Below are 57,671 nucleotides of genomic sequence, written 5' to 3'. Positions count from 1 at the left end.
ATCGTAGGATCGTTCAGAAGCAGGTATTTTTCGTATAAAATACCAAAGCTGAAACGGTCCATCTCAAGTGATTCTTCAGCGAGTTTTAGCGCTGCCTCTTTTTTATTGAGTTTCCGGAGTAAGGCGATCTTTAGGTGGCGGGCTTTTTGATTTAGCCAGTTTCTCCAAAGTGAGCGGTCGCATAGTTCCAGCGCCTTCTCATAATCTCCGCGTACTGCATCGATTTGAGCTGCCTGGAAGAAGCCGCTGTCCTGCCAGGCGCCATTCCATGTGGCTTTGAAAAATGCATCGTAGGCTTCATCTAGTTTACCTTGCATCCGCAGACAAACTCCCAGGTTGTATAAGGGCTCTCCGTCGTAAGGATTCGGATTGCGCTCGGTCAGGGTCTCAACGGCTTGGCGGAAATAGGGTTCAGCCTGGGCAAATTGTCCCCGGCGCAGGAGCCACAAGCCCATGGCATTGTTGTTTCGGACATTACCTGGTTCTCTTTTCAGTGCTTCCAGGTAATAATCTGTTGGGCAATAGGTGGCATGACGGTACTGCTCTAGATGCAAGCCACGAAGGTAAAGTTGTTCAATCGAATGAATGTCTTCCGGATCTTTGGCTGCCTGGGCCGGATCCGGAACTGGTTTTAATTCTTCTTTTTCGGTTTTCCAATCAACCAAAATGGCCCCCTTGGAATCGGTTACCGAAAGGTAAGCATCTTCAGGACAAATGGTAGCCTCAATGCTTGTGTCGAAACTGGTTTCTGGTGAAAGGTCAACAGTTTGTTCGAAAATCAGCTTGCCCGAACTTTTAAGGCAGATTTTCGCTCCCGGATAGTTGGCGGTTGCGTAAACCCGGATGCGGGTTGTTCCGTTTTCCGACTCCAGGTTGAGCATGGCCTCTTTGGTGGCATTTTTAACCATCCCCAAGTCGCGATAGGGCATAAAGTATTGCTTGAAACTTTTCTCCTCATAAGGTTGCAGCCAGGAAAAATCAGGTTGGTTGTCGGTATAAACCCCGCACATCAACTCAATGTAAGGGCCGTCCTCGTCGGTGAGGTTACGATCCCAAGCTTGACCGAAATCTCCGTTGCCCCAGGTCCATTGCTTTTTTCCGGGCGATTGATGGTGATCGGCCACATGAAGCAGGCCTCCTTTGCTGTCGTTTTCGTAACCTCCCACGAAGTTGTATTTCGAGGTGATGGCCATGTAGCTGGTCGGCACCGGAATATTTTTGTAACGCGAAATATCCACTCCGGCAGAGTAGTCAACTTTGTAGTAAGTGCCGGTCGCAATCGGGAAGCTGGAAACATCACGCTTACCATGGTCAAACACGGCATTCACATCCGGCGGGAAGACGGATTGATAGTCGTCATTCACTTTTACGGCCGGATTGGCCCACCACAAGAAGGTCTGTGGGTGAGGAGTGGGGTTGGAAAGCTTCACCTTGATTTCAAGGTAAGCTTTGTCCGGGTAAAGCGTGAATCCGGCCATCCCTTTTGTGCGAAACATACGTTCCAGCTCATGACACCAAACGGTAACACTTCCATCCTCATTCTCTTCGATGCAGGAATCTGTGGGATCGTAGGTGGTTGGGCGATGGTGCTGGGGCCAGTTAAACTCAATCCCGCCGGAAATCCACGGGCCGGTTAAACCAACCAAAGCAGGTTTAATCACTTGATTGTAATAAACAAAGTGACGTTGTTTGGTCTTGTCGTAAGCCATCTGGATGCGACCTCCCAGTTCGGGGAGAATCATGATTTTGATGTATTGGTTTTCCAAATAAATGGCATTCCATACTTTATCCTCTTTTTCATCCAGTATTTTTTCAATGACAGGATAGGGATAGACAACGCCGCTACTTCCCTGGTAAACTCTTTTTTCCAGGAACATCGGATTTTTCTCCGGCTTCCCAATTCCGTAGGTTGGGATGATCACCTGTTCGCGCCAGGCTTTTGCTGTATTGTTCATGTTTTTCATTGTTTTAAAGGTTGCCAATAGGACATACCTCGTCCTGTATCGTGTTAAGATTGAGGCGGATCTAGCCCGTTGGTTCCCAAAGAACCAATTGCGAAATTATACCAGGGCTGTCCGCCGCTACTTTTACAAAAAGCGACTCGTTGTTTGTATTTTGTGTTTACTTATTGTTTATCGTAATGCTTGTTTGTGTCGAAGTGGGCTCAATGCGATAAAGATTCTCAGCTAGTTGAGTCACGCTTGCGTTATCAGCAATTAACTTCCCTTTTTCGTGCCAAATAAGAAATGGAGCACTCTCTTTTAGTTTGACGGTAATTTTTTTGGCTGAGCGCTTTACAATCTCACAACTGGCAGGCGACAAATATTTGTCAGGACGACCAATGATGGCCCATCCGTCCTGAACCGGAATCAAGTGGATGATTTTAGTTTTCCACATGGGTAATTTGGTGGAGAACGTTTCTGTCATTTTCCAGGCTTTCCCTTCGTGGTAGTCAAAAGCAACAAGTCCTTCCTTGGGGGATTCCCATAATCCTTTGTAGGGTTGGATCATGGTTCCTCCGTATCGGTATTCTTCCGGAGATAGTTTGATTTCCAAGTCTTGTTCATTGTGAAAATTGGCCAGCCAGAATGTAGCAACCTGACCTTCTAAGGGGGCAACTACACGAAGTCCGGTTTCTGTTGGATCGTTAAAAAATCCTTCGGGAGTTAGTGTTCCGGGAGCCAGTGGTCGAATCAACTCTCCATCGCTCCAAGTGGCAGGTTTGATGCTCTCAAAGTTCACTTTGTCCATGTCTTCCGATACGTAAATAGGACTGCCACATACGGCACGTAGCTCGGCGCCTGACTGGCCGGTATGGTAGGAACTTATAAAGGCGTCGTGATCCAACCAGTGAGTCATGCCCAGGTAAATTGAATTCCGTAGGTTCTGAACGGCAATGTAACGGTTGTTTTCATCATCCCGGTGGTAGTCAATTCCTGACCGGATCGTCGCACTCTTTTCGTGTTTAAATACGTGGAGATGATGTTGGGCAATGCAGTTGAGCAGTCCGTCAAAATGCCCTTGCCACGCTTTCTCCAATGCACGATGATTGTAGCTTGCCGCTTGAACCGGATTGGGTTGCGATTGGTATTCTTTTAATAAATCGGTTTGAAAATCCACTTTTATGAAATCGATTTCGGCCTCTTCCATTTCTTTCGCTCTGGTCTCGTAGAAGATATCAGCACTTTTTTGATTGGTTTTGGGTACCATGAAACCGTCGTGTAACTCAAACAAGTGGTTGTTTAACTCGGTGATTTGATGGTTGGGTGAAATCCCTTTAAAGTAACCAGCCATGTGCCACCATTGTCCAATCCATCGAACGCCATCTTCACTTTTCAAATCCTTTAGTGATTGAAAACCATCTGAAAATTTGGTTTTGTCGGGTTGAAAGCTCAGTAGGTGGTTGTTTTCATGATCTTCGTATCCATCGTCAATCAACATCCATCGTATCGGAACTTCGGCTGTTTCCATGTCCTTGATCATCCCCGATAGAATTTCAGTGTTCATGTTACGGCGGATGTGCTCCCACGTGCAGTAGCCGGTATACTTGAACGGCTCAGGAAATTCCTTGTGTTGACGCAAGGCTGTTTTGGATTTTAAGGAGCGGGATTGCAGCGCTTTTTCCCAAACATTCAGGCTGGCCTCATGCGGCGTTTCCCCAAAAGCATAGGCAATTTTAGGAAGTATTCCTGAGAAGCTGGCCGTACCAAACGTTCCGGCATCAACCCACATTCCATCTTCACGAATGGTGAATGTGGAAAAGGCACTTTCGCCTGCCATGGCCAAGATCGATAGGTAGCGGTTATCATTTAGCTGTAAGCAAATAAATGATCCCATATCGATGCCTTCAAATGGTTGGTTGGCTTTTAGTTTGATACGTTGTGACCTTAAATGGTCTAAGTTTTCAAAGTCAATGCCAAGTACACGGTTGCCAATGGCATGTTTATCGACATGTGGGCAATAATAAACGCCCCGTTGAAAATCGGGCAGGATAAGTAAATCCGATTCAATGATTCCTTGCTGATCAGGCTTTACATTCGTAAGCTTTTTTTCAATGATCCCTGCTTTTTCTGCTTTTGACAAGTCGATGCTTTGTGCGTGCAAGGTATAGCTTGATAAGCAGACCAGTAGAGTGAGTGCAAGGTATTTAATCTTAATATTTAATGAATTCAATTTTCTCATTTTATTGATTCAATTTTTTCGATATCAGCATTGAGCTTTATTCTGCGATTAATCCAATTTCGCTGATCATCAGGTTTCCACCTTTTTGAACTTTGGTTTTGAGCACGACTTCTCCGTCATTGGTATCTTCGCGCATGACAAATAATTTTACCCATTTGCCATCCTGCCCAATGTTGTCGATCATCATTTCGCGCCCTTCAATCCAGATTGTTCCGGCCCGGTTTTGCTTGTTCGGATCGGTAAAACGAACAAACAAGTTGCCAATAATGCCGTTTGGAGTTTTTAGTTTGACAGTCATTTCCCGACCAGTCCAGGCAGATTCCTTTCCATCGTTCCAGGTGTCATGCGCTGCAACATCATAATCGCAGCCTGCTTTTTGAACCAGGATTTTATCGAAGCTTTTTTTCCATTCTTTTGATCCGGTCGCTGTCCGGTTAGCGCCACTCTTTACATACAAAATGGCGTCTTCAAATCCTTCTGGTGCTTGCGATACGGCTGGTTGTACAAAATAGAAGAGCTTTTCGATTTCATCCTCGCTTAGTTGATACGATGGATTGAAATTACTTTGATTCATGTAGCTCAGCAGACTGTGCTTTAGCTGACGGGCAACGGGCTTGCTGTCATCCGAGATATCATAGCCACACACCATCAGCTTACCCGTTCCAACTTGGCATTCGAAGATGGATCCCAACTTGTCATTGATATGGAAATCGCTTATCGGTTGTGCTACCGGAAGCAGGTTCGGGTGATCATTCAGCACGAAGGACCGGCCTTTGCTGATGGTTTGCCATTGGTAATGACTGAAATTATCAGTCGGGAATCTGGCAAGTGCCGGATGCGCTTGGTTGACATACAAGCCCAAGGTTGAGTTTGCCTGTCCCGGGAAAAATACGCTTGACCAGAAAAGAGGCGTGAAATAAATTGGGCGCGATGTTGTGCTGGTGCCCAGTTCGCTGGCATACAAGAGTACTTTGCCGCCATTTTTCAAGAATTCTAGTACCTCAGGCGTAATTTTGTCAACAGTCAATACTTCTTTCTGTTCGGGAGTTACCGGAGGGTAAACCCACAGATCCCAGCTATTGAAAAACTCGGTGCCGTTTAAGGTGATGCTGAAGGTATATTTCCCGGCTTGCTGAATCTGATCAAAGGAGAATGTTGCTTCTCCAATGGTTTTCAGCACACCACGCTTAACGGTAAAATCATCTATTGTTCCTTGCTGAATTAATTGGCCCAAAGCAGATGTTAGTTGCCAGGTGGCCGTTGTTTGAAGTGGGGTAGGGCCATAGTTGGCTACTTGTAGTTTAGCCGAAAAGTTTTCCTGATTCTCCCAAACAAATTTCTCGAACCGGGCCAAAGGAACAACCGTGTTGGAATAGCGTCGGAAGCTCTCGGGAGTAGTATTGCCTTTGGCGTCCCAAAAACAATCGAGCCAGCCAACTAGCGCTTCACCTTGCCCTTGATAATCTTGCATGCTTAAAAGTTGAAAGCCGGCGCAGGACTCGGAGCGAAACAGGTTCTCAACATGCGCTTTGTAAAGCAGGTCCTGGATGGCTCCACTGGCCTCATGAAACTGCCGGTTCATGACCAACAGGTGATTTTTTTTGGCCGACTCACGACACTCTTCGAGGTTACGGGCTTTTAAAACGCCGGTGTATTTGTCGATCTCGCTCCAAAGCGGGTAAACCGGAAACTGGCCAACTTCGTGTGCAATAATCGGGATATTGGCTTGCGCGTAATGCTTCTCCAAATCGAAGTCGGTGGTATAGCCGCTCACGCCATAGGTGCGTCCTACTCCTGGAATGTTGTGCGTAGCCATGTATTGGTCAACTGGCATAATTTTTCGGGCCGTTGAAACAGAATACAGGCGGCGGTTATCTTCATTTTTGGCCTTTTCAACCCATTGTTGCATGGTGTTGAAATCGGAGTTCCCCAACTCGTTGCCAATGCAGAACATGGTAAAGGAAGGGTGGTTTCCATAAGCGTCAAGCATGCGTTGCATTTCGGCCTGTACGTAAGCATCAGCCGATGGATTTTTGCCCAAACCTTCAGGTAATCCTTTGGTGTACATATCGGGTCGCTCTTCACGTGGAGTTGTCATCCACCAGTCAATCCACAGGATTTCTGCTTGCAGGTATAATCCTAGTTTGTCGGCCGCAATAAAAGCAGCTTCGGGAGGACACCAGGAGTGAAAGCGGACATGATTGAGTCCGTAAGACTTATAAATTTTGAAAATACGTTCCCATTCTGCAGGATCACAAGAAGGGTAACCCGTTAGCGGGAAATGCACACAATCCAGGTTTCCGCGCATGAAAACCGGCTGGTCGTTGATCAGAACTTTCGATTTTGAATGGCCCACTTTTCGGAAACCAAAACGCGTTTGCTGTGTTTCGCGAGCCTTCCCGGCGGCTACAGTAACTGAAAGTTCATACAGGTTAGGCGTAAATTCATCCCATTTCTTAACCGGTTGATCAATTTTAAAATTGAAGGAAGCGTCACTGTTACCGCTGGAAGCTGTGGCTTTTTCTTTGGTGTCAAGCACCACTTCTCCCGAGCTTAAATCAGTTAGTTGGAAATGATAGTTTACCTTCGTTTCTTTTCCTTCATTTTCTGTGTCGAAAGTAATGGTCAGTTCGTTCTTATCGACATCGGGCCATGTTTTTAGCCGGTCGATATGGATAGTCTCTGCTGCGCGAAGTTCAATTTTACCAACAATGCCATTCCAGATCGACTGGGTATATTCGCTGTAGGTATGCCCTTTGTCGCCAATGTTGTGAATCATGTCGTTATTGACACGTACGGTAAGCGTGTGTTTTCCGGGGCTAAGTTTTCCCAGTTGGTGGCGATGAGGAACTCCGAGGCCATCCTGAGTGTCGCACAGTTTGCCGTCAATCCACACTTTGGATTCCCAGAGCACGCGCTCCAAAAACAGTTCGATGTTTTTATTGCGCAGGTTTTTCGGGATGACAATTTCCCGTTGATACCAGGCTGGTCCAATGTATTTGTATGCCCGGGTTAAAATGCCATAGTCGGAACCTGAAGTTTTCTCTCCGAGTTGGGCTTCGTCCGTTGTGCCCGGAAGTTGAATGGTGCCATTGAATGAGCTTTCGGCCCATTTTTCTTGCTCGCCCAAGTTATCCGGATCCAGTTTGATCGACCACGTTCCGGCAAGGGAACGTGGATTCTCCTGAGCTTGAGTTAATGGCCCAAGGAAGAGGGTAGTAAGTAGTATGAGTAGTAGTTTGTAGTTCATATCCAATTGATTTAGCGTAGTAGGTTCTTGAGCTGTTTAATGCTGCTGCTTTGCTTGGGGTTGAATTGTTCGCTTAGCATGTACTGCTCCAGGCTTGTCCGAAGCTGTTGGGCTGCAGGACGTTCGTGTAGGTCGGTGGTTAGGTCAGCACTGCTAACCAGAAGCTTGCCGTTTCCAACGGTGACTTCAAACAATAGAGCCAGTGGGCGATTCGTCACCCAATCATCAATGATTCGAACAATTGGCTCAATATCCGCATTCAGTTGGCTGATGTTGATGGCATCGGCATGCGAAACGGCATCCCACCATTGCCAGTTGCTGTGATATTCCGTTGGAAATTGGCTTAATGCCGGATGGCTTGGGTTGCATAAAATACCCAAGGTATGCGGTTTTTGCCCTACGGTCCATGCGGTGTTCCAAAAGATGGATGAAAAGCCAAGTCCAACTTCGCCTCCATAACCTTCCTTTACGGTTCCTTTACCCAAGTTGAGTAAAACTTTTCCGCCATTGTTAAGTTGTTCAATAGCTTGACGGTTGAGTTGACGGGTAACCAGAATTTCAGATGGAGTAGGCGTTTTTTTAGCGGGATACACCCAAAGATCCCAGTGATTGATGGCATTTTCAATGCTAACTTCCAGACGGAGTTGTTTGGGCGAATCACTTGTTTTAAAAACGTAGTTCAGCTGTCCCAGGTTAAAGCAATTGCCAATAGGGATATCTTGTTGTTTGAAAATTCCTTGGGCAACGGTGGTACCATCGGTTGTTTTTAAGGTCCAGCCTGATTTGGCTTGGTTCAGAGCCTCTGAACTGAAATTGGCAACTTCAACAGAAGCTTGCAAGGTATCGCCAACCGTGAAAACATGTTTTTTCAAGCGGGCCAAGGGAACAATGGAGTTGCAGAACTGGCTGTATTCTTCTGGAGTGATATAGCCTTTTTCATCCCAAAAGGCATCTAAAACTCCAACCAGGGCTGTTCCTTGTCCCGGAAAGTCGTGCAGGTCAAGTAATTGGAATCCGGCAAATCCAGGGGTTCTCAGTGCTGCCTCAATGTCGGCCTTGTAGCACAGTGCTTGCAGTTTTCCTGAAGCCAGCAAAAATCTATCGGCCAAATGAATCATGCCTTGTTCTTCCAGCTTTTCCTGGAAAATCTCAAAGTTTTTGGCTTTCAGTACGCCATCATATTTTTCAATTTCTTTGAAATTGGGGTAGGCACACCATTGTCCAATCTCATGGCTGACAACCGGCTTGCCGTCAGTAGTCAGGTCATCGCGCCAGTCGTAGTCGCTGCGAGGTGGCTGACTGTTGATAATACTCTGCAGCCCTTCACCCCAACCCTGAATCCGAGGAGCGGGGATATTGTGGTAGTTGTTGGCCTCGATAACGGGCCAGGCAGCTGCTCCGGTATAAAGACGGCGGGAATCTTTTTCAGTCCAATAGTTGACAAAATCGGATAAAAACTCGCGTTGATTTTTCCCGGCGGGTTCGTTTCCGTAGGCCATCAGGCAAAACGAAGGGTGGTTCCCATAGGCTTCAACCATTCGCTTGCTTTCATCCCACAGGTAGGCATCAATAGGTTTTCCGTCGCCGATGGTCGTCGTGGTATTAGCCCATGAAGAGCATTCTACCTGAAGGTAAACACCTAGTTCATCGGCTGCAGTGAAAGCAGCTTTGGGTGGGCACCAGGAATGAAATCGAATGTGGTTTAATCCGTGAGCTTTTACGATGCGCATAATCCGTTTCCATTCAGTGGTATCGCACGGCGGATAGCCTGTTTTTGGGAAAATGGCACATTCTAAAGTTCCTCGTAAAAAGGTCGGACGCCCGTTAATGGCAAATCGGCTTCCTTCAACCTTGAATTCGCGAAGACCGGTGATTATGCTTTTGCCGGACTGAGTGCCTTCTGTTTGTAACTGAAGGTCTAGTTCGTACAGGTTTGGATTGAATTCGTCCCACAAGGCAGCTGATTCTCCCAATTGGCAAGAAAGCTCAACCTGATTTTCACCGGGCAATAGTTCCAATTCCTGGGTTACCGTTGCAATGTCTTCGTTCGATTTGAAGTTATGAGGCTGTACATTCAAGCTAAAATTTCCTTTTTGCGTAACTGATCCCGTGTTGACCACTGTGGCTTTGACGGTGAATGATTTTGTGTCAAGGTCTGGAAATGCTTGCAGGCTGTTGATATGGATTGGCGCTTCAGCTTTTAGTAATAAGTCGCCAATCATGCCATTCCAGTTGGATTGGGTATGATCTGAAATAGAGTGAGAGTTCAATCCGGGATCAACCGCTTTTGTCCGGTTGTCAATGCAAACGGTCAGGCGGTGTTTGCCGGGAGTTAGCATGCTGGTTAAATCGTATTGATGAGCAGTTCCAAGCGAGTTTTGCATGCCTGCTTCTTGCCCGTCAACCCAAACCCGGCTTTCCCAATGGCAACGTTCCAGGTATAGTTCGATGGCTTGACCTTTCCAGCTTTCCGGAATGCTGACTTCTTTCTGGTACCAGGCAGCTCCCTTGTAGTATTTTATGGGCTGAAGCCAGCAAGGTACTTTGATGTTACCCGGTTCGCGATATTTTGCATACTCCGGGCTTTTGAAATAGGAACTGTCCACAATCAGTCCGGTCCATGGGGTATTGACCGATATGTCATCGCCTATGTTGTTGGTGGTTAATGAGCCGGGTAAAGTCAGGCTACCTTCAAAATTGCGGTTGTACCATTCCTCTTGAATTCCTTTATCATCAGGATCCAGTTCATATTGCCAGCTTCCAGCCAAATTAATCTGATTTTGACCTGCGTGAGGTTGGCAGGCTGTAGCAAAAATGATCAGTAAAAAGATTATAAAGTTCGTGTATTTCATCTGTTTTGTATAATAGTAAGTTTAACTTTCAGTCTCTAATTTTTCAATTTCTTCCAAACTTTTTCCTTTGGTTTCAGGCAGTTTCTTCAGAATAAACAGGAACCCTGCGATGCAGATAAAGGCATAAAGCCAGAATGTGCCACTGGCATTTAGCCATTTATTCAGTATTGGGAAGGTATAGGTGAGCACAAAGCTGGCAATCCAAAGCGACATGGTGGCGATAGCCATTGCAGCTCCCCGAATGCTGTTTGGGAAGATCTCGGAAAGAACCACCCAGGTAACCGGTGCAAGGGTCATGGCATAAGTGGCAATCGCCAACAATACAAGGCTTAAAATAGCCAGGCCTTTCAATTCAAGAAAGAAACAAATGCCCATGGTCAGGTAGATGACGGCTAATCCCAAAGATCCGGTCAATAGTAGTTTTCGGCGTCCCCAGCTGTCAACAACCCGCATGGCAAGCAGGGTGAAAAGCAGGTTAACTGTTCCGGTAACAACAATATTGAACAGCATGTCATTCAACGAGTAGCCGGCGGAGGTAAACACCTCTTCAGCATAGTTGAAAATGACATTGATTCCGCACCATTGCTGGAATGCCGCCAGAACAATGCCAATGACAAGTATTGGGCGTATTTTTTTTGAACGGAGTTTGCTCCAGTTGATTCGGGAGGAGTGCTCGGTAAAGGATTCGTTGATGCTAGCTTCTTCCTGCCGGGCATAATCAGCGCCTCCAATGCGTGATAGAATTTTTCGAGCTTCGGCATTATCTCCTTTCTTAAGAAGGAAGCGCGGACTTTCCGGAATGAAGAATGCCAAAATGAAAAACAGTAAAGCCGGAGCCAGTTCAGCCCAAAACATCCAGCGCCATCCCCATTGCCCATTCCAGGAATTCAGGATTGCCTGATCAGAAGCTCCCGGATCAACTTTGTCAGCAATAAGCAAATTGATTATTTGCGCTAGCAAAATTCCAATGACGATGGTAAGTTGGTTGACTGAAACCAGGCGCCCTCGCGTTGCTGCCGGAGCAATTTCTGCAATGTAAACAGGCGAAATAGCAGACGCTAATCCAATGCCAAGTCCACCTACCAGCCGGAAGATGATAAATGGGGTAAATTGAGAAACATAGCCCGTTCCCAAAGCAGAAATGGTAAACAGAGCAGCAGCGCAAATCAGCGATGGTTTCCGTCCGAAGCGATCGGAAATGAATCCGGAGGACAGCGCTCCAAATAAGCAGCCGATTAGGGCGCTGCTCATGGCCCATCCCTGAAGGGTTGGTGAGTTGATAATGTCGAAAAAACGTTCGTAAAAAGGTTTGGCACCGCCAATGACTACCCAGTCGTACCCAAAGAGCAGGCCTCCGAGTGCAGAGATGAGTGTGATGCCGAAAATGAACCTTTTATTCATGTGTTTAGGTTTATGGGGTTATACTTGAAGGCAAATCTAGCACCAAATGAGCAAATGGCAAATGAATTATTTTGTGATTTTATGGATTATCTTGCTATTTGGTATATTTTATTGTTTTTGTTTTCTGTTTGCTTTTTAGGGTTTTATAAAGATTTGAACTTAGTGGTTATTGGTAATGTGTTGCTATTTTGATAGTTTTGTCCAGTCAAGAATTCGGATTCGTTATTTAGGCAGTATTCATTTAAGATTGACGGTCGGCATTAAGTCATTGGTGTGTGGTGGAGCTCAGGAATTCGAAAGCTTGAATCGTTATTGAATAAGTTAATTAAGTATGTGATCTTTATACCTAGCTGTTGCTCATGAAAAAAGAAGAGGGATTTCCGGGACAATTGAGTTTTGTTCTGCCCGAGAAGGTCGTTAATCTGATCAGGCAAAACCGGTTGATTAATGATTTGTATTTTACCGACATTGGTTATTACCCGCAAGCCAGGTATCACTTTAGATTTCGAGAGCGTGGAAGTGCTCAGTATATTTTGATTTATTGCCTGGATGGCGAAGGGGTGATTCACGTAAAGGAAACGGATTATCCGATTCATGCCGATCAATATTTTATTATCCCTGCTGGAGTTGGTCATGCTTATCATTCGTCTTCAAAGCAGCCATGGTCAATCTATTGGATTCACTTTACCGGAGAAAAAGCGATGCTTTATCATCGTTTGTCGGGGGCGTGTTTTGATATTAAGCGGGAGCGAAATTCACGAATACATGATCGCCTCAACCTGTTTGCTGAAATCTTTCGTAACCTGGAACGTGGTTATAGTCAGGAGACGCTGGAATATGTCAACCTTTGTTTGCGATACCTGTTGGCTTCTTTTTCACATGTGCAACAATTTCGCGAGGTCAAATTATCAGATGAAGATGATGTGGTTGCTCAAACCATTAATTACATGCTCGAAAATCTGGATCGAAAATTGAAGTTGGAGCAAATCGCTTCGGTTGTTGCCCTTTCTGCATCGCATTACTCGCGTACGTTCCAAAATAGAACGGGTTATTCTCCGATTGAATACTTTATACAATTAAAGATTCAGCGAGCCTGTCAGCTTTTGGATAAGCGATCGCTTAGTATTGCTGAAGTGGCTTATCAACTGGGTTACGATGACCAGTTCTATTTTTCAAGACAGTTCCGAAAAGTGATGAATGTGACTCCCCGGGCTTACCGTAAGCGTTGAGAGGGGGCAGAAGGGGAGTGAAGTCATTCCTAAGCCGGACGGGATCTTAGAAGCAGGAATCAAGGCATTAGAAGATGGATAATAGACTTTAGATGCCCGGATTCTCATAATCAAGACAATAGGCATTAGACAGGCACTCATAACCACCCAGTCACCAACCACTGATCACCATTCTCCGGGCACTCTTTTTCTCCAACTTTAGGCACTTCTTCACAAGTGCTCTATTCCCAGCCTCCTCCCAAGGCCTGGTACAAATTGATAAAGGCTTCGAGTAAATCCTGTTTGTTGCTGGTTAACGACATTTGAGCATCAAAGGCCTGGCGCTGGCTTTCAAGAAATTCGATGTAGCTGGCAATTCCTTTGTCATACCTTTCTTCAGAAAGTTTTGCAGCTTCAACCGCAGCATCAACATGTTCCTGAATCGCTTTTTCTTCCTGTTTCAGGGTTTGAATAGCTACCAGGGCATCTTCTACTTCTCGAAAAGCATGGAGAACGATGCCTTCATATTGGTGGATGGCCGCTTGGGTAAGCGCTTCTTCAGCCTTTACGCGGTTGGCATTTTTTTGCCAGTTGAAAAGCGGTCCCAAAAGGCTTCCATTGACATTCCAGGCCGGATCACCAGAAGTAAGCTCACTTAAATCGTTGCTGGCAACACCGAGTAAGCCCGTTAAACTAAATGATGGCAAACGCAATGCTTGCGCAACGCCAACCATTGCAGTTTGGGCAATTAATTCTTGTTCTGCCTGCATGATATCCGGTCGGCGGTCCAACAAACTTGAAGGAATGCCTGCTGGTATTTCCGGAACCTGCGCGTAAACATTGAGCTTATTGGCATAGTCTTGCTGACTGGGATACTCGCCAATCAGGAAAGCCAGGAAATTCTCCGATTGTGTTGCCAACCGCTTATAAAGAGGGATAGCTGCCTCGGCGATGGCTTTTTGAATTCGGGAATGGTTCAGGTCAATTGCCGGAATGATTCCTGCATCAAGGCGGTACTGCAAAATTTGGTAGGAGCTATCCCTAATCGCATAGGTCGATTCAGCAATTTGCAGTTTGGCGTTAAACTCCTGAACTTGAAAATAGGTCGTTGCCACGGTAGTGACAAGCGAAAGCCGTAAGGCATTTAACCCATGTTCGCTGGCCAGGTACTGGGCTTGAGCCGCTTCATTCATTCGTCTTATTTTTCCCCAGAAATCCAGTTCCCAACTGGCTTGTCCAATCAGGTTAAAGCTGTTGACCGGGTTGGGAAGTTTGCTTCCCGCATAATTGCCTCTTCCGGCTGTACCTGAATAAGAAAACTGCGGGTACAAATCAGCTTTTTGGATGGCCAACTGGTGGCGCACGGCTTCAACTCTTTGGGCAGTGGCCAACAGGTCTTTATTGTTGTGCAATGCTTTTTGAATCAGGGTATCCAATTCCGGATCATTAAACAGGTTCCACCATTTCAGCTTATCGTCAAAATTGGCTTTCTCTTCGTCAAAAAGGTAATGCTCCGGAAGTTGAACTTCGGGTCGGGTATAGTTTTTTCCGACTCTGCATCCTCCGAGAATTAGGATTCCCAGAAAAAGCAAAGCGATGGCTCGAATCATTTTCATAAGGCTACTCTTTTGGTTTTTGTTGATTGGCTAATGCTCTTTTTTCTTCGTATTTAGCCAGCTTTCCGATGAAAACAAATAACATCGGATACATGACGACTCCAAGTAAAGTGGCGATGGTCATTCCTCCGAATAAGGCCATGCCCATCACTTTGCGGGCTTCGGCTCCGGCTCCGGATGCTACAACAAGAGGTAATACGCCGAGGATGAATGAAAAGGCAGTCATCAAAATGGGACGAAAACGGAGCCGTGCCGATTCAATGGCTGCATCATATAAGCTCATGCCTTCATCAAATTTGATTTTAGCAAACTCAACAATCAGAATGGCATTTTTTGCGGCCATGGCAATGAGCATAACCAGCGAAATCTGCATAAATACATTGTTCTCGAAGCTGGGGCTTATAAAGCGTGCAAGTAAAACAAAAAGCATGGCTCCAAGAATGGCAAATGGCGTTCCGAGCAGAATGCTGAAAGGGAGCGACCAACTTTCGTATTGTGCAGCCAAAATCAGGAAGACAAAGATTAAAGCGAAGACAAAAACGATTGCTCCCGAGCCACTTGCTTTTTTCTCCTGGTACGACATGTTGGCCCACTCGTATCCCATGCCCGGAGGCAATACTTCCTGAGCGACTTCTTCCAAGGCTGTAAGGGCTTGCGCTGAACTGTATCCGGAAGCTGGCGAACCCGACAGTTCAACAGCCCGGTAAAGGTTGAAACGGTTGGTGTAGTCTGCTCCGGAGCTTTTTTCAACTGTGACCAGTGAAGAAAGTGGCAGGCTAACCCCATCGCTGTTTTTAATGAAATACATGTTGAGTTGATTGCCATCCTGACGATATTCAGGAGCCGCCTGTAAGTAGGCTTTGTATAGTCGTCCAAACCGGTTGAAGTCGTTAATGTAAGCACCTCCTAAAAAGGCACTGATGGTGGTGTAAAGGTCATTCAACTGGACACCGGCTTTCAGTGCTTTGTCCCGATTAATGTTTAGCCGTCGTTGGGGAACATTCGAACGGTAGGTGGTGAAAATATTGGCAATTTCGGGCCGCTGCATGGCTGCTCGTATAAACAGTTCGCTTTGTTCTGAAAGGAATTGAGGCGTGTGTCCCTGCTTGTCTTGCAACATGAGGGTAAAGCCTGAGCCGTTTCCAAGGCCAGGAATGGCAGGAGGACCGAAAGAGAGCACCTGGGCTGCTTTGATGTTTTGGTTGAAAAGCATGTTTAGCTTTTGAGCAACCTGGTTGGCTTTTAGCTTGCGTTCATCCCATCTCTTCAAGGTAATAAAACATATGGCTGAGTTGGTGGACATACTTCCTGAAAGCAGGTTAAAGCCTGCAACGGAAGCGACACTTTGAATCTCTTCGACATTTTCAAGGATCGCTTGTACGTCATCAACGACTTTAGTCGAGCGTTGCAGCGAGGCCGCATCAGGAAGCTGCATGTTTACAAACAGATAGCCTTGATCTTCTTCGGGGATGAATCCTTCGGGAACAAACAGGCTGACAACAACTGTTAAGACCACCGTCATGACCAGGAACAGGATACTTCGCGTGATCTTCCGGGCAACAATATGGGTTACTTTCATGTAGTTGACGGAGCCTCGGTCAAAAGCCTTGTTGAAGGTTTTGAAAAAGCGACCAAGCAAACCGCCGGGCAATGTTGGTTTTCGCAAGAGAATGGAGGCCAGGGCAGGGGACAGGGTCAAGGCATTGACCGATGAAAATACCACGGAAACAGCCACGGTAATGGCAAATTGCTGATACAGCCGACCGGTGATTCCGCCCATGGAGGCTACCGGAATAAATACGGCAACAAGCACCAGCGTGGTGGCTATAACCGGAGCCGTAACCTCTTTCATGGCAGCAATGGTGGCCGTTTTCCGATCCATGCCGTTTTCTATATTAACCTGCACGGCTTCGACAACCACAATGGCATCATCCACCACAATTCCGATGGCAAGAACAAGTCCCAGCAAGGAGAGGGTGTTGATGGTGAATCCCAACAATGGAAAAATGGCAAATGCTCCGATTAAAGAAACCGGGATGGCAATGGTTGGAATAAGGGTTGCCCGCCAATCCTGAATAAACAGGAATACGACAAGGATGACCAGAATTAAAGCAACAATGAGGGTGATGACTACTTCTTTAAGTCCTGCAGTAATAGGAGCTGTGGCATCCAATGCTGTTTCGTATTGTATTCCTTCAGGAAAGGAGGCTGCCAGCTCATCCATGGTTTTAATAATTTCTTCACCCATGGTAACCGCGTTGGTTCCTGGAGACTGATAAATGGAAATTAGAGCGCAGGGTTTTCCCTGGTAGTGGGCTTCGGTATTGTAGCTTTCCGATCCCAGCTCGATGGTGGCTACATCTTTTAGTTTGAGCTGACTACCGTCCTGGTTGGTGCGAATGGCAATCTCTCCAAACTCCTCAGCTGTAACCAGCCTGTCGGGTAAAGTAACGGTGTAGGTGTGTTCGGTGCCTGGAGGGGCCGGTTCGGCGCCAAACTTACCTCCGGGAACAATGGTGTTTTGCTGCCGGATGGCATTGGTAATTTCAGGTACGGTTAAGTTTAATTGCGACAGCCGGTCCGGCTTGATCCAAATACGCATGGAGTAGTTGCCGGCTCCCATGACGGTGACACGGCCTACTCCTCTAACCCGTGCCAGGACATCTTGAATGTTGATGATGGAATAGTTCCCCAAAAATTTCTGATCGTATCGTCCATCGCTATAAATGGCCAAAGCCATAACAATGCTACTCATGCTTTTTTTGGTGGTGACCCCCATTCGTTTAACCTCTTCCGGGAGTTTGGCCGTAGCGGCAGAGGCCCTGTTTTGGGCAAACACCGTATTCATGTCCGGATCAGTGCCTATTTCAAATGAAATACTAATGACCATACTGCCGTCGTTGGCGTTGGTCGATTTCATGTAAAGCATGTTTTCCACACCATTGATTTCCTGTTCCAAAGGCGTAGCAACTGATTGTTCTACATTGATGGCATTGGCTCCACTGTACTGAGCTCTTACCTGAACCATTGGTGGCGTAATGTCAGGGAACTGTTCCATGGGAAGTTGTATGGCCGAGATCCCTCCGACGATCAGAATAACGATCGCAATAACCATGGCCACGATGGGCCGTTTAACGAAAAAATTTCCCATAGCTTATTGTTCTTCGTTGCGTACACTAACAAACTCTTGTGGTTGAGGAGTTATTTGCATTCCTGTTCGAACCCGGTTGGTTCCTTCAAGAATGACCAAATCTCCCGGGCTGATTCCCTGGCGAATAATCACGATGTCCTGCAGGGTTTCACCAGCCTCAACAGATCTGAATTCTACTTCGTCCTTGTCGTTTACCACATAGACGTGGTATTGCCCCTGAACTTCCTGTAAGCACTTTAACGGAATGACTACTGCTTTGGCCCGTTCGGCAAAACCGATTCTTAAGCGGGCAAATTGTCCGGGGCGTATGGTTTCTTTGGGGTTGGGGAAAGAGGCTTGCACCAGAATTGTTCCGGTTGTTGGATTAATGTTCCGTCCAACAAAATCAACCCTTCCCAAGTGAGTATGTCGGCTACCGTTGGCAAAGAAAAGCTGAACCTCTGCTTCTTTTTCCTGTTTGTTTGGTTCCGCAATGGCTTGCTGGGCTTTTTCGAGTTGAGAAATGTTCAGGTATTGCAATTCGGTTAAGTAGAAGTGAACCAGGATGGTGTCTAGTTGAGATATTGTATTCAGCACAACCGGGTTGGGAGCAAGCCCGACATAATCTCCGGTCTTTGCTTCTGAAGCTCCGATAATGCCGCTGATTGGAGCGTATATTTTCGTGTAGCTTTGCTGAATTTTGGCATAGTCGAGTGAGGCCTGGGCTGCTTCCAGTGAGGCTTGGGCTGCCCCATAGCTGGCAACAACAGCGTCATAATCACTTTGACTGACGGCTTTATTAGCAACAAGTGGTTTGTAGCGGTTGTAGTCGCTTTCAGCTTTAATCAGGTTGGTTTTTGCCTGGGCCAAAAGGCTCATGGCTTCAGCTACTTTTGCATTTAAAGGAGCCGGATCGATGGAGTAGAGCAATTGCCCTTTTTTGACTTTTCCGCCTTCTTTAAAATGAATGCCTTCCAAATACCCATCAACGCGGGCTCGAACGGAAATATCATAAAGGCCATAGGTTTGACCGATAAAATCTTTGTAGACCTCTACCTCCTCCATTGAGGCTTTGTACACCGGAATTACAGGGGGCTCAAAGGTGGGTTTCTGGGGAGCACATCCTACCACAAAGGTAAGGATTAGTGCCAAGGCGAATGTTTTTGTCATAATTTGAGGAGATATTAAATTTCTAATTGTGAAATGGGTCAATATCTTGTAATGACTTGAATGGTCGCTGTTTCGAGATATAATTTAGGGAAATATCAGCTTAAAAGCAAGTTGTAAGTGGAGATAAGGAGAAATTCAGATTATTATATCCAGGAGGAAGGAGGAGAGGAGGAAGAAGTGAATAAAAGCGGCTTTTTGTGTGGAGTTTGTGATTTGAGCCTTGCCTTTTTTACTTTGAGAATATTAGTTAGAGGTAATTGCTTAAGCAGGAACAACGAAGTTTTTGGGAGCTTTCTGTACGCTCTGTTTTTTTTAATCGGTCAGAGTGGTATTTTTTATAGAGTTTGGGGACAAAATAATAGAAATTGAATAACAAGAATGATTCCGACCTAAGGGAAGTCGTTAATCATTCTTGTTATGAGCTAACTCATTACCCATTTTTTTCAAATGGCATGAGGCGAATGAAATGGCTAATACTCTTCTTCGTAATCAGGTGACTCAGGATCGATAATCTGTAAATTTACTTTATAAATTTCCATTTCACTCATAGTCCAGAATTTATGACCTTGATTTGTCTTATTTACAGCATATCTGAGATATCGAAATGGTTGACTGGATTTATATGTTGGAGATTGGAACCAGTCTGTTTGAGATGTTGGTAATCCGTCTTTTTCTTTGGTCAGATTAATAATCAAAAACCAGTCCTGACCATCAATACTCCCCATAAGGTCAACATCAATTGGTTTTCCTAAGGACTGATTTGTTCTTGGAAACCAGTTTATTTTAAAAGCTTTGACCTCTTCCTGAAGATCAAAATCCAACCATGCAATATCTGGGATATCTCCACTCCATCTAGCGTGATAAATTGTTCCATCATTGCCATCGAAAAGGTTTATGGGAGGATTTTTCCCTCCTTCCATAATTGAATTACCAGTTATTTGTGCTTCAGTAAAACTTAATTTCTCTTGAGATAGAAAAGTTTCCTGAATTGGGGCATGACCAGATATTCCAGTATATTCATGTGAATCTCCTGGTGTCCGGGTAATACTGTAGGGGGTTAGTCTAAATTGGTAATCACCATATTTATATCTTGTATCATCTATAAGTAGAGAGTCTCCACTTGAAAGGTTGATTACGTCTTTATTTTTACGGTGATCAAAATAGCTCACTTCTATATAGTGAATATTCTCGTGATCAGTTGGCATATCCCACCTTAAAACAATTTGTCCAGGCAAGGAATCTGAATGTACGTTACTTATATCGGGAGGAATAACATTTACAGTTTCATTTTCCTCACAGGCAATAAAGAAAAAAGGTACGATTAAAATATATAGTAATTTCTTCATCTGTTTTTCGTTTTAGTTTGTTAAATACAAGCGAAGCCTTAATATCCGGGGTTTTGAACCAGGTTTGTGTTTACATTAATATCTTTGATTGGTATAGGGAGCAAGTAATTTGCGGGCTTAAATACACGATTAAAAGGTATTTCTGTAACATTCACATAGTTCTCAACGTCTTCGGCCTCAGTATTAAATCCGTTATGTTTTTTATTGAAGGCTTCTTCGGCTAACATCCAGCGTCTCATATCCCAAAAGTTGTGGTTTTCAAGGTATAATTCAATTTGACGTTCCTGTCTTACAATCTCACGAAGTTTATCCTGACTTAGGTCTGCAACCGTGCTCCAGGCTTCTTCAACAGTTGGAATGCCTGCACGCACTCGAACCTTGTTTAGATATTTTTTGGCATTAGCTAAATCGTTTACTTCAACACATGCTTCGGCCATAGTAAGGTAAAGCTCAGCCAGCCTGATAACAGGCCAAGGATACTCAATAGGGCCTTCACTGCTTAGTTTTGTTCTGTGTGATGGATCACACCCTTTTTTGTTAAGAAAACCAGAGGGGTTGTAGTTATTTGTTCTGTTGCCTCTTCCACAATTTCCGTTTTTCAACATTGAAGTTACTAGCCGAGAGTAGTTTTCTCCTTCGATAATTGATTCCTGAAAGTCTGGATCATCTTTATAGGCACCATTGGATGTAGCAGACATTAATTCATAGTAACCCCCATGAAAAGATACCCAGGCATAAAATCGAGGTTCTCTGTTCAGATTGTAAACTGCCGTTTTCTTTCCTGGTTGAGCTACTTTTTCATCTTTTTGCTCCACTGTAATTACATTAAAACGATTGGCGTAGTTGTATGCTGGGTCTTCACTTATGGGTAACCCATTTTCGGTATAAAAACGATCTAACATGGCTAAAGTGGGACCTACTCCATTCCAGGAAGCCTTTGATACAAAGGGGCGAGACTTATTTTGTAAGCCATATGTACCTTCTTTACGAGTATCTGCCCAAAGAATCTCGGAATTAGCAGGTTCAATAATGTTGTACCTTAATGTACGTATTACCGGATCATCAGGATAACCGTTTTCACCATAACTGCTATTCGTATATAACGCATGATTCTCTGATTCAGCTGTCGTGATAGCATCCAGCGTTGCATCTTTTACTAACTGCCACTTTTGCAAATCAAAGCTTGTTGGGAAGAGTGGAGTACCATCATCATTCTTCAAGTCATCATACCTTGAGTTCCCGTTAAATAAGGGAGAGGCTGCATACAAAAGCATTCTTGTCTTAAGAGCCTTGGCTGCAACACTTGTAGCCAATCCATATTCTTCTCCAAATCTTTTTGCAGGTAAGTTGGTAGCAGCTTCATCAAATTTATCAACAACAAATTGTACGCATTCATCCAGACTGCTTCTTGTTGAAAAGTCTTCCGGAGGAGTATTGACATCAGGTTCTTCTTTTATCAAAATACTGGGGCCGTAGCACTTGATTAATAGAAAATGGTAATACGCAATCAAAAAGTCAGCCTGAGCTATATAGTCTTTGATTAGTTTTTCGGAAAGTCCTGGTACGTTCGCTACATTGTTTTTCATTATATAGCATTGCCTCAGGCCTCCAAATAAGGTGTTCCAGTATGAAATAACAGGTGTTGTAGCTGTGTAGTTCCCTTTGGGGAATTTAGCAAATGTTTCGTGTTCAAAGGCCGTAATTACTTCATCACCTGTCATCAAATCAAGGGATGCTGCGCCATCTCTGGGGTTTGGCAAGTAGGAGTAGCAGGAGTATAAAAACTTTTGTGCAGCTTTTTGATCCTTAAAGGCATCTTTCTCAGTGGGTCTTTCGTCAGGAACAATATCGAGATAGTTACAGGATGATATTCCTAATAAAATAAAAGCGAGTATTATTGAATATATTGATGTTTTCATCTGTTTTGTATTTAGTGTTTGTTATAAATTAATTTGCAGGCCAACATTTAAAGAACGCTGTGTTGGGTAGCGTAAACCAGAACCTCCACCTTGTTCCGGATCCCAGTGTTTAAATGAAGAAATTGTTAAAAGATTCATTCCGCTAACATAGAAACGTGCTCTTTTGTAGGTATAACCAATTTCTGCATTTTTTAACTTTAGAAATGAGGCATCACGTAGCCAAAAGTCAGATGCGGCAGAATTGTTGCCGTGTCCAATTTTTGTGAGTCGAGGATAAGCTGCATAAATATTTTGATTATCAGGACTCCAATGATCATCTGCGATAAACTGGAGCACATTATGACTATTTTGAGTTCCAAACGGATGAAACCCTGACATCATCAGCGAGGTATTTGCCACGCCTTGAAAAAAACAGGAAAGGTCGATGTTTTTATACCTTACTGAGGGACCGAAACCATAAACAATTTCAGGAACAGTAGGATGTCCCATGGTTACCTTATCATCGGAATTTATAATGCCGTCATATTCTCCTTCTGCATTGGGCTGGTCCAGGTATTTGATATCTCCGGGAGCAACATTCTCCGAAATCTGCTGGTCGGCACTATTGGCAATATGGTTCCAGTCAATGAAGAGATTATCCGAGACGTAGCCTTCTATTCGGTTTAAATAGCTTCCAACACGCCTCAAGTGAGGATATTCCATATATGCGGGTTCATCGTAAGCGGTAATTTTGTTACGAGCAAATGTGAATGTTCCCTTAAATTGGATAGTCCAGTCCTGGTCTAATATCTTCCCATAGTCTACAGCAAGATCAAATCCTTGATTTCGCACGGCTGCAAAGTTTCCGTACACTTTTGTGTCTGCTGTTCCGAGATAGTTCGGAATAGTTGCTTTTTGCTGAAAAATATTTTCTCGATTCTCCCTGAAAAAATCGACAACAATATTTAGATTTCTAAAAAGTTGCAAATCTGCTCCAATATTTAGCTTTCTGCCAACTTCCCAAGTGATGTCGGTGTTGCTATAACGTACATACTTTGGCCCGGCCATTTCTGTTTTAGTTGAGCCATAGCCGGTTATATATTTGCTGCTCCCGCTCAAACTGATATCTGAAAGATATACAAAACGGTCACTGCCAATTTGATCATTACCAACTAATCCGTAGGAAGCTCGGAATTTTAGGTTAGATATTGTATTGCTTAATGGTTCAAAGAAAGCTTCACGAGATATGTTATAGCCAACCGCTATTGAAGGAAAGAATCCCCAACGATGGTTTTTTGCAAAATTTTCAGATCCATTATAACCTAAATTGGCTTCGAACAAGTAGCGGTTGTCATATCCATAAGAGAAACGTGCGGCCATCCCCTGTTTACGTTTTGGCAATGAGGCCATAAGATTATCTGCCTTATTGTTGGCTAGTTGGTCTTGATTGTAAAGTAGCATTGCGTTTACATCATGCATTCCAAACTTTCGGGTATAATCAAAGTAAGTTTGGAGATAGACACGGCGGTTTCCACTAATTTGCCCAGAAGTAGAAAGTACGGGGTCGTTTTCTTCTCCTTGAGCTTCAATTGTATAGGAGTAGGTGCCATCTTCATTCAATGAATAGTCCGTAACGCGGTAACTATTATACCCTTGTTCGCGTTTTGTACTTGTTGCTGAATTATTGCGAAATGAGGCCAATGCTTTGAATCGAAGCCCTTTGGTCAGTATATCGAGTTTTTGTTCAAATTCCAGATTCGCTGTTATGTTACTGTTAAATGAATCTTCGTACCCTCTTACTAATTCTGCAAGTGGATTTATTCCGGAAATTCCTTCTGAGGTCCCTCCCCATTTTATCCAGGAGTCATCTTCATTGCGAGGATACATCACTGGAAAAACCACAGGACTGGTATTAATAACTGATGAAAATAAACTTCCGGTACCTTGGGATGGAGCACGTTTGGTTTGAAGTTGAGTGTTTAGCTTAAGCCCAACTTTTGATGTTTGGGATAGCTTTAGATTAATGTTGTTTTGAAACACATAGCGGGATAGGTTAATGTTGTTTTTATACGAAAAGAACTCATTACTTCTTCCTCTCAACATTCCCTCTTGATGATTGTATCCTACATTCATGAAATAGTCAAGTTTTTTTCCACCTCCTCTGACATTGAAATTGACATTTTGAGACATGGAAGACGATTTGAAAATTTCATCATACCAGTTAACATCAGGAAACACATATGGGTTGAGTCCTAGTTCGGTACCTCTTATTTCTTCATTGGTGTAAAGCCTGTCGCCCAATGATTGGTTGCGTACAGCTTCATTAAATAAGCTCATATATTGGGGGGCTGAAACGAAATCAGGAGTAGACGTTGGGGTGTTTACAGTATTCTCTAATCGTACATTAATAACAGGCTGCTTCATGTCGGCACCGCTTTTGGTTGTTATTATGAGTACTCCATTTGCCCCTCGTGTACCATACATTGCAGTTGCAGTTGCATCTTTCAAGATTGAAAAACTTTCAATGGTCTCGGGAGGAAGAGCATCTAAGCTGGATTTAGAAGATTCAACTCCGTCAATTACGATTAATGGGTCTTTAGCTCCGCTTAGAGTTGATATTCCCCGTATGTAAAAATTAGCCCCATCGGCTCCTGGCTCTCCACTTCGCTGGAAAGCAATTACCCCAGATAATCGTCCTGCAAAGGCACTTGAAAGGTTTGTTGCGGGAACAACTAAGTCATCGGGCCGTATGCTTTGAATAGAGCCAACGATGCTTTCCTTTTTTTGAGCTGTACCAAAAGCAGTAACAACAACCTCATCTAACCCTTTGGCTTCTGCAATCATTGTGACATTTATCGTGCTTTGATCAGAAACTACTATTTCTTGTGATTTCATGCCAATAAATGAAAACAGTAGAGTGATGCTCTCCTGTTTTGATACCTTTAATGAATAGTTACCTTCAGTATCGGTTATTGTTCCTTGTGTCGTTCCTTTTAATACAACAGTTACGCCAGGAAGAGGCTGTCCTGCATCATCTTGAACTCTTCCCTTTATTATTAGTGGTTGTTGCGCATTTGCTTGCTTACTTGTAGTCAGAATGATTTGTTTATCAATTATTCGGTAGTCTATTTTATTGTTTACAAACAACTCACTCAGAACTTCCTTGATGGTTGTTTCTTCAAAATTGACTTTGACTTTTCGAGTAAGGTCAATTTGGTTTTTATTGAAGATAAACCGGTATTCTGATTGATCTTCAATTTTGTTGAGCACATTCTCAAGGCTTACAATTTCATGCTTTAGAGTGATTTTTGCACTTTGAGAATACCCGGTTGAAGCAGCTGTTTGAAAGATACTTGCCAGGGTAAAAAATAAGGCTAGGCGCATAACTTTAAATGTTTTTGAAAGTACATGACTTTGCCATGTTCTTTCCCCATGTTTTTTTTTCATAAATTTGGAATGTTTAGTACTTAGTTAAAAAATCGTCTATATGCTAAATGTAAGAGGAAGTGTTGCGAGCATTTCCTCTTTTTTTTAGTTACTTTAATTTTTTGAGATAGTGAGCTTTTGAGATTTTCCCTCTCCTGTTTTATTTTGGTTTTGATTAGTTAGTTCGTATTTGATTGGTAATGCTAAAGACATGTAGTTCAACAATTCGCTAAGTCGGCCAATCTCAATATCAGCTCTGAATAGCTGATTATCAAGTCCTTCTTTCTTTAGTTCGACTTCTATATTGTAATAGCGTTCTATTTTGCGACAAACTTCATCCAGGTTTTCATTATTGAAAATCAAACGACCTTTCTTCCAAGCTGTATAGCTACTTGCATCTACATGGGACAGGGCCAATTCATTTTTTTCTGATTGAAATTGTAATTTCCTATTGTTACTTAGCTGTTCCTGAAACTGTTTCTCATTGCCGGCAACTTGTACCAATCCTGATAATACAACGACTTCGGAAACTGGATCATCATTGTAATTTAGAACATTGAACTGGGTTCCTAATACACGAACAGTAATGTCATCCAATTCTACAGTGAATTCGTTCTTCGGATCACGTTTGACATCGAAAAAAGCCTCTCCATTAACGCTAACATTCCGAGCTTGATTAAAGTCCAGATTGTAAGCAATGGATGATCCACCGGCAAGCCAGCCACTGGAGCCATCCGGTAAGGTGAACTTTGTTCGTGTTCCTTCCGGGCAATGCAATTCAACAAGGTTACTCGTATTTTTAGTGCGTATGCCGGCTTGGTAGTTGAGCGTGAAAATCAAAATCAAGGGTAAAAGCAAAGATGCTGCAACCGCTGATATGCTTAGGAGTAACTTCCTTTGCTTTTGATTTTTTTCAAATAGAATATCGTATTTGACTTTATACAGGACATGTTTTAAGTCAGCCGATGGAATGCTGTCATCTGATAAAATATGATGCCATTGGTTTTGTTGAAAATCTTCTGTCTCCCGCTCCTTCTTTTGTCTTCCAAGGTAATCGATAACAGAGGATACGGAAGAGAAAGAGCGTTTCCCTTCAAATATATTTTCAAAATCTTTTTTCTTCGAAGTTGTCATTTTGATATCCTTTTTGTCAAGCTGATATACTCTAAAGACAAGTTCAAAAAAAATGGTACTATGTTTCGAAGAATTTTTTTAGCGATAAAATAAAACCAGGAATAGGGAATTGGATAATCCGCTTTCTTGGGCAGCCTTCTTAAGAAAAGCAACAGCCGATGTAATTTGGTTTTTTACAGTTGCTTCTGAAATATTGAGATAGTTGGCAATCTCAGAGATGTCAAGCCCTTCTTTTCGACTTAGAAGAAATATTTCCTTTCGTTTTGGCGGTAACTGGTCAATCAGTTGGTCTACTTTTTTGATGACAGATTCGTAATCCAGCTCATTCGCATCCGATTCTTTTTCAAAAAGGTAATTTTGAGCAATCAATTGCTTATGCTTTTCCTGAACCAGCTTTTTGTTGAAATAGTTCCGAATGTTGTTTAAGGCAATTTGATAGAGGTAAGATTTAAATGCTTTTTCCGATCGAATTTCCTTTTTGTGCTTCCAAAGGTTCAGAAAAACATCTTGTACAATCTCTTCGGCTTCCTCTTTTAAATCGAGGTATTTATTAACAAAGTTGAATAACTTACTGGCATACAGTGTAAATAACGCGTCAAAAGCAGCCGAATCTCCGTTTTTTAATTTTTGGATTAATTCTAATTCGTTATTTGCTTGATTGTCAGGCAACTTGGTTTATTTTAAACTTAAAAATGCTCTTTGAGTGCCTAAATATAAAGCATCCTAGCGTAAGTAGGAAAATTGTTGGCCAGTTTATCTAACTATTCTTTGTGTTTAGTTCTGATAATTTTATCTGCTAACTTCGCTTTGGTTTTTAGTAAATCTTTTTATTGAAAAAAGAATCCTATTTATAGGTCTATTTGGAACGCATTGAAGCGCAAAAACAGGTAGACAGAATCATGATAATATTCTTTTTAGAAGTGAGCCTCTCAAATAAATTCTGGAAATTTGTTGGGATAACGATAACCTGTAGGTAGATTTGTTATTGAAATTTTTGAAGAGAACTTATTCTGAACTTCAATTTTAAACTACAACTATTTACGACTGACTAACGATGGAATTACACAAAAATCTAAGCCTTGCTTTAAGTGGTGCAGCTTTGCTTTCGCTGTTTTCTTTTGCAGGATGTAATACAGCTAAAGAACGGGCTCAGGCTCCGCAAAACTCGACTCCCAATATCCTAATAATTAATATCGATGATATGGGCTGGCGCGATGTCGGCTTTATGGGCTCGGAGTATTACGAAACGCCAAACCTGGATCAGCTGGCCGGACAAGGAATTGTTTTCACCAATGCCTATGCGGCGGCAGCTAACTGTGCTCCAAGCCGTGCTTGCCTGATAAGCGGACAATGGACTCCCCGACATGGAATTTATACCGTTGGTAGCTCAGAACGAGGTAAGAGTAAAGACCGAAAGTTGATTCCCACGCCAAACACGGAATACCTGGATGACGAATTTCTGCTGATCCCTGAAGTTCTGAAAAAGGCAGGCTACACGACCTGTCATGCCGGAAAGTGGCATTTATCCGACGATCCTTTGGAGAAGGGATTTGATGTCAATATTGGTGGTAGTCATGCCGGAAATCCGGGGAGTTACTACCCACCCTATAGAAATGTTCCATCGCTTAAAGCTCCGTCTGAGGATTATTACCTGACCGACCTGGTGATGGATAAAACCCTTGATTTTTTGCGTACAGTTGAAGAGGAACCTTTTTTCCTTTATTATTCGCCTTATGCAGTTCACACCCCGATTCAACCGGTGACGGATTTGCTGGAGAAATATGAGAATAAAACGGCTTCAAATGGGCAGGGCAATGCAGCATATGCCACCATGGTTGAAAATCTGGACAGGCAAGTTGGGCGATTGATTGACTTGTTGGAAAGCTCAGGCAAGTTGGAGCATACTTTTATTCTTTTTACTTCGGACAATGGTGGCCTTTACCCAATTTCAAAACAATGGCCGCTTCGGGCGGGTAAAGGAGCTTATTACGAGGGTGGGATTCGCGAGCCCATGTTTGCGGTTTGGTCAGGGAAAATTCAAGCCGGAAGACAATCGGATCTTCCTGTAACGAATCTCGATTTCTTTCCCACCATTTTAGAGGTGGCCGGAGTCGAAAAACCGGAAACCCTGAATCTGGATGGTGAAAGTCTTTTGCCGGTATTAATCGGTGAAGGGACTATACCGGACCGGGCACTTTTTTGGCATTTCCCGGTTTATTTGGAGGGGGGTAATCAGGAAACCCAGGATCCGATCTTCCGAACCCGGCCAGGTTCAGCAATCCGATTGGGAGACTGGAAACTTATTGAGTATTTTGAAAACGATGATTTGGAGCTTTATCATTTGAAGGATGATATAGGTGAGGAAAATAACCTGGCTATCGCAAACCCTGACAAGCGTGATGAATTACACCAGCTCTTAATTGACTGGCGGGTAAAAATACAAGCGCCAGTACCTTCAACACCCAATGCGGATTACCAGGAGTAAAAAGAATTGTTCTAATCGATCTTTGGCAGTTCTTTTTTTGAAAATTGCACATTTGATTTATTCGTTATTTTTGCGTCCACTATGACTCTGCTAAACGATAAAACACGATTCTTAAAAATCAGAGAAGGGGATGAAACGGCCTTTAATGAGGCGTTTGAGTCCTATTATTCTCGATTGTGTTTTTTTGCTGATAACATCATTCATGACTACGATCAATCCAGTTCGATTGTGCAACAGGTGTTTGTCGATCTTTGGCTGAAGCGGGAACGTTTGGATGTAGTGTATTCGTTGAAAGGGTTTTTGTTTCGATCGGTTAAAAATCAAGCCTTGGATTGGTTAAGGCATCGTAAAGTAGAGTCGGAATATTTGCAGGAACAAAGCTTTAAGCAGGAAGAAGCGGTCTTTTTGGATCAATTGGAGCTTGCCGAGCTAAATGACAAAATCAATACCGCTATTCAGGAACTTCCGGAACGGTGCCGGGAAATTTTTGTTTTGTGTCGTTTTGATGGTCTGAAATATGCTGAAATAGCTTCGCGCCTTGAAATTTCAGTGAAAACAGTAGAAACACAAGTAAGCATTGCCTTAAAAAAAATCAAAGCCAAAGTTTCAGATTCACAGTATCTTAATCTTTTGGCTTTTGTTTTTTTGAAAAAAAACTGATTTTCTTTTCAGGGGATTTGCTTTCGAATACGTCTCAGGGTAAAGTGTTCATTTAATCAAGCAATATTCTCAACGAATGGATGATCAGCACATCGAATTTTTGATTACCCGAAAGCTTAGTGGTGAGGCTACACCTAAAGAACTGGCTCAGTTTGAAGCGTGGGTTTGTTCCAGCGAACAAAACCAAAAAAGTTTTGAGCAAATTCGTCGTATCTGGCAAAACAGCAAGCGACCGATCAGTAGCGACGATGTCCAGCGGGCCTTATCAAGCGTTAAAGCAACAATTCATAAAAAAGAAGAGTACATCCCGAAGAAACGCCTGATGCGACGATGGATGCAAGCCGCTGCAGTTATTGCAATGCCTTTACTATTGGCACTTGGCTGGTATTTGGGAAACCAATCAATTGGTTCTGAAAAACTCTACAGCGAATTGATTGCTCCTGAAGGGCAGGTGGCAGAAAGTATTCTGGCCGACGGAACACATGTTTGGTTGAATGCCGGCTCTTCATTGCGTTATGATCCTTCGTTTCAGGGAGACCAGCGAAATGTTGAACTGATTGGTGAAGGATATTTCAAGGTGAGTAAAAACCCTAAGAAACCATTCGTCGTTAAAACCAGTAAGCTTCAGGTAAAAGTGTTAGGAACCTCATTCAATGTGAGGGCTTATCCGGATGAAAATCACACCGAAGCAGTACTGGAAGAAGGTGTCATTGAAATGTACTTGACGGATTATCCCAATCAGGCCCCCGTGAAAATAAAACCGGGGGAGCAAGCAATTTATAATCCAGAGCAAAAGAATATTCAGATTCAGGAAGCAGATACCTATTTGCACACGGCCTGGCGCGACCGAAAGTTTGTGTTTAAAGATGCTGAACTGAAAACCATTATCTATCATTTAGAGCGATTTTATAAGGTGCGGTTTCACCTGAAAGACGAGGCAATGGGAGAGACACGCTTTCGCGGAACTTTTGAGTATGACCAAAATATTTTGAATGCTCTGGAAGCTATAGAGCAAACAACATCCATTCACTTCCGGGTGGAAGGACGCGACATTTGGATGGAATAACCAGTAATTTACCTATAACTAATTCTTCAAAATTTCATGAGATGGAAAGAACTGACTAACGCTTAGAACATTAAAAAAACAACAGGATTAGCGCCAACTAATCCTGCTGTAAAAAACGAAAATCATTTTTTAACGATTAACAATCAAATTTATGAAAAAAATTCCATGTTCGAGCGGTGGTGGTATGCCTGCGCTCAAAAAACTGAGATTAATTATGAGGCTAAACTTATTTCTATTGCTCATATCGGTTTTTCCAGTGGCTGCCGGAGTGAATGCTCAAAATGCCAAACTCAATCTCAAAATGACTAAGGCTACGATTGCTGAGGTTTTTGATGCCATTGAGCAGAAATCGGATGTCTATTTCTTTTACAATAAAGAAGAAGTGGATGATACGCAATTGGTAGATGTCGAGTTTAAGAATAAAACACTCGAAGAAGTTTTAGACTATTTTGAGAAAAATTTGTCTATCAGTTCTCAGTTTGTTGGTAAAAATGTCATTATAAAATCACAAACAAGTGAATTCTCGGTACAGCAGAAACGCAGGATCACCGGAAAAGTGACGGACGCTAGTGGTCAACCACTGCCCGGGGTGACGGTACTCATCAAAGGAACAACAGACGGAACCATTACGGACTTTGATGGAAATTATGCAATTGCTGGTGTTCCAGCAGAAGGGGTTTTAGTTTTTTCTTTTGTGGGGATGAGAACGGAAGAAATTCTGGTTGCGAAGAATACGCTAATCAATGTAACCATGAAAGAGGATGCCATTGGCATTGAAGAGGTTATTGCCATTGGTTATGGTACTGCAAAAAAACAAGATTTAACCGGTGCTGTAGCAACCGTCGCCGGTGAAGTAATATCAGAAAGGAAACAAGCATTGAGAACATCCCAGGCACTGCAAGGCGCAATTCCAGGCTTGATGGTAACCAGGTCAGGTGGTGCAGCTGATGCTAGCACAACAATTAGAGTGCGTGGTATTACAACAATTGGCGACAGTAATCCACTCATTATTGTCGATGGAATTCCAGGTACACTGGATTGGGTAAACCCGAATGATATCGAAAGTATTTCAGTACTGAAAGATGCCGCATCAGCATCAATCTATGGCTCAAGAGCTGCTGCTGGAGTTATATTGGTAACAACTAAACGCGCAAAAAAAGGGCAATTGAGTTTAGACTATAGTTATGAATATGGAATTGACAAACCAACTCGAAAACAGAAGATGGTTGATGCAACGAGCTATTTGAAGATGACTAATGAGCAGACATGGAATGACAATTTCAATCAAGGCACCGAGTTCCCTCTTTATTCACAAGAATTGGTTGAAAATTATAACGCATTACATGCAGAAAATCCGGATAGATACCCTGATTTAGATTGGATCGGGTTATATCTGAAAGATTTTGCCCCGAGACAGAGCCATAAAATGAACATGGTTGCAGGCAGTGAAAAGATTAAATCTAATGTATCAGTAAGTTATGACAATGCCGAAGCCTTATATGAAGGAAGAAATTATGAGCGATTCATGTTTCGCGCAAATAATGACATAACATTAAATAAATACTTGAAAGCAAACATTGATTTTAACGGTATTTATTCTATAAATGAAAATCCGGGTTATAATTATAGTTTTTCGCAAGATGATAGAAATGCGCCAATTTATGCTGCTTTTTGGTCTGATGGAAGAGTAGCCCCGGGTTTATCAGGCCATAACGTTGTTGCTCGTTCGCAATTAGGTGGTTTTTCGAAGACAAAAGGTAGTTCCATCAGTGGAAAATTAGCTATTGATTTTACGCCATTTTATGGACTAACTTTTACCGGGGTGTTTTCTCCTCAGTTTTATAATAGTAAGTCAAAACAATTTAGCAAACAAATAGGCTACACCAATTTTGATGACCCGGTAAATATAGCAGGTTATATAAATGGTGCAACAAGTACTAACCTAACGGAATATAGGAATGATAACATTAGTACGATTTTACAATTTTTGGGAAATTATGTAAAATCTCTAGGAAAGCATAACTTGAACTTAATGAGCGGATTGGAAGAATACTCTATAGTCAATGAATCGCTTGGGGCAACCCGCAAAAATTTTCAATTAACTTCATTTCCATACATAAATCTGGGTAATGAAAATTATCAGTACACCAGTGGGAGCGCTTCAGAATATGCTTATCGTTCGTTTTTTGGACGTATAATGTATAATTTCAATAATCGTTATTTTCTTCAGGCTAATGCTCGCTATGATGGTTCTTCAAGATTTGCAAGAGACCATCGCTGGGGCCTATTCCCATCCTTTTCCGCTGGTTGGGTGGTGTCAGAAGAAGCGTTCATGAAAGGTTTTGACTGGCTGTCTTTTCTAAAACTCCGCGCATCATGGGGGACATTGGGGAATGAACGTATTGGCAGTTACTACCCCTATCAGTCAACCATAGGTTATAATACAGCATTAGCTTACTCTGGCAGTAGTGTTGTTGCAGCTCAAACTGCCGCTGTAACTCAATATGCGATTGAAGATATATCCTGGGAGACAACCGAATCTTACGATGTTGGTATAGACGGCTACTTTTTAGACAATAAACTAAAATTTAGCGGCGACTATTATAAAAAGATCACAAAAGATATGTTGCTTAATCTTGAAATTCCCAACTACATAGGGTTAGCTAATCCTAGCCAAAATACAGGTAAAATGAATACAAAAGGCTGGGAAATTGAAATTAGCTGGAGAGATAAAATTGGAGAAGTAAATTATTCAGTTTCCTTCAATCTATCCGATTTCAAATCTGTAATGGGAGACTTGGGAGGAACCGAATTTTTGGGAAATCAAGTAAAATTTGAAGGTAGTGAATTTAACGAATGGTATGGCTACAAAACAGATGGGCTATTTCAAACCGATGAAGAAATAGCTGGTTCTGCAACAATTAACTCAAACATAAAACCCGGAGACATCAAGTATCTTGACTTAAGTGGGCCAGATGGAGTCCCCGACGGAAAGATTTCGTCTGAATATGACCGATCTTTGTTGGGAGGTTCACTACCTCGATACTTATATGGTGGCAATATTAATATCAATTATAAAAGCTTTGATTTTGGTGTTGTTATCCAGGGGGTAGGAAAACAAAATTCAATGATCCAATCCAATTGGGTTAGAGGCTACAGAGGGTTTCCTGAGATGATTGTTAATAAATATTGGAGTCAATATAATACTCCGGAACAAAATGCAAAGGCGCAATATCCAAAATTAAACGACTATACTATTTTCACCGCGAATAATTATAACTCAGCTTCCGATTTCTGGCTATTTAACGGAGCATATCTTCGCCTTAAAAATATAAACATGGCTTACAATCTACCTAAAGCAGTTGTGGAAAAATGCGGTATTCAAAATGCAAGGATATATGCGAGTATTTCTGATTTGTTCTCGGTTGATAATTATCCAAAAGATTGGGATCCTGAAGCATCCGGATATTGGATTACATCATCTTTTGTGTTTGGTTTTTCTTTAAAATTTTAATTGTGAATTATTATGAAACGAATAGCTATATTACTTATAATAATTATCTCGTACTCTTGCAATGACTTGAATTTAAGCCCACTGTCGGAGGGGTCCAGCGAAAATTGGTATTCTACTCCAGAAGAAATAGAAATGGCTGTGACCGAGTTATTCAATATCGACTATTGGGATGCGGAACTTACCAGGATATCTTCGGGCAACGCAGGATATTCTCTTGAATGGACAGACAGGTTTACCGATGATTGGACTGCTAGAACAACAACAAGTGCTGTTGATGGAGGAACGCTAACCAGCCAAACCAATTTTGTTAATTGGACATGGAACAATGCCTATAAATGTATAGCAGCAGCTAATAGAATATTACTGAATCTGGATAAAGCATCTTCCAACATTACAGAAGGTAAATTGAATGAATTTGCAGCCAATGCAAAATTTGCAAGAGCTGGGCAATATTCAAAATTAATCTTTCACTATGGTGATGTTCCGTATTATACAAATTTGCTAACGATTGAGGAGGCTTTTTCGCTGGGACAGACTTCTAAGGAAACCATTCTGGATTCAATTTATGCGGATTATGATTATGCAATTAAATATCTTCCCGAAGTATATGGAAGCAATGAATATCAATTTGCAACCAAAGGTGCTGCACTCGCAATGAAAGCACGGATTGCTTTGTATACAGGAGATTACAGAACAGCTATGGAGACAGCAAAATTGTGTATTGATTTAGAGATTTATAGTCTGCACCCAAATTATAGAGAGTTGTTTCTATCTTCTACTAAGAATTCAGCTGAAACAATATTTGGAAACCCAAGATCAACAGAGTTGGGAGTAATGATTCCCAAGGGAGGCAGAAGTAAAGAACCACTCTCCCGGTTAGCAGGAGGTTTTGCCAACGGAGGTCCATCATGGGATTTGCTATGTGCTTATCTGTGCACAGATGGATTGCCCGTAGATGAATCTCCCTTATTTGATCCACATAAACCATTTAGAAACCGAGATCCGCGTTGTACTGCATCCATTGTAGAGTTTGGTACAGAATGGCTGGGATATATTTATCAGCCGCATCCCGATTCGTTAACAACCTTAAAAACCAGTACTGGTGAATATGTAAGCAATGCTGATAACAGAGCAATTCTAATGTATAGTTCTTTCAATGGTTTAGTTTGGAAGAAAAAGATTGATCAGGACTGGCTTGACCTGGAAACTGATCCGGATAATATAGTAATACGGTATGCAGATGTCCTGTTAATGTATGCTGAGGCTAAAATAGAGTTGGGAGATATTGATCAGTCAGTGTTGGATGCAATTAATAAAGTAAGAGCCCGTGCTTATGGTGTACATTTTGCCGAAACAAACTTATATCCAGCAATAACTACCACAAATCAAGCTGAGCTAAGAAAGTTCCTGAGGATAGAAAGACGTATGGAGTTTGCATTCGAAGGGAGAAGGTATTCAGACTTAATTCGCTGGAGGTTAGCAGAAAAAGCACTAACAAAGAACAGATATGGTCTTCTTGATCCTGATGATTTAAGAGAAAACCTTGTGAATACAGGTGGGTGGTTTTTTCCTGAAACGCCTGAAATTGACGAAGACGGGCTGCCTGATTTTACCTCCATGTATGATAAAGGATTGATTAAACTATTGGCGGTTCTATCTTTTGATGCATCAAAGCAATACCTATGGCCAATTCCTTCATCTGAAATTGAAATTAACAAAAATCTGACACAGAATCCGGGCTATTAACCAGCCTTGAATGCGTTATTTAGACCTAATGGGGCTGTACTAAAAGTGAAACATACTTACTAATTACTTACAAGGCAAAACGCGAAAGCGGAACGCTGATGAGCTTGATTATCACAGATAAAGACAGCAAAAATCAGTGAAAGCTGAGTTGTCTGCGTTCTATTGATTTAGATTGTAAGTTTTGGTATCATCTCATTTACTTTTGGACAGTCTCATTAGTCTTGACCGATAATTACCAATGATATAAAATCTTTTTTCTAAAGGCTTTAACGCATTGTAATTCTAATTAATGACTACTTAATATTTTATCTGGACTACAGTTCAAACCTGGTAAATAAAATTTTATCACTCGTATTTAATGGTCTGTTCTACAGCCATTAATAGAAAACACTAAAATAGTCCTTAAAAACTTATGTAAAATTGATTCATGGATAGAAGAAATTTTATCAAGGCAACAGCCTTGAGTAACGCAGGAATTATTATCACTCCTACAATACTTTCTGGTACGCAATCAGAAAGCTACAATAGAAAAGCCGAGAAAATAAAAATTGGACAAATTGGTATCTGTCATGAACATGCTTCAAAAATTAATTCACTGAGGAAGTTGTCTGATTTATTTGAGATTGTCGGGATAGTAGATGATCGAAGTTCTTCTGCAGCTCGATTTTCAGGAAACAGTCTCAAACCATACGAGGGGCTAAAATGGATGACAGAAGAGGAATTACTCAATACTCCCGGTCTTCAGGCTGTTACAGTTGAGACCTCTAATTCCGACCTTGTTGCTACAGCAATTCGTTGTGCTGACCACAATTTGGCCATACACATGGATAAACCCGGGGGAGAAGATCTTGATTTGTTTCATAAATTATTGCAAGGTTGTAAAGAACAAAACCTTCCTTTCCAGATGGGATACATGTTTCGCACCAACCCTGCCTTCCTGTTTTGCCAAAAAGCAGTGCGTAAAAACTGGCTCGGAGATATTTTTGAGATCCAGGCAGATATGTGCCACGACTATGGAGGTAGTTCCTATCAGCAATTTCTAAGCAATTTTGAGGGAGGAATAATGCTCAATCTTGGCTGTCACCACATCGATTTTATCGTTTCAATGTTAGGAAGGCCAGAAAAAGTTACCTCGTTTTTGAAGTCAACAAAAGGCGCAGCAAATGGCGCCAAAAATAATTGTACGGCGATTATTGAGTACACCAACACCATTGTTTCTGTTTCTGCATGTGATCTCAAACCTGATGGTATCAAACAGCGTCGCTTAAAAATATGCGGAAACAAAGGAACAGTTGAACTGAGTCCTTTAGAGCGTTTCGATGAGAAACCATTACAAATACAGTTAACGCTGCGCGACGGAAATGAAGAATACTCCAAAGGAACCCATATTGTAGACTTAGGCGTACAGACAGATCGTTATCAAGACCAATTTTTGGAGTTGGCCAAAATCATCAGGGGGGAAATCGACAATCCTTATAGTTACGAACACGATTACCTTACACAAGAAGTTTTAATGGCTGCATCGGGAAATATAAAATGGCATAAAAAAAGAAAATTTTAAAAATTATCAATATGAAAAGAAGAAAGTTTTTTGTGTTAGCAAGTTCGTGTGCTGCGGGTTTAGCATTAGCATCCTCTTGCAAAGGCTCAAAAAGTGAAAGCGAGTTTACAGAAAATTCAGAGACCTCTAATCTATCATTGGGAAAAGAACCGTCATACCGAAAAACAATTAAGACATCATTTAGTAGCGGGACTCCGAAAAGTGCAAGCGATTCGATAGTTGTTGCTCTGATTGGAGCTGGTTTATGGGGGTCAATATTAATCAAGCAGGCATCAGAAACAGGAGAAAATATCCTTGTAAAATACATTTGCGATGTTGACGACACCAAAGGAGGGCATGCGATTTCTGAGCTGGAGAAGAAACAAGGTTTTAAACCCATCCGGGTTCGGGATATGCGTAAGGTATTTGACGACAAAGAAGTTGATGCGGTATTTATTGCAACACCAGAACATTGGCACGCCTTGGCCACAATTTGGGCTTGCCAGGCTGGAAAAGATGTTTATGTCGAGAAATGCATATCCCACAATATTACTGAAGGCCAGAAAATGATTGAAGCTACTATGAAATACGAAAGAGTAGTGCAATGTGGAACATTTAACAGGAGTACTCCTGAAGCCCTTACAGCCAGAGATTATATCAAAAGCGGAGAACTAGGCGATTTGGTTGCCGTCCATGTTAAAAGCATGTTGCCGGGCCCAATTCCTTTTACAAAGAAAGATGAAACAGTTGCACCAAACACTATCGACTGGGATTTGTGGCTGGGGCCGGCTCCTAAGGCACCATATAGCGTTTCAAGGAATAAATCATGGCACTATTACTGGGATTACGGTAGCGGGAATGCCATGGGCAATGAAGCAATCCATCAGTTGGACCTAGCTAGGCTAGTATTAGATAATCCAGGATTACCATCTTCGGTATACTGCACAGGTGGAAGATACTTTTTTAATGACGATAGAGATGTTCCGGACTATCAATTGGCCTACTTTGATTGTGACAATTATGTAATGACACTTCAAGCAGGAGACTGTGTTTCTTACCTTGGAAAATCTGGCCCCGAAATTCGGTATGGGAATGAATTTCCTAATTGGAGCCACAACGGGACCCACGTGGAAATAATAGGAACAAAGCGAATGATGTACGTTGGACGCATGGGGGGCGGTTGGCAGGTTTTTGATAAAGGAGGTGAAGTTGTTGCTGGACAAACCTCTTATTATCCCTTGAAGGCGCATTTGTTGAATTTTCTTGATTGCGTCAGAACCAGAAAACAACCCAACAGTAATATTGTAGAAGGCCATAATAGTTCCATTTTGATACACCTTGCCAATCTATCCTACCGGACAGGATCTAAACAACTACGCTTTTCTCCTCAAAGCGAGACAATATTGAATGACAGTAAGGCACAAGAAATGATTAGCTGTCACTACCGTAAAGGTTTCGAAATTCCAACAGAGGTTTAATTCACTTATTAACAATCAAATGAAATTAAATAAAAACAAGGTTATAATTGTACTAACCACGGGACTGTTAATCATCGGCTGCTTGGTTTTATACGCTTATGCACGCACCTGGGGAAAGACTGATTTAGAATTCAAAATACATATTAATGAACAATTGGTTAGGCAGTCAGTATTCGGAGAATCGCCAACATTTGCCATATGGATTGAGAATGTAGAATCTAAAGAGCTAAAAACAATTTTTGTGACCCAAAGGGCCGGTGAAGAAGACTGGGAAGGGAAAGTCGAAGTTCCATCAGCATTGCCCAGGTGGGATGAAATAACTAAAACAGAACAACAACCAATCGAAGAGGTATCAGATGTAGACGCAGTTTCAGGGGCAACGCCTGCTCCAGGCTATTTTATAACAAAAGTCAGAGTTGCTCCCGGAAGCAAATGGAATTGTTGGATAGAGATGAATCTGGCAGGGGACTATAATGATAGTTATCCCGAGTATGATGAAACAAAGAGAATAACAGATGAGTCAGGCAATGGGCAACCAGCACTGCTTTACAAAGCATATATTGAGGCAGATTTGGGTAAATCAGTTACCCCCAAAGTTATAGGAATAAGTACTTTAACAAAGGAGGGGAATAGTATCCAACCGCCGAAAGGAATAACAACGGCACTGGAGGTTTTTGATGATATATCAATCGCAGTTGTAAGACCTAATCCAAGAATTTTGTAGTCGCTTCATTCAGAAGCAAATCAAGCAAACAATAGTTATGTGCAATACAATGAAGCATTATCAAAAACCTGATAAAGCCCGAAATAAAAAAGGCATTTTAAGAATTGGGTTAAGTTATCTCTGGTATTTGATAAAAAAGAAAAACGCCCTACTGAGAATTTTTCTTTTAATAGTTTTTAATGGCTATACCTGTTACGGCAATAGTCCAGAAAAGCTACATAATGAATTTAAATTTTCCGGGTTTATAAAATATGACATTTTTTCTGATACCCGTCAAACCGTAAATGCTCGGGAAGGGTTGGTCGTTTTGTATCCTGAAAATATCTTTCTCGATAAAAACAGCAACGACATCAACGCCAGAAATAGCTTGAATATGCTTTCCATCCATTGTAGGCTAAGGTGCAATATTGCTGGGCCTACGTTGTTAAATGTTCGAACAAGTGGCTTAGTCGAGGCAGATTTTTACGGAAATGAGAACAAAAATTTTAGTGATTTAAATGGCTTTCGGCTGTTTAATGCATATGTGAAATTTGACTGGGGGAAGACCAATTTATTGGCAGGACAATATTGGCACCCCATGTCAATCCCTGGTTTTTTCCCTGCCACAGTGGCGTTTAGTGCAGGAGCGCCATTTCACCCTATGTCCCGTAATCCGCAAATAAGACTTTTACAATCCTGGGGCAAATTAAATTTTATTGGAAGTTTGCTCTCTCAAAGAGATTTTTCCGGGACAGGACCTGATGGCCCGAGTTCAAAATACTTAAGAAACTCTGGGCTTCCCAATATCCATTTCCAAGTGCAATACGGGTCAAATTGCTCTTGTGTAAAAGCAGGCACTGGAATTGACTTCAAAAAAATAGTTCCGGAATTGTCTACTGAAAATGATGCTGAAGAAATTTTCTCAACGAATACATCGTTGAGTAGCATTTCATATACAGGCTTTGTGTTTGCACGAACAAAACACTTAACTATTACAACACAAGTAGTATACGGCCAAAATACTTATGACTTGCTTATGCTAGGGGGGTATGTAGTAAAAGAAGTTATCAGTAAGGAAACAGCTGAAAAGAACTTTATGAATCTAAACACAGCATCAGTTTGGACAGATATCCAAACCAACGAAGGGAAGTTCATTGCCGGAATATTTGGCGGTTTTAGCAAGAATATGGGGGCTAGAGATTTTGTTGAAGGCCCTTTCTATTCAAGAGGTTCTAATATCGACACGGTGTATCGTCTGGCCCCCCGGATACTTTATAATAATCTCCCGGTAACTATTTCAATGGAAGGAGAATTGACTACGGCGGGGTATGGAATAGTAAATGGAGATAAGAGGGGGGGGGCAACCAGTGCTAAATCAGTCCTAAATCTTAGAACATTGTTGTCATTGAAATATATTTTTTGAAAGTCTTGATTTTTAGGGTATTTATCTATTTTGGGATGATGTGTATATATCCAGAGAAGAGTTTTCGGCTCATAAAGGCAACATGAACGCAAGAACTGTTGCGTAAGATTTTACGCTTAAGGGTAAAGTAACTTTTTTCTCCCTAATTTTTCCTGCCTTTTTCTTGTGGAAAGCAGGCTTTCCAATACATTTTGTTATTCGGCCTTTACCGATACATGTATATCTCCCTCCTTCTCAAATTTTATTCGTTTTTTTATAGCTTTAAGCCTTTGAAATTATGCTGTCGGAAAGAGAGTCATTGACTAAACAATTCTCTTCCAGGGACAGCAACCTGATAAAACGCTACTCATGAATACACTAAGAAAAAAGATTCCGGGGCTGGTTTCAGCTTCTATGGCAAGTTTAATGCTTGCACCTTCCTGCACTCCGGGAAGTCAATCCGAAACTAGTTCGCGAAAAACGCCCAATATCGTTATTATCTATGCGGATGATTTGGGTTATGGTGATGTCAGTTGTTATGGTGCAACAGAACTAAAAACGCCCAATATTGATAAGCTGGCAGGCGAGGGGGTAAGGTTTACGCAGGGCTACTGTACTTCGGCTACCTGCACGCCCAGTCGGTATGGTATGTTAACCGGGCAATATCCGTGGCGCAATAAGCGCGCTCAGGTACTCCCTGGCGATGCGCCGTTGTTAATTGAGCCGGGCAGTGTAACCCTTCCATCGATGCTGAAAGAGGCCGGATACCGGACGGGGATTGTCGGTAAATGGCATTTGGGATTAGGCGAGGGAAGCATTAACTGGAATGAAGAAGTTAAGCCCGGGCCACGGCAAGTGGGGTTCGACTACGACTTCATCATGGCTGCAACCAATGACCGTGTTCCAACGGTTTTTCTGGAAAGAGGCCATGTGGTTGGCTTGGATCAAAATGATCTGATTGAAGTTAATTACAGGGAGAATTTTGAGGGGGAACCATCGGTCCCCGAAAATCCGGAGTTGATCAAAATGAAATCAAGTCATGGACATGATAATTCGATTGTGAATGGTATTGGTCGGATTGGTTTTATGAAGGGCGGCGAAAGTGCCCGATGGATTGATGAGAACATGGCAGATACTTTTCTGGTGCGTGCTCAAAAATTTGTTGAGTTAAATAAAGACGAACCTTTCTTCCTCTATTATGCCTTGCATCAGCCTCATGCTCCCCGTGTTCCTCATCCTCGGTTTGCTGGAAAGTCAGGACTCGGACCAAGAGGAGATGTCATTGTTGAAGCAGATTGGTGCATTGGAGAGTTTATGAAGACCCTGAAAGAAAATGGGCTTGACGAAAACACGATTGTCATATTTTCGAGCGATAATGGGCCGGTTGCCGATGACGGTTATCACGATGAATCCGAAACCTTAATGGGAAATCACACGCCTGCTGGACCTTTACGCAGCGGAAAATACAGTTTGTATGATGGTGGTACGCGTGTTCCATTTATCGTGCGCTGGCCAGGACAGGTAAAACCAGGGGTTTCTGATGCCATGGTTTGCCAAATGGATTTCCTGGCATCTTTTGCTTCGTTATTGGGGATTCAAATTGAAACAAAAGATAGCGAAAATATCCTTCCTGCTTTGTTAGGAAAGACGGAGAAAGGACGTGAAGACCTGGTTGTTCAGGGAATGAGGACCACGGCATACCGTAATGGCGACTGGTCGTTAATTCTTCCACAAAAAGGGCCCAAAATGGTGCCATGGGGAGTGAAAAATGAAACAGGTTTCGACACCGACGTGCAGCTTTACAATCTGGCCAGCGATATTGGTCAAAAGGTTAATGTTGCCGAAGAAGAGGTGGAAAAAGTAAAGGAACTTACCACTAAGTATCAAGAGATCTTGGACGATGAGCTATAGTTAAGTTTTAGGAAAGGTCATTTTCCAAGCTTTTTCGCCTGCCTGTAGCGCTGGGAGCAGGCTTTCCAATTCATTTACAAGCAAGATGAATTAAAACATCCCAATGTCAACAACAAAAGCGCCCAAAGCCCGATTCCCATAGGCTTTGGGCGCTTTTTGCTTTAAGGGTAGAGCCATTCTCTTCCATAAGATAGTCATCATCTTCTACCAGAGAATGCCTCGCTGACGGGGTAGCGTCATCATCTTGTGCCCGATAGCCTCCATCGGGCGGGGTAGAATCATCATCTTCCATAAGATAGCCATTATCTTCTACCAGAGAATGCCTCGCTGACGGGGTAGCGTCATCATCTTATACCAGATAGCCTCCATCGGATGGGGTAGGATCATTCGCTGATGGAAGATGACTTTCCTCTTCTTATGCTGAAAACAGAGGGTTTAGTTGGGAGCAACGGGGCAAAAAAAATTCCGCCTCAGTTTGGAAGCGGAACTTTTAACGATTGCAAAATTACTTTTTGCGTAGCTGGCGCAATTGATGCACCAAACTGTTGTCCTTCCCCAGTAAACCTTCAATCAGGTTTATGAAAGCCGATGCCTCGTCGTAAGCAACTTTAAGCGTAGCATTCGCATGTTTGGTGGCATCAAGCGCAATGGCCTGGGCTTTTTGTTGTTCTCCCTCGGCTTCGTCGGCTGTTTGCAGTTTTGTTTTCAGCTCGGCAGAGCGCGCGGTCGGATCGTACCCCGCATCGGTAAGCATGCTGGCATTTTGATCGACCATGACAATGACCTGCGAAACAAAATCACGACTTTCTTTTTCATTAAGTGTTGCCATAATGATTAATTTAGGCGGTTAGAGTAACGAAGAATTTCGTTGTTAACTGTGGGCCGCCCGAAGTTTCGAAGGCCGAGGGGCGGCCTCTTTATCAACCGGTCTTATGAAAGGCGGAGTACATACCAATGCCTTGGTATGTGAACAGAGCTGATTAAAAATTGAAACGATAAACGAGGCTAATCGTGCCGTTATTTTTAACTAATCCACAAATTATGAATATTATTCATAATGGGCAAACTGTTTTGGAGCATTCAAAACTGAAAATGGAGTCTTGACACGGCACGGGATTAAGGGGCTACACACATCTGGCAGTCTGAAATCTGAAAATCGAATGAGCTATTTTAATGATTTTGGCTAGCTTTAGAGGATCTAAATAGACACTTAATTACTACTAAAACTATGGATTTTAAAACGCTCATTGGTCTGTCAGGCCTGTCTTGCCTTTGCTTTTCACATTCAACAGCACAGGAAAATACCTTGCAGCAACCTCCCAATTTCATTCTGATTGTAGCTGACGATTTGGGCTACGGTGATTTGGGCTTTACCGGAAGTACGCAGATTAAAACGCCCAACATCGATCGGTTGGCAGCCCATGGAGCTGTCTTTTCGCAGGGCTATGTTTCATCGCCGGTTTGCAGCCCTTCGCGGGCAGGAATATTAACCGGGAGAAACCAGGTCTCATTTGGACACGACAATAATATTGGAGGTAATCAGCCCGGTTTTGATGAGGCGTTTTTGGGCTTGCCTTTGAGCGAAAAGACCATTGCCGATCGCTTACATTCCCTGGGGTATATCAATGGTCTGGTGGGGAAATGGCACCTCGGCGGTCAGCCTCATTTCCACCCCTTAAAACGAGGCTTCGACGAATTTTGGGGCTATACCGGCGGCGGTCATGACTACTTCACTTCAGAACCGGATGGAAAAGGTTATAAAAGCCCGATTGAATGTAATTATAAAGAACCATCAGCAATTACCTACATTACGGACGACAAGGGGGCCGAATGTGTTGATTTTATCGGGCGTCATAAGGACGAGCCTTTTTTTCTGTTTGCTTCGTTTAATGCACCTCATACGCCCATGCAGGCTACCAAAGCAGATTTGGAATTATATCAGCACATTGAAAATCAAAAGCGACGAACCTATTGCGCCATGGTGCATCGCCTGGATGTAAACGTGGGACGAATTATGGATGCTGTTGAGTCAAACGGAATAGCCGATAATACCTTGATTGTTTTTATCAGCGATAATGGAGGGCCTACGAATTCCAATGCTTCAATCAATGCCCCATTTAACGGGCAAAAAGGAATCTTACTGGAAGGCGGTATCCGAACCCCGTTTATTATGAACTGGAAGAACACTATTCCTGCAGGGACTGTGTCAGCAGATCCTGTTATTTCGCTGGATTTAGCTCCTACTTTTTTTGAATTGGCAGGCGGCAAAACTACGGAGGAAGACCAATTTGATGGCGTTAATCTTTTGCCCTACATCAAAGGAGAGATTGATGGGAAGCCGCATGATTCTTTTAACTGGCGGTTTACCATTAGTGCTGTTATTCGGGAAGGAGACTGGAAGCTGATTCGACTGCCTGATCGTTTTCCTGTCTTGTATAATTTGAAAGAGGATTTATCCGAACAACATGATCTTGCGCTTGAAAATATCGAATTGACAAAGGCATTGCTAAAGAAACTGGGGACTTGGGATGTTGCTCAACCGCATCCGGTATTTCTGGAAGGAGCTGAGTGGCGAGCGAATCAACTAAACTTGTACGATAGAACCTACCAGTTAAGTCAACCAGAATGAGATGTCATTGGGATATTAATTCCGCTTAACGATAGTATATGCGAGCGTGAGCAAGTCTATATCTTAAAAAGAAGTAAAGATTCTAGATGTTAGATATTAGACGCTAGAACGTGGACTCTAGTAATTCGCCCCCCTGGAAATTGTCAATGAAAAAAACGATCTGATTAATCTTTCAGTTTTTTTCTAATTTTATCAGTTCAAAAGTTCCATGACAATAGTTTTTTGTCGCACCAGAAGCCCGATAATGAAAGGAAGGAGCAGGCTAAGACTGAAAACTATTGATGGATATCTAAAAACCTAAAGTCTAGTGTCTAACAGCTAGTCTCTTATTTGAAAAAAGATGGAAATTTCGCCGGATAAACTTCAAAAACTAGCAACCCGAATTCGTGGTGGTGAGATCAAAGCTTTTGATGAACTCTACGAGCTCTACAGCCAGCGGTTGTATGGCTTTGCATTTTCAATGCTGAAAAACAAGGAGGATTCGAAAGAAATTGTGCAAGAGACTTTCTTGAAAATTTGGAGTCGACGAGCTGAGATAGATACTTCGCATTCATTAAAATCATTTCTGTTTACAATTTCCCATAACCTAATTATTGACCTTTTTCGCAAAAGGGTAAAAGAAACAGAATTTCAGTCTTATCTGAAATATTATTTTAGCCTGAACAGCTCTGAATCAGCAATCATGGTGGAGTTTCAGGAGTTGAATGAGGAAGTTCAGCGCTTAATTGCCGAATTGCCTGAAAAACGTCAACAGATTTATAAGATGAGCCGGGAGGATGGGCTAAGCCACAAGGAAATAGCATCAAAGTTGGGGTTAAGCACGAAAACGGTTGAAAACCAAATCAATTTGACCTTAAGGCATCTTCGTGCTCATATTGATTCCAATAGTCTATTGGTGTTACTTTTTATGGCTTTGTTCAGTTGATAGTCAGTTTTCGGTTTTCAAATACTATCGTCATCACGAGTGAAGGGAAGTGATCTGTCAATGGAGGGGTTTAGTTTTCAAGATTGCAATTGTCCGAAAATCTAATGTCTAATAGCTATTGTCTTCTTGTCTTGGCTCTTGAGGCCTAATGTCAGGAATTTTCAAAAAAATAATAATTTCTTTTGGGGGGTAGACCACGTTTTTGCGTAATGCTTTTGACCGGGCTTAGAATGAAGATCTAAAGTAACAACAGCATGCCGAAAACGAGTTGGATAAAAGCATCAAACAAGAAGAAGTATTTTGAAGAACCATGCATCGAAAAAAAAGGTTTGTCACAGATGATCACAAATAATTTCAATCAATGAAGAAAAAAGATGAAATAACAACTTTAATTCAGAAGTATCTGGAAGACAACTGCAGCACGGAAGAACTGGACGAGCTCATTCATCTTTTAAATAAAGATGGGGATCATCAACAAGTTGAAGGCGCGCTTTATGCGTATTGGAAAAATAAATCGTCCTATAAAAATGAACTGGAAAAAGAAGAGCTGGATGAGATGTTAGCGCTTATCCATCAGCAGTTGATTACGGCAAAACCTCGCTCTAAAGCACCCATTCTAAGAAGCCTGAAAAATTATTTTGTGCGGGCTGCAGCCATTTTATTTATTCCCTTATTGCTTGGAACACTTTGGCTGACTGTGGATAAACTAAAAAGTAAGCAGCCAGCAACCATGGTTGAACTGGCAACGCCTTTCGGATCAAAGATTAGAACAACTTTACCCGATGGAACCGAAGTGTGGCAAAATGCAGGAACCATATTGCGGTACCCAAGCTATTTCTCCGGAAAAAATCGCGAAGTGGAGTTGATTGGAGAAGCCTACTTTCATGTTGTGTCAGACAAAAGCAATCCGTTTTATGTGAAAACAAAAGCCGGAAAAGTGAAAGTAACCGGAACGCGATTTAACCTATCTGCCTATGAAGAGGATGCTTATTCGTCGTTAGTCCTGGAGGAAGGAGAAGTCCATTTCCTTACTGAAAAAGGGCAGGAGATTAGGTTGCTTCCAACCGAAAAGCTTGTTTATACGAAGCAAACGGGAGAGTTGGTCAAACAAAAAGTGGATGTGGAGAAATACACTGCCTGGACTGAAGGAAAACTGATTTTTAGAAATGATCCTTTGGCCGATGTGGTTCAACGGCTGGAGCGCTGGTTTCATGCAGATATTGAGTTGGTGGATCCCGATGGTAGCCTGGCAAATCACACGTTTACACTTACCATTGAACATGAAACCTTACCTCAGGTGCTGGATTATATCACGCAAGCTGCTGATTTGAATCTGGAGAGTAAGCGAATAAAATCCACAGATGATAAATCAATACATAATGCACAATATCGAATATCAAAACATAAAAACTAGGAGCCTATGTAAATACGGAAAGGAATTAAAAAAACTAAAAAGGAGGATGCTGGAACATCCCCCTTGCAATTAGTTAATTAGACAATCTTCTGGAAAAAATTGTAAAATTCTAACGATCACAAAATTATGAAAAAAAATCGAAACCGGTTTGGCTTGGTTCTGCCTATTTGTCAAGTCCGGAAAATTACACGGATTATGAAACTATTCGTATTATTAATGACTATTTTAATTAGCCAGACTTTTGCTATTAGTAGCTATTCGCAAGATAAGCTGCTCTCATTAAGACTGACTAATTCCACGGTAAAAGATGCTTTAATCGAAATTGAAAAAAGCAGTGAGTTTTATTTTTTGTACAGCAACCTTCTTGTTGATGTTGACCGACAGATTAATGTCGATTTGAATAACAAGAAAATAGAGGAGGTGTTGGCCGATATTTTTCAGGGAACAGAAACGATTTTTGTCATTAACGACCGACAAATCATTCTCAAACCTGATTCGAAAGATGCTGATTGGCTGGGAATGCAACAGAAGCGAACTGTAGCAGGTAAGGTGGTGGATGAAAATGGTCAACCCCTTCCCGGAGTAACCGTGTTGGTGAAAGGAACCACTCAGGGAACAGTTACCGATTTTGACGGAAACTACACGATTGATGATATCCCCTCCACAGGCGTATTGATTTTTTCTTTTGTAGGAATGCAGGCGCAGGAAATTGTTGTTGGGAATCAAATGACTGTTAATGTGACGATGGCAGAAGATGCGATTGGAATTGAGGAGGTTGTAGCAATTGGGTATGGAACGGTAAAAGCAGTAAATGTTACGGGGGCGGTCGCTCAGGTTGGAGAAGAAGAACTAAAAGACCGGCCGGTATCAAATATTGGACAGATTCTTCAGGGAAAAGTGGCTAACCTGAATGTTGCGACAACTGATGGTGCGCCAGGTGCAGGACCTAGCTATAACATTCGGGGAACGACAAGTATTAATGGAGGAGGTCCACTCTTTGTTGTTGATGGAATTCCAGTTGACAACATAACGGACTTGAACCCATCGGACATCAAAACCTTTACCGTGTTGAAAGATGCGGCATCTGCAGCTATTTATGGAGCAAGGGCTGCCTATGGGGTGATTATGGTTACAACGAAGCAAGGAGATAAAAACGAAAAGATTTCGATTACCTACAATAATTCTTTTGGTTTTAGTAATCCTACACATACGCCTAACCAAGTTAATTCTCTTGATTTTGCTGAATCTTATAATATTGCTTCAGCGAATTCGGGACAATCACCAATGTTTACCGAGGAACATATTCAACGAATCAAAAACTATATCGCTGATCCGGAGAATTATCCGTCCAATGTCCCTGATCCGAATAAAGCCAATCATTGGTCATATGCCAATTTAGATAATGACAATGTTGACTGGTGGAGAGCTTTCTTTAAAAACAACCGATCGAACCAAAAGCACAATGTTGGCATTAGTGGTGGCGGAGAGAATGTTACCTATTACATTGGAGGCGGTTATTATACTGAAGGAGGTTTTCTGCGCTATGCCAACGAAGATTTTGATCGATACAACCTGACCTCCAATATTCATACAGAACCGACAGATTGGATGCGGGTGGATTTGAGAACCCGTTATTACAAAACCTACTTGGATAAGCCATCTGATGGCTATAACGGTGATATCGGAAATTGGGCGCACCTGGCAACTACTCGATTTCCCAACTGGTCGCTCTATGATCCGAATGGACATTTAGCTGCAACAGCACATTTGGGAAAGCAAACTGCAGGAAGAACCAATCACAATAATGACGAATTTAGTCTTAGTGGTATTTTAGAGTTAGAGCCAATAAAAGATTGGAAAATCAATTTCGATTACACCTACCGAAATCATATTTACCGTGAATCTACGCACGCAATGCCTCATGTTTGGGAGTATACGATTGATGAGCAACCTATTTATACCAGCCACTTGGATGCTTACTCAACGCAGTTCGCGACAACCGAGTACAATTCGTTTAACTTCTATACTTCTTATACGAAGGAATTAGGAGGACACTCTTTTTATGTGCTTTTGGGGCAGCAGGTTGAGGAGAATAATTATAAAAGGTTATATGGACTGAAGAGGGATCTAATTTCTCATGATATCCCTTCTATTGCGGTTGGTGTTGGCGATACCGACTTGGCAGAGAACCTTTCACAGTGGGCAACCATGGGCACGTTTGCCCGCTTAAAATACAATTTTAAGGAGAAATATTTGATTGAGTTTAATGCCAGGTACGATGGTACCTCGAAATTTCCCGAGGGAGACCGCTTTGGCTTGTTCCCTTCAGTTTCGGTAGCCTATAATATGGCGAAAGAAAATTATTGGAATTTAGAATTTGTAGATTCCTTCAAGTTAAGGTCATCTTATGGTTCGTTAGGGAACCAGAATGTCGCAAATTACTTATACCTGAGTACGATTGGAATTGGAACAAAGTACCCCTATATCATTGATGGAAAGCTCCCGAATTACCTAGGAACTCCAGGTTTGGTTAGTGAGAGTTTAACATGGGAAGTGGCTACCACCTTTGATGTTGGCTTTGATGCCGCATTGTTGGGGAATCGTTTAACAGCTTCTTTCGATTGGTACCGAAGGGTAACAACAGATATGATTGGACCCGCAGAAGCTTTACCTTCTGTGTTGGGGACATCCGTTCCGACCAAAAATAATGCAGACCTTGAAACAAAAGGGTTTGAACTGACCTTAGGCTGGAAAGATCGTATTGGAAAAGAGTTCGATTACAGTTTGTCTTTCGTCCTTTCCGACTACAAATCAAAAGTGCTGAAATACAATAATCCAACTAAATTGCTTTCGACTTACTACGAAGGAATGGAAATTGGAGAGATTTGGGGAATGGAGACTGTTGGAATTATTCAGACAGAAGAAGAGCTAGCCAATATGCCTGATCAATCTTTGTTTTGGGGAAACTGGTCTCTGGGAGATATTCAATATCGCGACTTAGATGGTAATGGAACTGTTGATTGGGGAGAAAGCTCGGGGGATAATCCGAGAACGCTGGATAACCCGGGAGACAGAAAGGTTATCGGAAACTCTACCCCTCGGTTTAATTTTGGACTTAATGGAACAGCAAGCTGGAAAGGCTTTGATGCTAGAATCTTTTTACAAGGCACAGCAAAACGTGACCTTTGGGTAGGTAATCATGGAAATGGAGGTGTATTATTCTGGGGGTTTACCGGAGGTTTTGGATCGAATTTGTACGAGCCTCAGCTTGATTTCTGGACACCTGATAATACCGATGCCTACTATCCGAAGCCATACAACAGTCGGGAGATCCATAAAAACCAGTATCCGCAGACGAAGTATTTACAGAATGGGGCGTATTTGAGACTTAAGAATATTCAGCTGGGGTATACTTTACCTCGCAGTATTATGAATGATATCGGTTTTATTAGCAAAATTCGAGTTTTTGTAACTGGCGAAAACCTCTTTACCATATCTTCTTTACCCGAAATGTATGATCCCGAATTAACTCACGGATGGTGGGGAGCTGGTAAAGTGTATCCAATAACCAAAACGTATGCTTTAGGTGTAAATGTTAACTTTTAATAAGAGCAAAATACCATGAAAAATTATATAATAATACTGTTGTCGTTGATGATTTTATGGTCGTGTGAGGATGTGTTAGACAAGCCGCCATTAGATACAATTACCGACAAAGAAATTACATTCTCGAAGAAAGAAATGGAACTTTATGCCAATAAGTTTTATGGCAATTTTCCGACACATGAAGGCTATTGGTTGGGGATTTTTGAGATGGATAACTCCTCCGACAATATGGTTTCAGGAGATTATAATTACAATGCACAGCTTGCTGGAACAATTCAGGTTCCTGGAAGTGGCGGTGGTTGGGACTTCAGTAAAGTTCGGAGTGCAAACTTCTTTTTGGAGAACTATCACAAAACCGAGGAAGAGCTTTCAACTGTAAGTGCTTATATCGGAGAAATGTACTTTTGGCGAGCTTGGTTTTATTTTGATTTGGTAAAAACTTTTGGCGATGTTCCTTGGTACAGTAAAACGCTTACCACTGAATCTGAAGAGCTCTATGCTCCAAGAACTCCGAGAAACGCTGTTGTCGATTCTATTTTGGTTGATTTAGATCAAGCAATTGCGCTGTTGCCCGAAAAAGGACAGGAAACAGAGGGGCGCATTTATCGAGAAATTGCACTTTTATTTCAGAGTCGGGTTGCGCTTTATGAAGGAACTTGGGAAAAGTATCATAATGGAACAGACTTTGGCGTTGACAATGCCGATTGGGATAAATATTTCAGAAAAGCAGCAGAGGCAGCAAACCAAGTGATCACTTCTGGGCATTTTGCCATTGATAAGGCGGGAACAAGTCCTAGCGAGCATTATTGGGGATTGTTTAATCAGGAGGATTATTCGAACAGCCAGGAAATCATGTTATGGAAAAAATGGGATTTGAGTCTTAACCTTTACCACTTAGCAAGTGCGTTTTTCGGAGTATCAGATAAGAACACAGGAATTTCAAAATCATTGGTTAATTCTTATTTGTGTACAGATGGAAAGCCGATTGCCGTTAGTGACCTGTATTTAGGAGATGATTTAATCGATGAGGAATTAAGCAATCGAGACCCCAGATTAGCTCAGACCATATTTGTTCGGGGAGATGTTCGGAATATCTCAGGAACAGATACAAGCTTTTTTTCGGTTCCGGATCTTACCTTGGAGGCCAGACTCCGAAACACAACAGGCTATCAGTTAGCAAAGGGAAACAACCCGACTGCAGACAGAACCAGTAATCAGGATATTACCGGGAGTATTATCTTCAGGTATGCCGAAGTCCTGTTGAACTATGCAGAGGCAAAGGCAGAGCTAAACGAATGTACTCAGTCTGTGTTGGATGAATCGGTTAACTTGCTGAGAGATCGAGTAGACATGCCTCATTTAACGGTTGATCCTGGATTTGACGAAGGTGTTTCAAAAACGTTTCCACAACTGTCTCAATTAATGAATGAGATCAGAAGAGAAAGACGAGTTGAGTTGGCCTGTGAAGGTTATCGCTTTGATGATTTGATGCGTTGGGCTGCAGCGGATATTATTCAACGTCCAATGTTGGGCGCTAAAATTCAACAATATGCAGATATAAAAGATGAGTTTCGCCCGGTCTTAGTTCCCGAAGCTCTATTTTCGAAGAATGGGTATATTGCTCCCTATGAAAATAGCCCTGCCAAAGATGGTTGGCAATTTAATCCTAATAAGAATTACCTAAAACCCCTTCCGTCTAATCAATTAACACTTAACCCTAATTTGGAACAGAATCCTGGGTATTAAGAGGAAATAAAGGTTGTCTCATAAGCATTTTCAAGCTGAGATTTTGCTTTGGGATAACCTTATTCTTTTTTCAAACTTGAGCGTTTCCTATCAAAGTTTAGTAAAAAGTAGAGGTGTCAATAAAAGTATTTAACGAATGAAAATAAAGAGTGTAAGTGTATTCCTTATCTTGATGTATAGCATGCTGGTAGGATGTTCCAGTAAAAATGTGGTGTACTATGTTGGAAGTACAGAGAATGATCTATATGATTTGCTTGGCCAGGTAGATTTGGAGGTTAGGCTATCTCCTACGCTGGAGGATGCTGTGAAAAAGTCAACAGAGGGAATCGGAATTATTAAGGTATCGGATAGTTATCCACAAAAAGAACAAGGCGTTTCGGATGAATTGTACCAGGCGATTAAAGAAAAGAATCTTAAATTATACATCGAGTACCCCGAGGATTTTCCGGGAATAGAATTAGGGAAGAATGTCCTCCAAACCAATTACGAAAGGGGAGTTATAACTGCCGATGTTTTTGGGGCAACCCTGAAGCGAATGGATATCATTGGGTTAAATGATTGTCATTTTCTGGAAACGAAGGAAAAAGAACCCTTAATTGTTTTAGCAAAAGTTGCAGGATTTGACCATGCCGCTTATGGGTTGGAGGAAACGGATGATTATCCCCTGCTTTTTCATAAAGAGAATGCTTTAATTGCAACAACAAAGTTGAGCAATTACCGAACAGGAAGGTATGGTCCAAATGATTCCTGGCAAGCAGTTTGGAAATATATTTTGACTTGGGTTAGTTCTGATAAAGAGTTAAAAGTTCCTGAGCTTAAATCAGAGGTATCTCCAATGTTCTCCAAAGAAGAACCACTTCCTGAAAATGCATCTACTGAAGCTGTGAAAAAAGGAGTGGAATGGTTTTATAACGGACGCTTTTTTATTCATTCGGATTGGGCTGAATCGTGGTGGCAAAAGTATCAGGGAGATGGCACGGAACCTTGGGGGCCCCCTTTAGATCAAGCGTTACCCAGTGGGGATGGTTCTTTGGGAATACTGGAAGGACATGCATCAACGATTTATCACGACGGCGACCAGCTTTATCGGTATTGGCTTCGGGCTGATGTGCAGGGTGAAGTTGCTTACGCAATGGCTGCCGCAGGCAATTTATTGAAAAAACCGGCTTATAATGATGTCGCAACGAAGCTACTGGATATGGTTTACTTTAATTCTGTTTTTTCCGCCGGATTAAAAAGCGATAAAGAAAGTGATGTGTATGGATTGTTAGGATGGTCACATACACACCCATGGGTTTTTTATGGAGATGATAATGCGCGCTTTTTATTGGGAGCAATTGGTGCTTCAGCTTATTTGGGTAGTGATAAGTGGGATGAAAAGATTGCTGAAACGATACTGGCTAATTTCCGAACAACCGGGAAGTTAGGATTCAGAAGCGGGCGCTTGGAGGAAAAGCCGATCTTAGAGGCTGGCATAGAAAAACTACAGAATAGAGAGCTGGTAAATCCTCATCCTCACTTTGAATCGTGGCTTTGGGCCTGTTACTTGTGGTTGTATGATAAAACGAATTATGAGCCGCTTTTGAAGAAGACGAAAACAGCTATTCAGATAACCATGGAAGCTTATCCTGATCGGTGGAATTGGACCAACGGAATTCAACAGGAAAGAGCACGTATGATCTTGCCTTTGGCTTGGCTGGTTCGAGTTGAAGACACTCCAAAACACCGAGCATGGCTCGATCAAATCGTGGGTGAGGTTCTGGATAATCAGGTTGCCTGTGGTGCAATTCGAGAAGAGCTAGGCGCAGGGCCGGGGCAGTTTGGACGAACCAATTCGAATAAAGCTTATGGCACAACCGAAGCTCCATTGATCTTCGAAAATGGCGATCCGGTGGCAGACATGCTTTATACGGTGAATTTTGCTTTTTTCGGACTTAATGAGGCTGCTGAAGCCACGGGAGATCCTAAGTACAAGGAAGCCGTTGATAAAATGGCTGATTTTCTAATCCGAATTCAAGTTCAGAGTGAGAAGCATAAAGATGTGGATGGTGCTTGGTTTAGGGCTTTTGATTATAATCGGTGGGACTATTGGGCATCAAATGCCGATCATGGTTGGGGAGCTTGGTCAACTTTAACTGGCTGGATTCAGAGCTGGATTGTGGCTACTCAAGTGTCTGTTCAAAATGAAAGTAGTTTTTGGCAGGCGACCGGTCATTCGTCAATTAATGAACACATGGATGAGGTCGTAAGTAGAATGATGAATTAGTATAGAAAAAATAGGTTTTGGGCTAATTAAATATGGAAAGCTCCAGTGTAATTCACTTGCACTGGAGCTTTTTATTTTGAGCGAATTAGGTCTTTGGTTCAGTAAAGCACCTTTTTCTGGTTGTTTGATAAGACCACATCTCGATAGAACCAACAACAAAAATTTCAGGACTAATTTGTAATTGTTTTGTGATATGGGGAGGGGATCATTCCTCATCTTTTGGCTGTTCGGGTTGGTTTTTTTTGAACTTAATGTTTTGCAAGTGTCTGGCAGTCTGAATCTGAAAATCTAATGATCTATTGAAGTTCATTACCCAGAGTGAAACTGTTTTTTTATAGCTTTAAGCCTTTGAAATTATGCTGTCGGAAAGAGAGTCATTGACTAAACAATTCTCTTCCAGGGACAGCAACCTGATAAAACGCTACTCATGAATACACTAAGAAAAAAGATTCCGGGGCTGGTTTCAGCTTCTATGGCAAGTTTGATGCTTGCACCCTCCTGCACGCCAGGAAGTCAATCCGAAACTAGCTCATCACAAACGCCCAACATCATTTATATCTTGGCGGATGATTTGGGCTATGGTGATTTAGGCTGTTATGGGCAAACAAAAATAGAAACGCCCAATATTGATGCCCTGGCCAAACGGGGAATGCGCTTTACCCAGCATTATTCTGGAGCGCCAGTGTGTGCTCCTTCACGCTGCGTTTTACTGACGGGTTTGCACACTGGGCATGCTCAAATTCGAGGCAATGATGAGTGGGCCGACCGTGGGCCAACCTGGGATTTTGAGGCGATGGCCAAAGATCCACGGCTGGAAGGCCAACGTCCGTTAAAGGCAGGAACCCAAACGCTGGGAACCGTATTGCAGCAGGTTGGTTACAAAACGGCAGTTATCGGAAAGTGGGGACTGGGGGCTCCGTTTACTGAGGGAGTTGCCAATAAACAAGGGTTCGACTTTTTCTATGGCTACAATTGCCAACGTCAGGCCCATACCTATTTCCCCCTGCATTTGTGGCGCGATACAATTAAAGAGCCGCTGGACAACCGCATGGTTGCACCGCACAAGAAATTGGCAAAAGACGTTAATAAATACGATCCGGCATCCTACGAAGATTTCTGGTTAACCGATTATTCGGCTGATTTGATGCAAAAAGAAGCCATTCGTTTTGTTAAGGAAAATAAGGAAAAGCCTTTCTTTTTATATTATGCAAGCCCAATTCCGCACGTGCCTTTGCAGGCGCCTAAGCGTTGGGTTGACTACTATGTGAAAAAGTTTGGAGACGAAGAGCCTTATACCGGAAATCAAGGCTATTTCCCGCACCGAAATCCCAAAGCTGCCTATGCCGCTATGGTTTCTTATTTGGATGAGCAGGTTGGCGAATTGGTGGCTACCCTAAAAGAAGAAGGAATTTATGAAAATACAGTGATTGTATTTACCAGCGACAATGGACCAACCTTTAATGGAGGAACCGATTCGCCTTGGTTTGATAGCGGCGGCCCTTTCAAAAGCGAACGAGGGTGGGGAAAGGCTTTTACCACCGAAGGAGGATTGCGTGTGCCGATGATTATTCAGTGGCCGGGGAAAATTGAGGCTGGTTCTGAAACCGATCATATTTCGGCTTTTTATGATGTTTTGCCAACTTTCAGCGAACTAACCGGTGCTGAGCTCAAAGATCCTGTTGATGGAATCAGCTTTTTACCAGAAGTAATGGGTAAAACCGATCAGGCAAAGCACGATTTTCTGTATTGGGAGTTTCCCGCATCGGGCGGTCAACAAGCTGTTCGGATGGGCAAGTGGAAAGGCATCCGTCGGAATATTTTTAAGGATAGCATGCAGGTCCACTTGTACAATTTGGAAGAAGATATTCAGGAGTTGAATGATGTTGCTGACCAACATCCGGAAATCGTTCAGCAAATTGAACGTATTTTTGTGCAGGAACATGAAACAGCTGAGCTTGATAAGTTTA

Annotated in this window: 32 protein-coding genes (2 of these 32 cut by a window edge); 18 read left to right on the top strand and 14 right to left on the bottom strand. The window is 42.3% G+C overall.

The window, feature by feature from the left end; genetic code table 11:
• The 5 genes from ACRD6K_RS16655 to ACRD6K_RS16635 form a co-directional block, all read right to left on the bottom strand.
• A protein-coding gene (locus ACRD6K_RS16655; RefSeq protein ID WP_430974197.1) for a DUF5107 domain-containing protein crosses the window boundary here: on the bottom strand, nucleotides 1-1,955 show its 5' portion. Its footprint begins 1,354 nt before the window's first position; only the first 1,955 of its 3,309 coding nucleotides appear in the window; its start codon is at nucleotides 1,953-1,955; its stop codon lies beyond the left edge, outside the window.
• A gap of 166 nt (nucleotides 1,956-2,121) precedes the next feature.
• Entirely contained in the window at nucleotides 2,122-4,182 is a 2,061-nt protein-coding gene (locus ACRD6K_RS16650; protein ID WP_430974196.1) for a Sip1-related alpha-galactosidase, read from the bottom strand.
• A gap of 37 nt (nucleotides 4,183-4,219) precedes the next feature.
• Nucleotides 4,220-7,432, bottom strand: coding sequence for a glycoside hydrolase family 2 TIM barrel-domain containing protein (locus tag ACRD6K_RS16645; RefSeq protein ID WP_430974195.1), 3,213 nt, complete (start codon nucleotides 7,430-7,432; stop codon nucleotides 4,220-4,222).
• 11 nt (nucleotides 7,433-7,443) lie between these two features.
• Complete coding sequence (locus ACRD6K_RS16640; RefSeq protein ID WP_430974194.1) at nucleotides 7,444-10,284, bottom strand: sugar-binding domain-containing protein; 2,841 nt, start codon at nucleotides 10,282-10,284, stop codon at nucleotides 7,444-7,446.
• 21 nt (nucleotides 10,285-10,305) lie between these two features.
• Nucleotides 10,306-11,685 carry a sugar porter family MFS transporter gene (locus tag ACRD6K_RS16635; protein WP_430974193.1) on the bottom strand — a complete coding sequence of 460 codons (1,380 nt, stop codon included), beginning with the start codon at nucleotides 11,683-11,685 and terminating at the stop codon, nucleotides 10,306-10,308.
• Between the two features lie 359 nt (nucleotides 11,686-12,044).
• On the opposite strand from ACRD6K_RS16635, the gene ACRD6K_RS16630 reads away from it, so the two are divergent.
• On the top strand, nucleotides 12,045-12,914 hold the full coding sequence (locus tag ACRD6K_RS16630; protein ID WP_430974192.1) for an AraC family transcriptional regulator: 870 nt from the start codon (nucleotides 12,045-12,047) through the stop codon (nucleotides 12,912-12,914).
• A 221-nt stretch (nucleotides 12,915-13,135) separates the two neighbouring features.
• Here the strand turns inward: ACRD6K_RS16630 and ACRD6K_RS16625 are convergent, their stop codons facing one another.
• From ACRD6K_RS16625 to ACRD6K_RS16590, 8 genes are all read right to left on the bottom strand, one after another.
• The gene (locus ACRD6K_RS16625; RefSeq protein ID WP_430974191.1) at nucleotides 13,136-14,509 is read right to left on the bottom strand and encodes an efflux transporter outer membrane subunit; all 1,374 of its coding nucleotides are present in this window, start codon (nucleotides 14,507-14,509) and stop codon (nucleotides 13,136-13,138) included.
• Between the two features lie 4 nt (nucleotides 14,510-14,513).
• Nucleotides 14,514-17,660, bottom strand: a complete 3,147-nt coding sequence (locus ACRD6K_RS16620; RefSeq protein WP_430974190.1) for an efflux RND transporter permease subunit — start codon at nucleotides 17,658-17,660, stop codon at nucleotides 14,514-14,516.
• 3 nt (nucleotides 17,661-17,663) lie between these two features.
• The gene (locus ACRD6K_RS16615) at nucleotides 17,664-18,809 is read right to left on the bottom strand and encodes an efflux RND transporter periplasmic adaptor subunit (protein WP_430974189.1); all 1,146 of its coding nucleotides are present in this window, start codon (nucleotides 18,807-18,809) and stop codon (nucleotides 17,664-17,666) included.
• Nucleotides 18,810-19,279: 470 nt separating this feature from the next.
• The gene (locus ACRD6K_RS16610) at nucleotides 19,280-20,155 is read right to left on the bottom strand and encodes a discoidin domain-containing protein (RefSeq protein WP_430974188.1); all 876 of its coding nucleotides are present in this window, start codon (nucleotides 20,153-20,155) and stop codon (nucleotides 19,280-19,282) included.
• A 38-nt stretch (nucleotides 20,156-20,193) separates the two neighbouring features.
• Entirely contained in the window at nucleotides 20,194-22,074 is a 1,881-nt protein-coding gene (locus ACRD6K_RS16605; RefSeq protein WP_430974186.1) for a RagB/SusD family nutrient uptake outer membrane protein, read from the bottom strand.
• Between the two features lie 21 nt (nucleotides 22,075-22,095).
• Complete coding sequence (locus tag ACRD6K_RS16600; RefSeq protein ID WP_430974185.1) at nucleotides 22,096-25,500, bottom strand: TonB-dependent receptor; 3,405 nt, start codon at nucleotides 25,498-25,500, stop codon at nucleotides 22,096-22,098.
• A 93-nt stretch (nucleotides 25,501-25,593) separates the two neighbouring features.
• Entirely contained in the window at nucleotides 25,594-26,613 is a 1,020-nt protein-coding gene (locus ACRD6K_RS16595) for a FecR family protein (RefSeq protein WP_430974184.1), read from the bottom strand.
• Nucleotides 26,614-26,691: 78 nt separating this feature from the next.
• Entirely contained in the window at nucleotides 26,692-27,282 is a 591-nt protein-coding gene (locus ACRD6K_RS16590; protein ID WP_430974183.1) for an RNA polymerase sigma factor, read from the bottom strand.
• Between the two features lie 385 nt (nucleotides 27,283-27,667).
• Between ACRD6K_RS16590 and ACRD6K_RS16585 the strand changes: the two genes are divergently transcribed.
• The 10 genes from ACRD6K_RS16585 (at nucleotide 27,668) to ACRD6K_RS16540 (ending at nucleotide 43,118) form a co-directional block, all read left to right on the top strand.
• Nucleotides 27,668-29,098, top strand: a complete 1,431-nt coding sequence (locus ACRD6K_RS16585) for a sulfatase (protein WP_430974182.1) — start codon at nucleotides 27,668-27,670, stop codon at nucleotides 29,096-29,098.
• A gap of 81 nt (nucleotides 29,099-29,179) precedes the next feature.
• The gene (locus tag ACRD6K_RS16580) at nucleotides 29,180-29,758 is read left to right on the top strand and encodes an RNA polymerase sigma-70 factor (protein ID WP_430974181.1); all 579 of its coding nucleotides are present in this window, start codon (nucleotides 29,180-29,182) and stop codon (nucleotides 29,756-29,758) included.
• 76 nt (nucleotides 29,759-29,834) lie between these two features.
• Nucleotides 29,835-30,824: a FecR family protein gene (locus ACRD6K_RS16575; RefSeq protein WP_430974180.1), complete on the top strand. Its 990-nt coding sequence runs from the start codon at nucleotides 29,835-29,837 to the stop codon at nucleotides 30,822-30,824.
• A 151-nt stretch (nucleotides 30,825-30,975) separates the two neighbouring features.
• Entirely contained in the window at nucleotides 30,976-34,338 is a 3,363-nt protein-coding gene (locus ACRD6K_RS16570) for a TonB-dependent receptor (RefSeq protein WP_430974179.1), read from the top strand.
• Between the two features lie 12 nt (nucleotides 34,339-34,350).
• The gene (locus tag ACRD6K_RS16565) at nucleotides 34,351-36,084 is read left to right on the top strand and encodes a RagB/SusD family nutrient uptake outer membrane protein (RefSeq protein ID WP_430974178.1); all 1,734 of its coding nucleotides are present in this window, start codon (nucleotides 34,351-34,353) and stop codon (nucleotides 36,082-36,084) included.
• Between the two features lie 427 nt (nucleotides 36,085-36,511).
• Nucleotides 36,512-37,645 (top strand): Gfo/Idh/MocA family protein, encoded by a 1,134-nt coding sequence (locus tag ACRD6K_RS16560; RefSeq protein WP_430974177.1) that lies wholly within the window; start codon nucleotides 36,512-36,514, stop codon nucleotides 37,643-37,645.
• Nucleotides 37,646-37,656: 11 nt separating this feature from the next.
• The gene (locus tag ACRD6K_RS16555; RefSeq protein ID WP_430974176.1) at nucleotides 37,657-39,102 is read left to right on the top strand and encodes a Gfo/Idh/MocA family protein; all 1,446 of its coding nucleotides are present in this window, start codon (nucleotides 37,657-37,659) and stop codon (nucleotides 39,100-39,102) included.
• Nucleotides 39,103-39,121: 19 nt separating this feature from the next.
• On the top strand, nucleotides 39,122-39,826 hold the full coding sequence (locus ACRD6K_RS16550) for a T9SS type B sorting domain-containing protein (protein ID WP_430974175.1): 705 nt from the start codon (nucleotides 39,122-39,124) through the stop codon (nucleotides 39,824-39,826).
• 49 nt (nucleotides 39,827-39,875) lie between these two features.
• The gene (locus ACRD6K_RS16545; RefSeq protein WP_430974174.1) at nucleotides 39,876-41,228 is read left to right on the top strand and encodes a hypothetical protein; all 1,353 of its coding nucleotides are present in this window, start codon (nucleotides 39,876-39,878) and stop codon (nucleotides 41,226-41,228) included.
• A 348-nt stretch (nucleotides 41,229-41,576) separates the two neighbouring features.
• Complete coding sequence (locus tag ACRD6K_RS16540; protein ID WP_430974173.1) at nucleotides 41,577-43,118, top strand: sulfatase family protein; 1,542 nt, start codon at nucleotides 41,577-41,579, stop codon at nucleotides 43,116-43,118.
• Between the two features lie 505 nt (nucleotides 43,119-43,623).
• Here ACRD6K_RS16540 and ACRD6K_RS16535 read toward each other — a convergent pair.
• Nucleotides 43,624-43,947: a hypothetical protein gene (locus tag ACRD6K_RS16535; protein ID WP_430974172.1), complete on the bottom strand. Its 324-nt coding sequence runs from the start codon at nucleotides 43,945-43,947 to the stop codon at nucleotides 43,624-43,626.
• Nucleotides 43,948-44,346: 399 nt separating this feature from the next.
• On the opposite strand from ACRD6K_RS16535, the gene ACRD6K_RS16530 reads away from it, so the two are divergent.
• The 7 genes from ACRD6K_RS16530 to ACRD6K_RS16500 all read left to right on the top strand — a co-directional run.
• On the top strand, nucleotides 44,347-45,747 hold the full coding sequence (locus ACRD6K_RS16530; protein ID WP_430974171.1) for a sulfatase: 1,401 nt from the start codon (nucleotides 44,347-44,349) through the stop codon (nucleotides 45,745-45,747).
• Nucleotides 45,748-46,087: 340 nt separating this feature from the next.
• On the top strand, nucleotides 46,088-46,672 hold the full coding sequence (locus ACRD6K_RS16525) for an RNA polymerase sigma factor (RefSeq protein WP_430974170.1): 585 nt from the start codon (nucleotides 46,088-46,090) through the stop codon (nucleotides 46,670-46,672).
• A gap of 361 nt (nucleotides 46,673-47,033) precedes the next feature.
• Nucleotides 47,034-48,086, top strand: a complete 1,053-nt coding sequence (locus ACRD6K_RS16520; RefSeq protein WP_299583069.1) for a FecR family protein — start codon at nucleotides 47,034-47,036, stop codon at nucleotides 48,084-48,086.
• A gap of 195 nt (nucleotides 48,087-48,281) precedes the next feature.
• The gene (locus ACRD6K_RS16515; RefSeq protein WP_430974169.1) at nucleotides 48,282-51,692 is read left to right on the top strand and encodes a TonB-dependent receptor; all 3,411 of its coding nucleotides are present in this window, start codon (nucleotides 48,282-48,284) and stop codon (nucleotides 51,690-51,692) included.
• Nucleotides 51,693-51,707: 15 nt separating this feature from the next.
• Complete coding sequence (locus ACRD6K_RS16510; RefSeq protein ID WP_430974168.1) at nucleotides 51,708-53,438, top strand: RagB/SusD family nutrient uptake outer membrane protein; 1,731 nt, start codon at nucleotides 51,708-51,710, stop codon at nucleotides 53,436-53,438.
• Between the two features lie 136 nt (nucleotides 53,439-53,574).
• A complete protein-coding gene (locus ACRD6K_RS16505; protein ID WP_430974167.1) occupies nucleotides 53,575-55,704 on the top strand; it encodes a hypothetical protein in 2,130 nt (709 codons plus the stop codon).
• A gap of 427 nt (nucleotides 55,705-56,131) precedes the next feature.
• Nucleotides 56,132-57,671 carry the 5' portion of an arylsulfatase gene (locus ACRD6K_RS16500; protein WP_430974166.1) on the top strand. 23 nt of this gene lie beyond the right edge of the window, so only the first 1,540 of its 1,563 coding nucleotides appear in the window; its start codon is at nucleotides 56,132-56,134; its stop codon lies off the right edge, out of view.

Origin of the sequence: Sunxiuqinia rutila, assembly GCF_050589705.1 — a bacterium.
Lineage (GTDB): Bacteria > Bacteroidota > Bacteroidia > Bacteroidales > Prolixibacteraceae > Sunxiuqinia > Sunxiuqinia rutila.
Note: the sequence above shows the minus strand (reverse complement) of the source record. Positions and strands in the feature narration are given on the sequence as shown.

Bases quoted from the DNA above. Each gene is read 5' to 3' on its own strand.
- ACRD6K_RS16570 (WP_430974179.1), top strand. From the start codon at position 30,976: ATGAAAAAAATTCCATGTTCGAGCGGTGGTGGTATGCCTGCGCTCAAA.
- ACRD6K_RS16595 (WP_430974184.1), bottom strand. From the start codon at position 26,613: ATGACAACTTCGAAGAAAAAAGATTTTGAAAATATATTTGAAGGGAAA.
- ACRD6K_RS16650 (WP_430974196.1), bottom strand. From the start codon at position 4,182: ATGAGAAAATTGAATTCATTAAATATTAAGATTAAATACCTTGCACTC.
- ACRD6K_RS16575 (WP_430974180.1), top strand. From the start codon at position 29,835: ATGGATGATCAGCACATCGAATTTTTGATTACCCGAAAGCTTAGTGGT.
- ACRD6K_RS16640 (WP_430974194.1), bottom strand. From the start codon at position 10,284: ATGAAATACACGAACTTTATAATCTTTTTACTGATCATTTTTGCTACA.
- ACRD6K_RS16560 (WP_430974177.1), top strand. From the start codon at position 36,512: ATGGATAGAAGAAATTTTATCAAGGCAACAGCCTTGAGTAACGCAGGA.
- ACRD6K_RS16625 (WP_430974191.1), bottom strand. From the start codon at position 14,509: ATGAAAATGATTCGAGCCATCGCTTTGCTTTTTCTGGGAATCCTAATT.
- ACRD6K_RS16550 (WP_430974175.1), top strand. From the start codon at position 39,122: ATGAAATTAAATAAAAACAAGGTTATAATTGTACTAACCACGGGACTG.
- ACRD6K_RS16645 (WP_430974195.1), bottom strand. From the start codon at position 7,432: ATGAACTACAAACTACTACTCATACTACTTACTACCCTCTTCCTTGGG.
- ACRD6K_RS16555 (WP_430974176.1), top strand. From the start codon at position 37,657: ATGAAAAGAAGAAAGTTTTTTGTGTTAGCAAGTTCGTGTGCTGCGGGT.
- ACRD6K_RS16615 (WP_430974189.1), bottom strand. From the start codon at position 18,809: ATGACAAAAACATTCGCCTTGGCACTAATCCTTACCTTTGTGGTAGGA.
- ACRD6K_RS16635 (WP_430974193.1), bottom strand. From the start codon at position 11,685: ATGAATAAAAGGTTCATTTTCGGCATCACACTCATCTCTGCACTCGGA.
- ACRD6K_RS16530 (WP_430974171.1), top strand. From the start codon at position 44,347: ATGGATTTTAAAACGCTCATTGGTCTGTCAGGCCTGTCTTGCCTTTGC.
- ACRD6K_RS16505 (WP_430974167.1), top strand. From the start codon at position 53,575: ATGAAAATAAAGAGTGTAAGTGTATTCCTTATCTTGATGTATAGCATG.
- ACRD6K_RS16565 (WP_430974178.1), top strand. From the start codon at position 34,351: ATGAAACGAATAGCTATATTACTTATAATAATTATCTCGTACTCTTGC.
- ACRD6K_RS16510 (WP_430974168.1), top strand. From the start codon at position 51,708: ATGAAAAATTATATAATAATACTGTTGTCGTTGATGATTTTATGGTCG.
- ACRD6K_RS16585 (WP_430974182.1), top strand. From the start codon at position 27,668: ATGGAATTACACAAAAATCTAAGCCTTGCTTTAAGTGGTGCAGCTTTG.
- ACRD6K_RS16520 (WP_299583069.1), top strand. From the start codon at position 47,034: ATGAAGAAAAAAGATGAAATAACAACTTTAATTCAGAAGTATCTGGAA.
- ACRD6K_RS16580 (WP_430974181.1), top strand. From the start codon at position 29,180: ATGACTCTGCTAAACGATAAAACACGATTCTTAAAAATCAGAGAAGGG.
- ACRD6K_RS16610 (WP_430974188.1), bottom strand. From the start codon at position 20,155: ATGAAGAAATTACTATATATTTTAATCGTACCTTTTTTCTTTATTGCC.
- ACRD6K_RS16630 (WP_430974192.1), top strand. From the start codon at position 12,045: ATGAAAAAAGAAGAGGGATTTCCGGGACAATTGAGTTTTGTTCTGCCC.
- ACRD6K_RS16605 (WP_430974186.1), bottom strand. From the start codon at position 22,074: ATGAAAACATCAATATATTCAATAATACTCGCTTTTATTTTATTAGGA.
- ACRD6K_RS16600 (WP_430974185.1), bottom strand. From the start codon at position 25,500: ATGAAAAAAAAACATGGGGAAAGAACATGGCAAAGTCATGTACTTTCA.
- ACRD6K_RS16535 (WP_430974172.1), bottom strand. From the start codon at position 43,947: ATGGCAACACTTAATGAAAAAGAAAGTCGTGATTTTGTTTCGCAGGTC.
- ACRD6K_RS16515 (WP_430974169.1), top strand. From the start codon at position 48,282: ATGAAACTATTCGTATTATTAATGACTATTTTAATTAGCCAGACTTTT.
- ACRD6K_RS16620 (WP_430974190.1), bottom strand. From the start codon at position 17,660: ATGGGAAATTTTTTCGTTAAACGGCCCATCGTGGCCATGGTTATTGCG.
- ACRD6K_RS16540 (WP_430974173.1), top strand. From the start codon at position 41,577: ATGAATACACTAAGAAAAAAGATTCCGGGGCTGGTTTCAGCTTCTATG.
- ACRD6K_RS16525 (WP_430974170.1), top strand. From the start codon at position 46,088: ATGGAAATTTCGCCGGATAAACTTCAAAAACTAGCAACCCGAATTCGT.
- ACRD6K_RS16545 (WP_430974174.1), top strand. From the start codon at position 39,876: ATGAAGCATTATCAAAAACCTGATAAAGCCCGAAATAAAAAAGGCATT.